Genomic DNA, 55753 nt, shown 5'->3' with positions numbered 1-55753 from the left:
CAGTCAAATAGGCGACCAGACCGATGTCGATACTACTGACTAGATCGGTGAGAGTAAGCAGGATATGAATCCAGTTGAAATCGATAGGTAAAAGGGTCAGGAAATAGCCAAGCAGATAAAGTCCCCAGCTAATGAGAATGGGCAGGACCGTAAACCGAATAAGCGGCTGGTTGCTACGTGTAGCCTCCGCAAATCCGGTCCTTATACGATTTAAGGTAAACAGAATAAATACATAGTCCATCAGGGCGATTAGTCCCCAGGTCAGTTTAGGACCAACTTGGATTTCGTTATCGAACGAAAGCTGCTGATGCCCAATGTAACTGGCCAGCACCATAAACACCGTCGATAGCAGCAGTGAAGCCAGCGGGCGTTTGATAACGTCGAGTCGTAGATTGGCCACCAGAAGCATATGCAATAACAGCAACGGAGTCGTAATAGCCCAGCCCATATAGCGGTACTGACCGATGGCATTATAGGATTCGCGCATCAGGGTCTGGCGGTCGTTCGGATCGGTTACGGTGGGTAGCTCCGCCAGCATCTCGTGGTAGTGGGTTTGTATCAGGTAATAGACAAACCCAAGTGCTACTGCACAGATAGCCAGTATATTCGGCATCTGTTTATAGGGAGGAATCTCAGGAGTGGATGAAAGCCTGGTGTAAGAAAACAGCGTGAAGACAAAATTGCCAGCAAACGCAATCATGGCTACAATCAGGAAAAAATAGGTAATCATGGGCAGGAGGCCAGCCGTGCCTGCCGTTGGAATAAATGAATGGGCTACTTCCATAAACACAAAAATGGGAGGCATGAATATACCTCCCATTTCTATATACCCCGTGGAACAGGGATCTTATTTTTGCATTCCCTTGATTTGTTCGATTTCTTTCTTCGATTTGTCGATCAATTGCTGGGCGTAATTCCGCATGGTTTCGTTTTTACCATATTGCAGGTATGTGGTGGCCATATCGATGGCATCCTGACGCTGATCGGCCAGTAACGTAGCGAAGTTCTTATCCAGATTGTTCGTTAGTTTATCGCTGGAACCGGTTTGCTGCAACTTCAGGCTCATGGCTTCGATATTGCGGCTTTGTTGCTGCGTAAACGCCTGGTTCGGACGTGTAGGCTTTAACTGACGCATGGTACCATCGACCAGATTGATGTCGGCTTCCGTAGCGGGCAGCAGCGTTTTGGCCATTTGCAGCAGTGAGGTATCCTTACCGTTCAGGATTTCCTGTTTCAGCAAGTCCTGAGCGCCCTGCGCGTGGAGTTTAGCCTGAAAGGCATAATCAAAATCAGGATCGCCCGTGGCAACCAGTTTCTTTATTTTCGTAACCGTCTGTTGTAACGGGGTCAGTAAGGCCGTTTTGGCTGGATTGCTGGCTGTCTGATTCGAGGTGGCAGCGCCCGTCGTTGCCTGAGCGCAGGCAGCAAGCGAAACCCCCGATAACGAGATGGCTAACCCCCAGACCACGAAATTGGATTGTAGCGTTTTCATGCTTTGTAAATGGTTTTACAGACAATTTTCAACCGTCTAAGTAAACGGATTATATACTAAAGACAAAAATGAAGCCAGAAGGTTTAGCCGGATGGACGAGGTTTATTCAAACAAATGAACTTGATAAATAAAAAAAGGGCCTGACAATGACCCTTTTATGTTTGAAAAAAAACTGCTATTACAACCGGATGATTTCGGCACCGATCGCATTCAGTCGAGTATCGATATTTTGATAACCCCGGTCAATTTGCTCAATACTATCGATGATGCTGGTTCCTTTGGCCGACATAGCCGCAATGAGCAGAGCTACCCCCGCCCGAATATCGGGCGACGACATGCGGATGCCTTTTAGGGGCATCTGCCGATTAAGACCTACAACCGTAGCCCGGTGCGGATCACAAAGAATGATTTGAGCGCCCATGTCGATGAGCTTATCCACAAAGAAGAGCCGACTTTCGAACATCTTCTGGTGAATAAGCAGTGTTCCCTGTGCCTGAACGGCCGTTACCAGGACGATGCTTAGCAAATCGGGTGTGAATCCTGGCCAGGGTGCGTCGGCAACGGTCATCATGCCACCATCCAGAAACGACTCGATCTGGTAATGTTCCTGTGCCGGAATGTAAATGTCATCACCCCGGAATTCCATCTGGATACCCAGCCGCTTAAACTGGTCGGGAATGATACCCAGTTCCGGAATCCGGCAGTTTTTGATCGTAATTTCTGACTGCGTCATGGCCGCCAGCCCGATAAACGAACCGATTTCGATCATGTCGGGCAGCATTGTATGCTCGGTTCCTTTCAGTTCCGATACTCCTTCGATTGTAAGCAGGTTAGAGCCAACCCCCGAAATTTTAGCGCCCATCGAATTCAGCATTCGGCTGAGCTGCTGCAGATAGGGTTCGCAGGCCGCATTGTAGATCGTAGTGACTCCCTCGGCCATCACAGCCGCCATCAGCACATTGGCGGTACCGGTTACCGAGGCTTCGTCCAGCAGCATATAGGTGCCGCGCAGGTTGCTGGCATCGACCTGATAGTAACCACCATCGTTGGCGTCGTAGTTGAACTGGGCGCCTAGCTTCTCAAACCCCAAAAAGTGGGTATCTAAGCGACGACGGCCTATTTTATCGCCACCCGGTCGTGGAATCCGACCTTTTTTGAAACGAGCGAGCATTGGCCCTAGCAACATGACCGAGCCACGCAACGCGGCTGCTTTCCGCTTATATGTATCCGTTTCCAGATAATCCAGATTGACGTCACTGGCCTGAAACCGGTACGAACTTTCGCCGATTTTGGTGACCCAAACACCTAAATCGCCCAGCAGGTCGATCAACTGGTTGACATCGCGAATGTTTGGGATATTATGAATAACGACAGACTCCTTTGTGAGCAGTACGGCACAAAGAATCTGTAAGGCTTCGTTTTTTGCTCCTTGCGGAATCAGATCGCCTTTAAGTCGGCGACCACCGGTAATTTGAAAAGATGCCATTTAGGAAATGATGAATAATGGTTAATGCATAATGAATAATGGTTAATGTATAATGTTGTCGATAGCTCTATCAACATTGTTCATTATGCATTAACCATTATTCATTAATCTAGTTTACCGTCTCCGGCGGTCGTTGTTTCGGTTTTGGCCACCTGGACCACCATTTCGGTTGCCGAAATTTCGGTTGCCGCCATCGCGGTTTTGGCGCCCCTGATTGGAGCCTGGACCGTTATTCCGATTACCAAAGTTACGGTTGCCACCTTCGCGGTTCTGGCGCCCCTGGTTAGAGCCACCATCGCGGTTGCGGTCGTTGCGGTAGTTGTTGCCACCAAGCCGCTGGGGTTGATCGCCCGTACGCTCGCGAGGGGTCGATTCAACCAGCCCTTCTTCCCGAATGAGCTTAATGTCGTCGTAGAGTTGTCCGTTCGAAAGCTCAATCAGGCTTTGGTAAATCGTTTCATCTTCGACCGACTCTTTGTTCCAGGCCTGATAGAACGTACGCATCAACCGTGTCAGGTACGATACAAACGCTCTACGCTCTTCGGGCTCTTCGAGGGCTACGGCCTTCGCTACCAGTAAATCCACATTTCGGCCAAAATGTTTGAATTTCAGATGGTGCGTATTGTAGGGAACACGTTGCGGCTTTTTACCCAGTGCTTCTTCCGACGGGGGAGGGTAGGGGCTGTCGACATCGAGGGTAAAATTCGACATGATATACAGGTCGTCCCACAGTTTGTTGTAGTAGTCCTGCCCATCTTTCATGTTGGGGTGAATCTGCCGCATTAACTCGATCAGGATATGGGCGTAGCGGGTACGCTTCTCCCGATCTTCAATGTTGACCATGTTGTCAACCAGCTTTTGGATACTGCTGCCGTATTCTTTCAAAGGCGTAGCCTGGTTTATTTAAATAAGAGAACAAAAGTACGAAGAAAGGGCCAAGCGGCAAGGGTGTAGGCAAAGCAGTGCACTAATTGTATTATTCCGTCAATCGTTGACTCAAAGCTACCAAGTATTCATTCGGGCTGGCTGGCTGTTTGGAGTGCCACTAGTTTTGCAGCGTTAACCAAATACAACAAATCATAATGAACAAATCAATGAAAATGATTGCTTTTGCGGCAGTTGGCTTAGCTCTTTCTGCCAGTCTATCTTCCTGTAATAAAAATAATGTGATTGATCCAATGCCACAGGAAAATAGGCCATCGGGTGTAACGCCCGGTAATGTAACCACGTTGGATGCGTCGCCAGTAGTGAGTGTTTTTAAGAAGTATACGTTGACAAAAGATGGAGATGCAACCCTATCGTACGACAATGATGGCCGCTTAACGAAAGTGTCGTATAGCCCATCTAAATATATCGACTACGGCTATGGCTTTAATGGAAATGTGGTAATAAAAACTTCCTATGAAGGTGGCAAACTGGTTAAGCAGGAGTCCTATAGCCTCAACAGCAATGGGAAATGTACACACTCGCACCATAAAGCATTTTCCTATTACAACCAGGGGACTATTACCACCGAGGATTCGTATGAGTATGAATACCATACCAGTGGGGTTGTGGCAGGAGCGTTGAAGCAATGCACCAATACCAAAACGCTGGAACGCTGGGATTTCGTTTATAACTCTAATCACGGTATTGCCTCGATTTATTACATCAATGACAATGGGGTGAACGATTGGTCAGTTTGGTTCAATTATCAAAGTCTGACAGATGGTATCGACAATAAGTATAAACTCAACCCGTCGGTTAAGATTCTGGACCCTTATCTGAAATTATTTGGCGACTTTCATCAGATTCACCTGACACCGACAGAACATCACTATAAGCAGGGAAGTAACACACCCTATGCTAGTTATGGCTATAAGTACACCCTGAACGCTGACGGCTATCCAACTAAACGCGAGACGGAATTAAATGGACAGATCATAGCCACCCGGTTGTACGACTATATGGTCACGGGTATAAACACGACAAATCGGCCTAACTAATCAGAACGATAATGTCTACCCCTGGTTTTAACGTACTGGACCAGGAGCAAGCTAGATGAAATATGTCAACTCCCCGGCTTTGCCGGGGAGTTCTTTTATGGGGCTAGTATGAGGATTACATCAGGTTAAGGAACCATTGGAGTGCATAGAATATTCTAATTTTGTGCAGCACACCATTTTCTGGCGCTGCTGGATATTTTTCTATTATGCCTGTTGCCATTCGATCTCTGCTTACCTACCGCGCCGAACTTACCGATACCATTCGCTTAAGTGTGCCGATTATTATTGCGCAATTGGGCGTTGTGCTGATGGGCGTTACCGATAACCTGTTCGTCGGGCGGTTGCTGGGGGCGGTTCCGCTGGGGGCTGCTGGTCTGGCCAATTCGCTGTCGTTCCTGATGTCGAGTATTGGGGTGGGTGGTTTAACGGTTGTTGCGGCTTTGGTGTCAAAATCGTATAACCAGCATGATCCGGCGGCCGTAAATCGATTGTTTCGGGCGGGGTTACGGGTTGGGGTCTTGCTAAGTTTCGTTTTAGGATGCCTTTCGGCCTTGTTAGCTTTCAACTTCGACTTGTTCGGTCAAACGCCTGAAGTGACGCGCCTGGCCCGAAATTTCATGCTGATTTTGAGTGCGTCATTAATACCATTGATGGTCTTTGTGGGCGCTCGCCAATTGTGCGATGGGTTGCGCTACCCGCGAGTGGCTATGGCGATTACTTTGTCGGCACTTCTGGTTAATGCACTCTTTAACTATCTACTTATCCAAGGGGTAGGCCCGTTTCCTGCGTTGGGCCTGTTGGGTTCGGCAATAGCTACATTACTTTCCCGTACCTTTATGGCAGGCGCTATGTTGGTCTACATTTATCGGTCGGCACGTTTTAAACCGTTTTTACTGCCGGAGTTTCAGGTATTGCCGACAACTACAGAAGCCTTGGAAATTCTGCGACTTTGTATTCCGGGTGGCTTAACGTTTTTCTTTGAAGTTGCTACGTTTTCGCTGGCAGTGGTCATTGTCGGCTGGCTTGGCGAAGATCGATTGGCTGCTCACCAGATTGCAATCAACTTGGCTTCAGTCACCTATATGATGGCTACGGGTATTTCGTCGGCGGCTGCCATACGGGTGAGTGCGTCGGTCGGTCGGGGGAGTCGTGACGGAATCTGGCGGGCAGGAATTGCGGCTTTTATACTGTCGATTGGTTTTATGACCCTGATGGCCGGGGTGTTCCTGACCGCGAACGAATGGCTGGTAACCTTGTATATCCGCGATAATCCGGCTGTTATGCAAATTGCGGCTTCACTGGTGATCATTGCCGGGGTGTTTCAACTTTCCGACGGGATTCAGGTAGTGGCTTTGGGAAGTTTACGGGGGCTATCCGATGTAAATGTCCCGACGCTCATTACCTTGTTTTCGTACTGGATTGTAGCGCTACCGTTAAGTTATGTACTAGGTTTTTGGGCGGATATGGATGCGATTGGGGTATGGATTGGCCTCCTGGCTGGGCTTACTATCGCTGCTATTCTGCTCACCTGGCGGTTTTTTCGTAGGGTAAAGCGGATCGATCTAGCGGCCGTCAGCACGTCGCTGACTAGTTAGCGTAGCGATCAGTATGTACTTTCCATTAGTTCCGTACGAGTCGGGCGATTGGCCGTAAGTTCATAGGAGATACCCTGTCGGTCAAGATCATCTACAAACGAAGTGTACTTATCCTTTTCAACGGTGAAAATGTACCAGTTTTCGTAGGGTTCATTGAATAGTTCAACCTCGGTCAGTGATGCTTGTCGTTGCAGATGCTGATACTGTATCGTTGCGAGATCGGCCTGTTTGATGAGGAAATACCACACGTTTTGTAGGGCGAGTTTCCACCCGCGATTTTTATTCACTAATTTATAACTTCGGGCGGCTGCCCATCCGCGTTAGAAAACTAAAAACCCCACGTCAAGGTTCGAGACGCGGGGTTTTTAGTTTTCTAACGCGGATGGTTTATTTGTTCACCGCCAGGTTTGATGCCAAAATATAGTCGGCCAATACCAAGCCCGCTTCGTTTAGATACAGGTCTTTTTTCTTTTTGGCTACCGATGCCGTTGATGGCGTGCCCGTTTCATCAGTTGGTGCTGAGATTTGCGAAACCTTATTGGCAGCAGCCCGTTTTCGTTCGGCTTCTTCACGCTCTTTCCGGCGTTTCGACTCCTGCAGCGAGACCACTGTATTTTCTTTCGCTTTCTTGAAATCGGCCAGATCCTGCGCCAGCTTTTTTAGCTCTGGGTCTGACTTAAGCCGTTGGTCGAAACGGTCGCGAAGACGGCCGAGTACTTTGTCGTCCAGATCATTTGCCGATTCGTAGCGCGTTGAGTTGATATGATCCCAGGGAAGCGCACTTGGCTGCGAGCTTTCACCGTACTCTTCGGCCGAGAAAGCAGAGGGCAGTTCAATATCGGGCGTTACGCCTTTGTGTTGCGTGCTGCTACCATTGATCCGGTAAAACTTCTGAATGGTCATTTTTACCTGACCTACTTTCTCTGGTTCTTTCGGAAGCCACTGGTTCAGATCGATCAGTGTTTGCACAGTGCCCTTACCGAAGGTTTGACCACCCACGATAATACCCCGCTTGTAGTCCTGAATGGCAGCCGCAAAAATTTCGGAAGCCGATGCGCTGAAGCGGTTCACCAATACAGCCATTGGGCCATTGTACACAACTGTGCCACCGTCTTTATCGGCATATACTTCGGTTTCGCCCGTCGATTCCTTAACCTGCACAACCGGACCTTTCGGTATAAAAATGCCGGTCAGATCAATCGCTTCGGTCAGTGAACCACCGCCATTATCACGCAGGTCAATGACGATACCATCTACTTTTTCACCTTTGAGTTCTTCAACAAACTTCTTCACATCGCTTGTGGTGCTGCTGAAGCCTTCTTCACGCTTGCGGGCCCCTTCAAAGTCTCGGTAGAACATTGGAATGTTAATAACCCCAATCTTAAACGGCTTACCGTTGTCGGTTACCTCAATGACTTCTTTCTTGGCCCGTTGCTCTTCCAGTTTGATCTTTTCACGCACCAGCCGAAGTTCTTTTGGAGGAGCACCGGCTATAGCATCAGGCGAAACAATCTGGAGACGCACAACGGTACCTTTCGGCCCTTTGATGAGTTTGACGACTTCATCAACCTGCCAGTTCATAGTGTTGACCATGGGGCCATTATCCCCCTGCGCTACACCCGCAATCTTGTCATTTACCTTGATCAGGTTGCTTTTGAAAGCGGGGCCTCCTGGTAGCACCTGCGTAATCTTGATATACTCCCCATCTTCCTGAAGCATAGCGCCTATACCCTCCAGCGACTGGCTCATTTCCTGATTGAACCGGTCGGCATTGGTGGGCGAAAAATAGTTCGTATGCGGGTCAAGCGCTTCAGCAAACGAGTTCATGTAAATCTGGAACACATCCGCACTCTTGATCCGGTTATAGGCTTTGTCCAGATTCGTATAGCGCTGGTTCATGGTAGCCACAACGGCGCTGTCTTTCCGGTTGCCCAGTCGCAATTCCAATTCCTGATTCTTCAGGATTTTACGCCATAGATCGTTCTGCTCTTCAACGGTTTTAGGCCAGGCCGCTTTCTCGCGATCGGTGTTGAAGGTTTCGTCTTCAGTAAACGTAAATGGCTTTTTGATCTGCTCTTTTACGAAGTCGCTGCGTTCTTTGAACCGTTTCCGGAACACATTATACAGGTCGTAAGCCGCTGTTAGATCACCGTTTATCAGCGCGTCGTCGATCTGATAGCGGTATTTCTCGAAAGACGCTACGTCTGAGGCTAACAGGTAGGTTTTATTACCGTCGAGTTCTTTCAGGTAATTGTCCCAAACCACTGAGGAAAGCGAATCATTGAGCCGTACTTTCCGATAATGGTAAGTTGTCAACAATTTGGCTACCAGTTGTTCGACCCGTTCCTGGGAAACAGTCGGCTTTAAATCATCGACTGTGGGCGATTGGGGCGAAGTCTGTAGGGACGAAGCGTTACCTACAGCACCATTCGAAGGTAGATCCGGCTGAAAACTCAGAATCAGCACGGGCATTAGAGTCACCAGATACTTCTTCATTTATTATTACCCAGGTTAATGGCGAAAGAGCGAAAGAGTTAAAGAGCGAAACTGAACCACTGGTGCAAAACTAGTTGGTTCCAATTCACTCTTTCGCTCTTTCATTCTTTGGCTCTTTGGTTATTGTTTTACAATATCAAGTAACTCAACATCGAACACTAATGTTGAGCCGGGTTTTATGTCGGAGCCCATACTCCGGTCGCCGTAGGCTAAATCAGACGGGATATAAAGCTTCCATTTGGAGCCGACAGGCATTAATTGGAGCGCTTCGGTCCAGCCTTTAATCACTTCTGTTACACCAAATTCGGCCGGTTGGCCGCGCTTTATCGAACTATCAAACTCTGTTCCGTCCAGCAATCGGCCAGCATAATGTACCTTCACACGATCGGAAGCAGTTGGTTTAGGCCCGGTACCTTCTTTTTCGACTGAATATTGTAAACCGCTGGCGGTGGTTACTACACCGGCTTTGGTTTTATTCTCAGCCAGAAACGCATTGCCAATTTTTTTGTTTTCGGCCGACGCTTTTACGGCTTCTGCATTTTTGGCGACCATCTGTTTCTGGTAGTAATTCTGGATGACCTGTTGTACCTGATCCATCGACAACCGCATCGTTCCACCATTCAGCGCTTCATCAAGGCCCTGGGCAATCAGAGCTGCATTCACATCTTTCGGACCTTGCTGTTTAATATTTTGAGCGATACTGACGCCAATGCTATAACTTAGAGAATCTCGTTCGGAGGCTAAGCCACCTTTTGCAGGTTTGGTGGCAGAGGCTGTTTTGGGTGCCGTAGCCGGTTTTTTGACAGCAGGCTTTTTGACTTGGGCAGTGGCGGAACCAGCAACAACTAATGCCGATAGTGTACCGGCCAACATCCATTGATTAAACTTCATGCGAAAATGAAACGGGGTGTATTGAACTAAGACTTAATACTACTGAAACGTGAATGAATAGGATAAAAGTTTAACGATACTTGAGTTCAGCCAAAAAATATTGGTGAAACGTCGGTCAATTCCATCCTAATTCTGTATTTGATCAGGCAACTAAAAGTAGTCGAAAATTTGGCAGAAATCAATTTTAACCGACTAAAGGCTTCGTTAATTTGGATAAACGGTTGTTCTGGGCTGGCCAATGGTAGCTGATTTTAGTCGGGAATATCGGAAAAGTCTAAGATTCAGTCGTTATTTCTTCATTTCATCGTATTTTTATTAAATTTTAATCGTACCTTTGCGGCCGAAAAAATAAACTAAATTTCCCTCTAACATATATGGAATCCGTAAGACCCGACGAGATATCAGCGATCCTCCGCCGTCAATTGGCCGGAACACAATCTGAAGCTGAACTCGAAGAAGTCGGTACGGTGCTGCAAATCGGCGACGGCGTAGCGCGTATCTACGGCCTCTCGAAGGTGCAGGCCGGTGAATTGCTGTCGTTCGAGAATGGGCTGCAAGCCATGGCTCTGAACCTTGAAGAAGATAACGTCGGAGCTGTGTTGCTCGGTGATTATTCGGAAATCAAAGAAGGTGATACCGTTAAGCGTACCAACCAAATTGCTTACGTAAACGTAGGGGATGGTATTCTTGGCCGCGTTGTCAACACACTTGGTCTGCCGATTGATGGTATGGGCCCCATTCAGGGTGAACTGTTTCCCATGCCGATGGAGCGAAAAGCACCAGGCGTAATTTTCCGTCAGCCGGTAAACGAGCCCCTACAAACCGGTATCAAGGCTATCGATGCCATGATCCCCATCGGCCGGGGCCAGCGGGAGCTGATCATCGGTGACCGTCAGACGGGTAAAACCGCTGTGGCGATCGACACCATCATCAACCAGAAAGAATTTTACGACAAAGGTCAGCCTGTTTACTGTATCTACGTTGCCTGCGGTCAGAAAGCATCGACCGTGAAGCAGGTAGAAGCTACCCTGCGGAAAGCAGGTGCTATGGACTATACGGTTATCGTGGCGGCCAATGCATCTGACCCTTCGCCAATGCAGTTCTTTGCGCCGTTTACGGGTGCAGCCATTGGTGAGTTCTTCCGTGATACAGGCCGTCCGGCACTCGTTGTCTATGACGATCTGTCGAAGCAGGCTGTCGCTTACCGCGAGGTATCGCTGCTGCTGCGTCGCCCACCAGGACGGGAAGCGTATCCGGGTGACGTATTCTACCTGCACAGCCGGTTGCTGGAGCGGGCTGCGAAAATCAACGGGAACGACGAGATCGCGAAAAACATGAACGACCTGCCACCGTCTCTGAAAGATAAGGTGAAAGGTGGTGGTTCGCTGACGGCGTTGCCAATCATTGAAACGCAGGCTGGTGACGTTTCGGCTTATATTCCAACAAACGTAATCTCGATCACCGACGGCCAGATCTTCCTGGAGTCGAACCTGTTTAACTCAGGTATTCGTCCGGCCATCAACGTAGGTATCTCGGTATCGCGGGTAGGTGGTAACGCCCAGATCAAGTCGATGAAAAAAGTGGCTGGTACACTGAAACTCGATCAGGCTCAGTTCCGCGAGCTGGAAGCGTTTGCCAAGTTTGGTTCGGACCTTGATGCGTCTACGAAACTGACGATCGAACGGGGCCGCCGGAACCAGGAAATGCTGAAACAGGCGCAGTACTCGCCCGTTCCGGTTGAACAGCAGGTGGCTATCATCTACGCATCGACCAACGGCTTACTCGACAAAGTTCCTGTCAACAAGGTAAAAGCGTTCGAAAGTGAGTTTGGTATGGTGCTTAGCGCCCAATATCCAAAAGTTCTGGATGAACTGCGTGCTGGTAAACTGACCGACGAAGGAACCGCAACGTTGAAGAAAGTAGCCGCTGATCTGTCAGCGAATTATTAATTTTTTAAGGAGTTAGTAGTTAGGAGCGAGGAGTGAGAAGGGCTGACCCATTCAGCTACTTTTCTCCTCACTTCTCGCTCCTAACTATCAACTCCTTGTTATTAATAGCTTAAGGAGTTAGGAACGAGACTAGGGAACAGTATATGTGCGTCAGCAACTCCTCACTCCTCGCTCCTAACTACTAACTCCTTAAAGGAATGGCCTCACTAAAAGAAGTACGCGCCCGGATTGCTTCGATTAACTCGACTCAACAGATCACCAAAGCCATGAAAATGGTGTCGGCTGCTAAACTGCGTCGGGCGCAGGATAATATAACACAGTTGCGGCCCTACGCCCAGAAACTGAGCCAGATGCTTGGAACAGTATCGGCAGGGGCGGAAACGGCTTCGGAAAGTCCTTACAAGCAAACACGAGCCATTGAGCGAGTACTGATCATTCTGGTTACCTCTGATCGTGGATTGGCCGGAGCGTTCAACACCAATGCGATAAAGGGAGCGTTGACACTGATCGACGAAAAATATTCAACACAGGCTCGCTCGGGCAATGTGGAAATTATGGCCATCGGTAAGAAAGGTGGAGAAGCTTTTCAGCGTCGTGGCTTTAAAGTGAACACCAACCACGTCGATGCGTTCGGTTCGCTCAACTTTAACACCGTTCGGGCGGCTGCTGAAGAAGCGATGGAAGGCTTTGCCAATGGTCGTTACGACGTTGTTGAGGTTGTTTACAACGAATTCCGGAATGCAGCCCTACAAATCGTTCGGACAGAGCAGATGCTACCGATCGTAGCAGCCGAATCACCCGCAGGGAGCGCTAATTCGATCAACTATCTGTTTGAGCCATCGGAAGAACAGATCGTGACGGAACTGATCCCTAAAACGATTAAGATTCAACTATACAAAGCGGTACTGGACTCGAATGCGGCTGAGCATGGAGCCCGGATGACGGCTATGGATAAAGCGACTGAGAATGCTGGCGAACTGCTGAAAGAGCTTCGTCTGGTTTATAACCGGACTCGTCAGGCCGCTATTACTACCGAGATCCTCGAAATTGTAGGCGGTGCTGAAGCCCTGGCCAACGGGTAATAGTCAATCTACCATTAGAAAAATAAAGCCGCTCTCTCATTGGGGGTGGCTTTATTTTTTCGTAACTTTTGCTGGCTCATTGCAACGCTTTTCAACTCGATTGCGTCTTAGTGAGTAAGAACAAAGGCACGGGATCAAGGCAAAAACCTACCTTCGGAAGAGTTAGCGTTAAAGCGCTGTTAAAAATACTTAACTGTAGATGAGGTTCGTTGATTATCAGCCTTTTAAAGGCCTATGTTATTGCCAATATTTAACAAGGAATCGAAACGTATGAAGCACTTTTGTTGTTATTAAATTGTCATATACGAATGACTATTTCTCCAACGTTAATTAAGCGGTTTAAGGACCATTTAACGACTCAAAATACATGAAACTCAAAGGCATAATAACTAGTTTGTTCGTCGTCGGTACGCTGGCGTCCTGTGCTCCTGCTATTACTGTAAAGTACGACTACGACCCTAAAGTGAATGTTCGTCAGTTTTCGACCTACCGGATCGAAGCTGACCGGCAGCGGAATGCGGACCCGATTGTAGGTAGTAACCTGAATCAGCGCCGGATTGCTGATGCGCTCGACCAATCGCTGAAATCGCGTGGCTACAAGCCCGTAACGCAAGGTGAAGCGGATCTGGTAGTTCGGTTCTTTATGGATTCGAAAGATCGTCAGCAAATTCAATCCAACAACATGTACTCGCCTTATTCGTGGTGGTACGGTGGCATGGGCAACAATGTGTATTCACGGCAGTATGAAGAAAATCGCGTGGTGATCAACGTACTGGATGCCCGTACTAACGACATCGTTTGGCAGGGCTGGGCGACTGGTCAGCTCAACAACCGGAATAAAGAGCGTGATCGTGACCAGGCTTTCCGCGAAACGGTATCCAGCATTATGAAAAACTTCCCTGAAAGTGCCGGCCAGGATTATGGCGCGGCCCGGTAAGGAAGTTTAGAAGTTGAATAAAAACCTGCTCTTGATGCTAAGAGCAGGTTTTTTTATGGACTAGCTTTTCGTTACTTTGTGGCTTTCGTTTTGGGTATGTCCACCGTAAGCCGAGGAGTTGTTTATTCACTCGTAGCAGTCGTCATCGTGCTTCTGTTAGGCATTATGGCTCTGCTTGGCGTAGCTTATAATCGGCATCAGCGACTCGAAGATGCAACAATCGATCTTCAACGAAACCTGACACAACAGGAAAATAAAATCACGGAACTACAGGAGCGGCTTCAGGACTGTGATACAACTAAAGCGACTGCACCGATTGATACGTCGTGGAATAAGCCGCCCGCTGATGTGTCTGCAAAAGATGTTTCGCAATCCCCTCCGCCCAAGTGGTAAGTCGAAAAAAAGTTTCATAAAAAAAGGCATCCATAACAGATGCCTTTTTTACGTTCTCATAGGTTGGTTATTCTTCGAATACATTGCCATCGTAGGTCACGCTGGCGAGTTTTTTATCGAGGTAGTAAACCTGGTCGGCTGGAATCTGATCGATCAGTTCGAGACAACGACGGGCAATGTACTCCTCTTCCATTTGCTCTTTCACATACCACTTCAGCAGTTCTTCGGTGGCGTAATCTCCTTCGCGACGGCAGATGCCAATGATGCGGTTGATCGAGTCTGTTACCGAAATTTCCTGCTCCAAAGCACCTTCAAATACAGATTTCAGTGAATCAAACTCCTGCGCAACCGCCGGAACTTCGGGCGAGTAGGCCGTAGCTCCCTGATCGCAGAGGTAATGAAACAGCTTCATCGCATGGTGACGCTCCTCTTCCGATTGCTTATAAAAGAAACCTGCACAATGATCTAGTCCGTTACGGTCGCACCAGCCCGCCATCGCCAGGTATTTCGATGATGAAACCATCTCCATTTGTATTTGCTGGTTCAGGGCCAGCTCAACGCTCTCTTTGATTGCGGTGCGAAGTCTTGCTAAGTCTTTCATAGTAGATGGCTGTTGCCGGTGAGATATTTTCCCAAAAGAACAAAAAAAACCGGCTCATGTTATAAAGCCGGTTTGTTATCAAGAAATTTAGACGGAATCTATTTATGCTTCCTGCGATAGCGTACAGCCGCATTCACGCAGCATGGAGTTCAGTTCCAGCATAAGTTTGGCACCATGGAGTAGCTCACGCAAATGAACAATCTCGCAAAGGGTCAACACATAACAACGTTCGGAACGGGGAAGGGCCAGAATTTCGACATCGTCTGATGCGGCTGTGCTAAGAGCCATTTGCCGAATGTCGACAGTTTCGACCAGACGGCGAAACTGAGCAAAATCACGGGCTGAAAACTGCGTGCGGGTATTCCAGAATTCCAGAATCAGACGATAGCTCGCATCACATTGATAAACAACACCTTTGTCGGTTCGAAATACTTCCTGATAGGTTGCCGGTACGTTACTGGTCATGGGTACACAAATGAACACACAAAGATAAGCCGAAAGTATTAATTTAGATAGTTTCTAAACAATATTTTCTACCTTTTAACGAACGGCCTTAGTAATAGATTGTGTAGAGCCAATAGCCAGCGGTAACCAACCTGTTGTTCCGTTATCAATTCGAACAAGTTGGAAAACAGTGGTTTGAGCCAGCACATCGACTATAGCGCCAGCAGGAAGTGGCTTGATTATACCAGCCCGGCTATCAGCAGCGTCTAGTAAATTGCCAGAAGATGATAACGTTAAACGGCGGAGTGGGCGTTGGGGTGTTTCCGTCGTACTGTTGAGAATATACCCGGTCAGGCCATCAGCCGTTTGGATGCGTAACCAGGTTTCGGTTCCACCCAGGATGGTCAAAGCCGATGATTTAGGTAGTTCACGTAGAATAGGCGAGTCGCTGCTCGGGGCCATCCGAACCGTCGACTTGGCGGCTGATACTCGTACTGAATCGCCAAAACGTGAAGCAGATAGCAGCACTTGTTTCGCCGGACCGCGACCGAGTCGAACGAATGGTAAGGGGTCAGTAGCTCCGCCCATCATCCCATAGATGCCAAAATGCAGATGGGGTCCAGTTGTTCGGGCATTGCCGGTATTACCCACAAAGCCAATCGTATCGCCTACAGATACCCGCTGACCATTCGTTACATGCCAGCGATCCAGATGCGCGTAGTAAAGTCGGATGTCTCGTTCGGTATCGGTTAATAATGCAACATTGCCTCCGAGGGTGTTGGTACCAACGCCCGTAACAATTCCATTGACCGACGCCAGGGCCGGTGTGCCTTTTGGAGCAAAAATGTCGATACCCTCGTGCCGCCGGCGTCCACCGTCACGGGCAGCACCGAAATAGCTGCTAATCTGACGACTGTCACGACCTTTTACAGGAAAGGACAGTGCGGGTTCGCGCGTAATCGAGATGGTGTAGCTTGCGTTTCGGAGCAATTCTGGCTGGATACGGATTAAATACGTCTGGTTTTTCCGGGGTTCCCAGGCAAGCACATTGGTATCAGCTTTGGATGCCGCAGCCAACGACATTCGGTTACGATCGTCAAGCGCAAATACATCGATAAATAGCTGCGTGGTTTTTTGCCCCTGGGTTTCTACCTGCACCAGAAAACGATCACCCCGCTGCGCATCGAGTCGATACCCTACTGCAAATGCTTTGTTGGCCGAAAAGTACCCACTTTCGCGGTATGGGACGGTGATTTTCAGCGAATCGTGGAGGGCTTGGTCGGCGGCAGCCAGCCAATCGGTGCCCAAGGCCGTTTGGTCTAGTTTCGCTTCTTTGAGCGACTGACCATACTGGTCATGGGGCGAAGTGGAACGAAATAAATTGGTGGCAGGTCCAACCCCTGTGCAGGCATTAAGCCCGCCAGCCATAAATCCAGCGAAAAGAATGTAGGAAAAATATCTGATTACCATAGTTGTACTATAGTATTAAACGACCTTGTTACGATGATATTTCAATTGCGATAAGTAGACGACCATTGCCAAACCGACCAGAATACTCAGAAACGGCAACAGGAATGACACAACAGCGGCAAACGCATAGGTGATCATACTGATCAGATGGCTGGTTCGGATGCTAAGTATACGTACGTCGCCTACAGGCCGTTTGAGAAGTCGATAGTCGTTGGTAGCGTAGTTCCACATGATGAATAAGACCCCGGAAATGCCGGAGAAAAGGAACATATACAATGCCGACGAAAGCGAATGGGCTGGCGTATTGATGTAATCGGCCAGCAGCGAGGTGGTGAAGGGGATAATACTGACCAGTAGCAACAGCAGCCCATTGTAAAACATGAATCGGACGTCGCTACGTTGGATTACGTTATACATCCGATGGTGATTGAGCCAGATGATGAATATAGTTGTGAAGCTGACAAAATAGGCGATATAATCCGGCCATTGATGAAATAAGGCCAGCGCCAGTGCCTGATTGGACGTAGCCACTCGCAGACTGGGCGCTTTCAACTGGAAAGTAAGAAGGGTAATGTCAATCGCGAAAACCCCATCGCTGAATGTTTCCATGCGCAGGGTTTCGTTTTCCTGAAAATCGGCCATTTGTTGTCAAATCATCAACTGACAGACAAACGGTTAGAAGAACCAATAAGTTATAAAGTCGTTTTGTATGCCAAGTAATAGCACACGGATTCTTATGATGGTTATGATTCACACAGATACTGACAAATCATAATCATCATCATAAGAATCCGTGTTCTATATTATCTCAAATTCATCCTCGCTTTGTCAGGAAATAGACGGGAATACCTAAACCGGCAATCAGGAGACCCATGCCCGTATTGAACGTTTTGGTATACAGCAGAATGATACAAATTGCCAGCGCGGCAATGATATATAATGCGGGAACAATCGGATAGCCAAATGCCCGGTAAGGCCGCTCGGTATTCGGTTCGGTACGGCGGAGTCGGAAAAGCCCCGCAATCGTCACCATATAGAAAACCAGCGAAGCAAACGTACAGTAATCCAGCAGGTCGCCGTATTTGCCCGATAAGCACAAAACCGATGCCCAGATACACTGAACCCACAGCGCACGGCCGGGTACAGCATGTTGGTTCAGCTGCGATGCCTGTTTCAGAAACAATCCGTCTTTAGCCATGGCGTAATAGAGTCGTGCCCCGGCCAGAATCAGGCCGTTGTTGCAGCCAAAGGTTGAAATCATAATCAGTACCGCCATAATGGCGACCGCCACGTTGCCGAAAATAGTTTCGACGGCGGCCGTAGCCACTCGGTCTGCATCGGCAAACTGAATACCCCGGCTGATGATGTCGGTGCCGGTTGGGGAACCTTTCAGAGGCAGGAGGGAGAGGTACGACACATTGGCCAGGAAGTAAATCGTCGTTACGATCAGGGTTCCGAAGAATAAAGCCAGCGGAATATTCCGACGCGGATTTTTTATTTCGCCCGCAATGAACGTTACGTTGTTCCAGGCGTCGGCCGAAAACAGTGACCCAATCATGGATGTACCAAACGCCAGAATAAGCGCCATACCCGCCAGCGGAATTACGTCGCCCGTGGCCGATGTGCTGCTGGCCTCCCAGGCATTGGTCAGGTTCGTCGACAGTAAACCACTGCTCAATCCAATCGTAATGCCCACGACAATTAGGCCCAGAAGGGCAATCAGTTTGGCAGATGTAAACACGTTCTGAATAAACTTGCCACTCTGTACCCCCCGGCTATTGAGCCAGGTCAGAAACACCAGACTTGAGATGGCGAACAACGATCCAAGTGTCACTTTTATAGGGCCGAGCGCCAGCAACACATTATCAGGCCCTAAAGCCGGAATAAATACGGCGGTGTACTTGGTAAACGCTACCGCTACAGCCGCAATGGTTCCGGTCTGGATAACCATGAACACGGTCCAGCCATACACAAAACCTGTCAACGGACCGAAAGCACGCTGAATATAAATATACTGTCCTCCTGCCTTGGGCATCATACCGGCCAACTCGCCGTAGCTGAGAGCAGCGGCTACCGTCAGCACGCCCGTCAGTACCCACAGCATGAGCAACCAGCCCGACGAACCGAGGTTACGGGCCATATCGGCCGAAACAATGAAAACGCCGGACCCGATCATGGAGCCGGATACAATGAGCGTCGAGTCGAGCAGACTCAGTGAGCGGTTAAATTCGGTGGGCTCGGCGGAGGTATCGACCGACGAAACGGAATTAGAGACGTTTTCTGCCATGAAGAAGAAGATAGAGATACAAGAACCACCCAATTCGCCAAAAAAACAAGCTGGGTGCCTAAATTCTATGGCTGTCTGCCAGCTAAACCGAAGATAATTACAGGCTAACTCGTTGACAGACTTATTTTATTTGCAACTTGTGTGCGTTTTATGCCCCAGTCCGTTAAACGCGCTTCCTCGCTACCATGAAAAAAACACCGCCCATTCCTGAAGACGAACTGGTTGCGGCTCTGAAACTCCGTAGCCAAAAGGCGTACTCTGCGTTGTATGATAAGTATGCGCCCACGTTGCTGGGAATCATTTGTAGAGTAGTTAAAAATACCGACGATGCCGAAAATTTACTTCAGGATACGTTCGTAAAAGTCTGGAAGAATATCGATAGTTACGACGCGGGTAAAGGGCGATTGTTTACGTGGTTGCTCAACATTGCCCGCAATACGGCGATCAATTTTTTACGATCTCAACGAAGTTTTGAGCAAACCGACATCCAAACCATAGCTGATGGTGTATATACAGAGCGGAATACTTTATCCGATGTGCTCAATATCAGTCATATTGGCCTGGGTGATACCGTATCCCGACTCGACCCAAAGCTGAGGCAGATGATTGACTTGATTTATTTTGAGGGGTATACCCAGCAGGAAGTGGCCGACAAACTGAATATGCCACTCGGAACGGTGAAAACCCGGACCCGAATGGCTTTACAACAACTGAAAGACGTATTTAGCGATGAGACCTGATGAACATAATGAGCTATCCACCCAGCTTGAACTATACACATTAGGACTACTCAATTCGGACGAAGCGGCCGCCGTAGAACGATTGGCCAGCGAATCGCCAACTATCCACGCCGAACTGGATCGGCTGGCCGAGGTATTAGCCGACTACGCCAATGACGAGCCTGTTAGGCCTAACCCTGCACTGAAAAGCCGGGTGATGATGACACTGAGTCAACTGGGCGAAGCACCGACATTTGACCTGAACAACCTGCCGCTCATCAACGCATTTTCGGATGCCGATCAGTGGCAGCGTTCGCTCGCTGCTATACAACCACCCGCCGATTATCGAAATCTATACGGGCATGTGCTTCGGCAGGACGATAACGTTGAACTGTTTCTGGTTTGGGTGAAAGTGGCTATCGACCCCGAAGATCATCACAACGAACACGAAAGCTTCCTGATTCTGGAAGGTCGTTGCGAATGCTCGATTGGTGGTGAATTGATTCAGCTTGGCGCCGGTGATTTTATGGACGTTCCGCTCGATCTGGAACATACGGTTCGGGTAATTTCCGATGTACCCGTAAAAAGTATTATACAACGACTGAAAGTGGCTGCTTAAAGCAGCACTAGTGCTCCTCCGCGATACAATCGCGGAGGAGCACACGAACATATTTCTTTTCGAAACGCCAGATGGGTAAGTCAAACCCTATCTGGCGTTTTTTGTTGTTAGGATGTATGACTACGTTTGTCATGCATTCGATCTAACCCATCCAACTATGAACCTTCGTCTACTTTGGCCCATTTGGGCAGGGATTATTGTGTGCCTGTGCTACAGACTACAAGCTCAAACAGTACTAGAAACCAAGCCGCTAAGTATTTCCTCTTCCTGTCCGGGTTCAGTCATTAATGTTCCCTTCACCTTACCCTACCTAACCTTTACGGCGAATACAACTGTTACGGTACAGCTAGCTAATGGAGACGAATTTTTTGATATTCCAACTGGTCCTCTGAAGTACATTAATGCAATTAATGCTACCGTACCTATGAGTCTGACGCCTGACGTAGCCTACTCTGTTCGAGTGACAACAAAGAATCCCGACTATGTTTGCACTCCCAGCCCGACTAAGTTGATCGTAAAAGGTAACGAGGCAAAACCTCCTTTACCATCTGTCGACTCGCTAACTGTGGATTGTATGTCCACCAATCAATCTTCTATGGCGGGACTATACTCTGACTTGTTTTTCAGACTAACGCCTGGTGCTACTCCCCGGTTATATTATACGAAGCAGCGGGACGATTATCAGGACTATGCAGAATTTCCCTTTGCAATACCCCAACTGGATGGACACTATGTGCGCGATACGCTGCATGGCTACTTTCAACTTAATAAGACTAGCTATACTTCACCAACCTATGTATATCCTGTTTATGAACGCACATATTACATATCTCAACGCATAGATGGCTGTGAAAGTGAACTGGCCGCGACCAAATTACGCATTATCTGGAAAGCCGGTGGTGGCCCTGGGGTAATCACCCCAATACCCAATAATTATCCATATGGTCAGGTCGTTTACTGTCAAAGAGAGCAGGCTTATCCGCTCAATGTCAACGGTCACAAACCTCCCCCTGAGAACTTTCAGGTTGCTTACTGGCTGGGCGACCCTCTGAATTATCCCACACCGACCCGTACATTCAGTCCTCCTGTTCCGGATACCGGTAAACCAGGGTACACAGTATATGCTATGAACCTATATCCGATTGATGCCAGTAAAGGCTGTGCGAATGACAACCTGCTAACCTACACACGTGTAAAAGCAATAATAAACCCCACCCCTGTGCAACCCGCCACGACAACCAATGTGGTTACCTATTATCAGGGACAAGCACCTGTTTCGCTGAGTGCAACAACGACTGATAGTACGGCCACGCTGGTTTGGTACGGTATTAATGCAACGGGCGGTGTGGGGACAAGTACAGCGCCTAAACCACCTACCGATCAGATCGGGGCGGTTACCTATTATGTAGCTCAGAAAATTGGGAGTTGCGAGAGCGAACGGGTAGCTATATCGGTATTGGTTAATCCTGCCTTAGGTATCGAAGATCCCACCCTGGCCGAAGCAATTGACGTGTTTCCTAATCCAACGGTATCATCGCTAACCATTCGTATTCCAGGGTTGACTGGTCGCCAATCTGCTCGTTTCGAACTAGTCGACTTAACTGGCCAGTCGCTGCTACAAAAAGAAACGCAGCAGGAAACGGCTGTACTGCCGATGACCGACTATCCCAACGGTAGCTATTTATTGCTAATCAACGTTGGCGATCGGAAAACTACCCGGCGGATTATGAAAATGTAACCCTGCTTACTTCTTCAATCGAACACAAAAATAGAAGCCTGCCCGGAGCCAAAGTCTATCTGGATGAGATGCCTTTATGAGTGGAGTATACCGGTCTGCAACACGCCATTGGTACTCAGGGCCTGCGTATAAATCGATTGTAAACCGATGACCTTTATAGGGTTGCAAGCCAATGAGAACACCGGCTAGCTTTTCCTGTATCGTTGAGCCCGGACCAAAGGGATCTTCGTATTCCTGCGAATGGAGATGCCCGTATCCAACAAATGGGCTTACATACAAACCACTATTATTCTGATTTTTTGGGTTAGGATAATATCGGTAGGCCAGGTAAGCTTTCGAACCTTTAGTAAATGTATCACCGAGATTCCCATCAATTAGAAATAGCCCATTTACTTGTAAGGACGATTTAGGCGAAAGCCCAACTTCCAGCCCCCCGCCAAGTGAAAGAGGGATATATTTGGCAATATGAATTGGATTAAGCTGAAGTTGAGCCGTAATGGTTTGTGCTGAGAGCTTGAAAGGTAGTGTTATTGCCAATAATAGGATAAGACGAAGGATAGGCATAGTGGGTCTATGGTCTAACGATTTAGGATTATCGTAGAACAATGCATCAGACCCTTAAGGCGCACGAACGGTTTATATTAACCTTCTGCTTCCACTACTTTTTTCAAGCCCTTCAGAATATTGTCCCAGCCTTTCAGTGAGCGTTCGTAGCGTTCTTCGGCTCCTTTTGCCGGGCCTACATCGTCGGTGATAGATAGAATTGTCTTGCCGTCTTTGTAGGTCAGTTCGTCGGTTACAGTCGAGAAGTTGCCGGATTCTTCGTCCTCGCCATCGTTCATTAATGTGTATTTCAGAAGTTTGTTTGGCTCAAATTTCAGGATCTGGCCTTTCAACTCAATTTTTCGAATCAGGAACATACGGCCTGTAAACAGGATGGTGCTCCCTACCTCCCAGTCCGAAAATACTTCGCAGTTGAAAAAATACTTTTTTGTTTTTTCAGGATTGGTCAGGGCGCTCCAGACTTGTTCGGGGGTGGCTTTCAGGCTGATCTTTTTTCGAACAACAAAGTTTTTCATGGTACATTGGCAATTGGTAGTCTATAGCTTTAGGGCGTTTACTCAAAGCCGTGCCACAGTTTTCCATGATACTCTTACAAACCGTGGCACGGCTTCGAGTAAACGCCCTAAGTGTATAAGACCAATAAGCCCTAAAATGTTTGCTCAGATGACTGCCTGAGCCGCTGCCCGGCCAGCGGTACGTCCTGAAAAGAGGCAGCCGCCCAGAAAGGTGCCTTCCAGCGCCCGATACCCATGCATCCCACCCCCGCCAAAGCCTGCTACTTCACCTGCAGCGTACAGCCCAGAGATAGGTTCTCCATTGGCTCCCAGTACCTGACTAGATAAGTCAGTTTGCAGGCCCCCCAATGTTTTGCGAGTAAGAATATGAAGCCGAACAGCAATCAACGGCCCTGCCGATGGATCAAGAATAGGGTGGGGCTTCGCCGTTCGGATCAATCGATCACCCAGGTAATGACGCGCCCCTCGAATGGCCGTGATCTGGGCATCTTTGTTGAATGGATTGAGCAATTGCCGGTCACGGGCGACGATTTCGCGTTCGATAGTGGCCAGATTGAGCAAGTTTTCACCCGTCAACTTATTCATGGCGGCAACCAGATCGGCCAGCTTGTTTTTGACAATAAAGTCGGCTCCGTTCTGTTTGAACGCTTCGACCGGAGCAGGAGCCATTTTCCCTACGGCCCGGCCTAATACCTGTCGCCAGCTTTTGCCGGTCAAATCGGGATTCTGTTCCGAACCCGACAAGGCAAATTCCTTCCGAATAATAGCCTGATTCAGGATAAACCAGGTATAGTCGTAGCCCGTTTGCTGGATATGGCTGAGCGTTCCCAACGTATCGAAGCCGGGAAAGAGCGGCACCGGCAACCGATTACCTCGTGCATCGAACCACAGAGACGACGGACCGGGTAAAATCCGAATACCATGCTGACTCCAGATGGGGGCCCAGTTCTGAATACCTTCCGTATAATGCCACATTCGGTCGCGGTTGATCAGATTCGCTCCGGCAGCTTCCGAAATGGCTAACATGCGTCCGTCTACATGATCGGGTACGCCCGAGAGCATCCGCTTGGGTGGTTCGCCCAGCCGCTGTGGCCAGTTTTGCCGGACCAGATCATGATTGGCCCCAATACCCCCCGATGTGACGATAACAGCCTGCGCACGAAAGGTAAAGTCTCCAATCGCAATGCGGGAGCTTTTCTCTCCCCGCTTTACGGTGCTAGGTTCTAAAATTTCGCCCTGAATACCCTCGACCACGCCATTCGTTATCAGCAACTCATTGACCCGATGACGGAATTTAAGGGTAATCAATCCACGCTTGACGGACTCCCGAACTCGGTGTTCGAACGGGGCCAAAACGCCGGGACCAGTGCCCCAGGTTACATGAAAGCGTGGAACAGAATTACCATGTCCGATAGCTCCATAACCACCCCGTTCGGCCCAGCCCACAATCGGGAAAAAACGAAGTCCCTGTTGCCTGAGCCAGGAACGCTTTTCGCCAGCAGCAAAGGTCACATAGGCTTCGGCCCATTTTCGGGGCCAGTAATCTTCCGGTCGATCGAAAGCGGCCGTACCCATCCAGTCATCGAGGGCCAGTTCGTACGAATCCCGGATTTTCAGACGTCGTTGTTCGGGCGAATCGACCAGAAACAGCCCACCAAACGACCAGAATGCCTGCCCGCCCACGCTTTGTTCGGGCTCCTGATCGACTAGTAAAACGCGCTTACCAGCATCGGCCAGCTCGGCAGCGGCTACTAATCCGGCTAGACCTGCTCCAACGATAATGACATCGGCGTCTGTTTGCATGCTATATGTTATGCTTTTATAGGGAATAGAACGCAGATTATTATGATGTATATGATTAGTTATGATCTGTGTAAATCATAAAGATCATAACAATCTGTGTTCTATTTCAATTGCAAAAGCCTAATGCGTATACAGGCTACTACTTCACTTCCGTTACCTCCAGCACGACACTAGTTCGGCGGGTATCTACCTGGGGATTGAAACCAATCGTCATCAGATAGTTGCCTGAATAGGTGGGGTTAGCTGAATTGATCGCTGAACGTGTGCCGGGATACACATTGAGTTCCTGTATTTTGTATTGCTTATCAGGTTGCAATCCTTTTAGCTTAATCGGAGACTGACTGCCTGCTTTGTAACGATTCTTAACCAGATAGGTGAACCAAACGGCCCGGTCCTGCTGCTCACTGACATACAGGCTTGACGCTACGTCGTTTGTATAAGGAGATGCCAGTCGGAATAGGTCGCCCTGCCAGATGGTCGTTTTAATGCGGTCGTAGGTTTTCAAAGCCTGCTGACTGAATTGTAGCTCATCGTCGGTCAGTTTGCTCACTACAATGTCGTAGCCAAGTTTGCCCATCATGGCCACGTCGGTCCGGAATTTGATGGGTTGTTTGCCCCAGTCAGTGACATGGTTGCAACTGGCGATGGATGGGAAGAAGTACGAGTAGTTCCATTGAATGAAAATCCGTTCCATCGGGTCGGTATTGTCGCTCGGCCAGTATTCCGTAAAGTATTTCAAGGCTCCATAATCGACGCGGCCACCGCCCCCCGAACAAAGCATCATAGGCAGCGTAGGATACTTGGCCCGAAGCCGATCCAGTACTTTGTACAGCCCTAGCACGTAATCGACGTAGAGGTTCGACTGGTTCGGATTAGTGGCTGAATAAGCGTTGTAAATGACCGCGTTACAATCCCATTTGATGAAACCGAGCGTCGGATTTTTGGTAAGTAGATCATTGACCAGATTATAGACAAAGTCCTGGACTTTCGGATTCGACAGATCGAGGACCAACTGATTTCGGAAATAATATTCGGAACGATTGGGCAGTTTAATCACCCAGTCGGGGTGCTTTTCGTAAAGTTCACTTTTCGGACTGACCATTTCGGGCTCTAGCCATATGCCGAACTTGATACCGGCACTTTCGGCTTCTTTGACCAGATAACCTAGTCCATGCGGTAGTTTTTTGACATTCTCCTGCCAATCGCCCAGGGCCGCATGGTCGTCGTTGCGGGGGTATTTGTTGCCAAACCAGCCATCATCGAGCAGAAACAGATCGACGCCCAGTTTTTTACCGTCTTTAAACAGTGCGCTTAACTTCTCCTCGTTGAAGTCGAAATAAGTGGCTTCCCAATTGTTCAGCAACGTCAGGCGATTGCCTTCGCCCTGTGGAATTCGGTATTTACGCGCCCACCGATGCAGGCTCCGACTGGCTCCGCCCTTGCCATGTCGGGAATAGGTGAACAGAAAAGCGGGCGTGGTAAACTCGGTTCCCGGTGCCAGGTTATAAGCTGATGCATACGGATTGATACCGGGTAGAATGCGAAGGTTATGCAGTGGATCGACCTCAAACGCCAACTGATAATTGCCCGACCAGGCCAGTGTACCCGCAATCACTTCACCCTGATCTTCGTCGGCAGGTTGGTTGAGCGACACCAGAAAGAAGGGCGGCTGGAACAGATCGGCCCGTGTCCCGAGCTTGGAATCCAGGACTTTGATACCTTCGGTGAGTAGTACTTCTGATGGGTTAAGCTCGTTGGCCCAATCACCATGAAAATGAGTCAGGTAGTAGTTTTGAGCCGGAATGTAGAGATTGGCCGATGCATATTTTTGCAGCACAACGGGCTTTTTCTCCGTATGCCGAATGGTCGACCATTGCTCAATCACATCGTCTTTCTGATACGCCTTGTAGTATAACGTTACCTCGAATGGATACTGCGGATCTTTCAGAAACACTTTAGTCAGCACAACGCCATCGGCTACGGATTGTGTTTCGTGTCGGACGTATTTCAGATCGAGAGAAGGGTTGCCATCGGCATGGGTTACCTGAATGGCTGGTTCCAGCAGATTGCGGCTTCCGGCGGGCGTGTACACCGAATTGTAAATGCCCGTATAATCTTCTCCGCGCTTCCCGTTAGCTGGAATGGATGCATATTCGGCTGTATTGCGAAGTTTGGCACCCAGATGCACAAGGGTTGGTATCTGCTCTTTGTCGACACGAATGACAAGAGCGGTTTGAGCTGTCTCAATGACGATGTGCGTATCGCCGGGCGCAGCCTGGACGGATAACACCATGGTAAGCAGGGAGGCCAAGAGTAAGGGAGCCAATTTCATAGTCGAAGGATTTCAGGCTGCAAAATAGGTATTTGCTGTTTACTGAAAGCGGTAAACTATAAATCCGAAGCGTACGCATTGTTGTATATATGCCTGTTAAGCAAGCTATCGTGTGTGATGAAAACAGTCTTTATTACGGGTGGTACGGGCTACATGGGCCGTCGATTGATTCGTCAGCTTCTGGAAAGAGGCCATCGGGTTATTGCGCTGGTGCGTTCAGGGTCAGAATCGAAAGTGCCAACAGGTGCTGAAGTCATTACCGGTAATCCGTTCGACTCGACAAGTTTTGCGGATGCTATTCCGTTTGGAAGCGTGTTTGTTCAACTTCTGGGGGTAGCGCATCCATCACCAGCCAAAGCGCAGGATTTTCAACGTATTGATCTGACTTCGGTTCAGGAATCTGTAAAAGCGGCTCAGGCTGCGGGCGTCGCGCATTTTGTGTATGTCAGTGTGGCACAGGAGCCTGTCCGCATCATGCAGGCCTATCAACAGGTGCGTCAGGCTGGCGAAAACATGGCCCAACAAAGCGGCCTGAACGGCACATTCATTCGCCCATGGTATGTACTGGGACCTGGTCACTGGTGGCCTGCTCTATTGTATCCGTTGTATGGTTTGGCTGAGCTGATTCCATCAATTCGGTTCAAAGCAAGGGCATTGGGATTGGTGACGCTCGGACAAATGCTTCGTACGTTGGTCTACGCTGTTGAAGCGTCGCCCAAACCGTTAACAATATCCGAGATTACACACATTCGTAAGGGAAAGACAGCGTTAGAGGCTATTCTTACGAATACGGAGCCTTAATGACGTAGATCAGGCTATGCTAAATGCATGAAAACTGAACCGACACAAGTTTGAGGGGTACAAGCAAGCTAATCGAATTTTCCCTGCCGTCTTCCCTGACATAAAATTGTACGCCCCCGTTGGGGTTGAATATTTATAGGGAACCTGTTTAAACTTTCCCTTTTTTAGAAAATGTCCGGCTCTTTTTTGTCATGCTGACGCAGGAAGCATCTTCGGCAGCAGCATTCTTTTAGCTATCGAAGATGCTTCCTGCGACTACGCGTCCCGGTCAGCATGACAAAAACACGCATTTTTGAATTTCCTTTAAAAGTTTAAACAGCTTCGATAGCATTGATTCTATAAACATTCGACCCCAACGAGGTCGTACTTTGTAGTTTGTCTTACGTCAATCAACTAATTTGATAAATCTGGATATTATTACCGCAGGTATCGGCGAAAACGGCCAGGGTAGTAGTGCCCATAGGCGTAGGTTTCATGCTGAACGAAACCCCCAGTTCTACTAATCGGCGGTATTCGACTTCAATATCATCGACCTGAAAGGCCGTTAAGGGAATACCGGCATCGAAAAGCGCTTTCTGATATGTTTGGGCTGGGGCAAAACCCATCGGTTCCAGTACAATTTCGGTACCATCCTGCTCTTCTTTGGAAACGACGGTTAACCACCGATACTCACCCATCGGTATTTCGGTCTTTTTGACGAAGCCTAACACATTCGTGTAAAATTGGAGCGCTTTTTCCTGATCATCGACCAGCACACTCAATAGCTTGATTCGCATAAAATGGGTAGTTGTTAAACAGGGCAAAGATCAATCGGGAAGCTCAGTTCATACTCTCGAAAATTGCTTTTTTCGCTGGTAAGCCAAAGGTGTGTGGCCGGTGTATTTTTTGAACAGTCCGATAAACGACGTAGTACTGTCGAAATTAAGGACATGGCAAACCTCTGTTGTCGAGAGTCCGGTTTGCAGGAGTTGTTTAGCCCGGATTAATCGCTGTTCGGTGCGGTACTGATGCGGTGTGCGGCCATAACAGCGCTTGAAAAGCCGCAGAAAATGAAACTTCGACAGCGATGCCGCCTGGGCTACCGTCTCCAGATTTATTGTTTCGGTCAGGTTGTTGTCTATGAATTGTTTTGCCCGGACAATCTGCCTGACCTGGTACGCGGCAGGAAAAATTTGATCCCGAATGGCAAAAACCTGCGTAGCGTAGTAGGTCATTGATAATTGAGCGAATTAGCAATTGAGTGGGTAACCCCTTCATTTCAGGTAATAGGTTTGGAGCAGGCGCATGGCTTCTTTTTCGTCTTCGGCGCAGACGGTGCAGAATGTGCCAATACCATTGACCGGGCCTTCGTAATACCAATTGAATGTTTTCCGGTATTTCTTCTGTCCGTCCACTACCTGCAACTTATTGCCCATTGGGATGATATGCAGGGTATATTGATTGGGAAATTGAACCGTAAAACCAGATTTTCTATCAAGCTGGGACTTTGTTACAAACTGTAAGGACGTTTCTTTACGGTCTTTACCATAGGTGTAATCGATTTTTGTTCGCTTGCCATTGTTTATCCAGAAGCTAAACTCTTCATAGGCATCAGTTCCTGGTTCACCGTATGAGTAATTAGCGACTTTCATTTGTGCCTGCACGAGTGAGCTAATACAAACGCTTAGAAGTAGCAGAAGAATTGCCGATTTTCCCATTGTCAGAGTAATAGATTGTGTGTGAAACAGCTTTGTCACACAGCCGGTTGCCATTGATTTCGACGATAAATAAATAGTTTTATTGCGCAATTGCTCCCGGCTGGTTCTTTGTAAAACCAACCACGTTCTGTCGTAACTGTTTCAAAAACCACCTAAGCCAATAGGCATTAACTACTCTTTATATGCTAAAAATTATACCGCTCACCACGGCTTTACTAAGTTTCTGTCTTTCATTTTCCTCCAACGATTGTTCAACTGTACAGGCATTGACGGATAAACCACTTCAGGTGTCCGACATCGTATATGTACATACCGCCAACAGCCTGACGCTTCGCAAGACTGCTTCGAAAGATGGTGTCAAAGTGACTTCGGTTCCGGCCAATGGATCGCCACTGACTGTATTGGCATTACCGGAGCCAGGCAATCAATATACAGCCGAAACCATCGGTGCATTTGCTGTAAAAGGAGGGTGGGTGGCCGTTAAAACACGAGACGGACAGGAAGGGTATTTGTTTGACGGGTATCTGTCGCGGTATAAGCCGTTGCAACGTGAGAAAATGGATGGAAGTGTGTCGTTGATCGATGCATTCTACCGTACTATCTCGCCCGTCAAAGGCAAAAAGACCATCCTGCCTGCTACCAACGGCACTATTGAACGGTATCAGTATATGTACGCCGATGGGGCTCGGTTCGAAGAGCAATACTATGAAGGTGGAGCCACCCAACTTCTGGAAGTGCCGAAAGAAAAATTTACAATGCAGGAAGTACTAATCCTCTTTCGGACGGCCTGGTTCGATAAAGAAAAAACAACGGGTACTTATGAGGCTGCTAAACAAAAACTGACCGTCAACGGCGAAGGCGGCTATTCGCAATTGATCATTCAGCCCAAAGGAAATCGCTGGAGCCTTCAATTTTCGACGGCTGATTAATATTGGTTATAAAGTTGTAGGGTTGTCTGTTTGAATGTATATTCTTCCGCCATTTTTGTCATGCTGACGAAGGAAGCATCTTAATAAATCCTTACTCATACAGAAACATACGTTAAGATGCTTCCTTCGTCAGCATGACAAAAATATTCATGTTTATCGCTTTCACGAAAACTGGATAATCCTACAACTTTATAACTTTTCACCTGACTTCAATTTCATCTACAGCCAGTTGTGCGGGTTTGCCAGGATTTCGCAATCCGGCAGGTACGTAATTGATGTTGTGAGCCACAATACGAACGTAACGGGCCTGGGTGGGAGCAAAATCGAACGGGAGCCGGACAAAGCCGCGTTCTCCGCCTTCGGCTGCGTTGGTTTTCGCTGTCAATACCGGAGTGAATGTTTTCCCATCTTCCGATACCGATATATCGACCTGTTTGGGGAGGCATAGGTTTCGGGCTGTGTATTTCAGAAAACCGACCCGCACGCTTTCCAACGCTTCTGATTTCCCGAGGTCGATCACTAGGTTGAGATCATTCCGAAAGGCTACTACACCCGCCACTTCATAGCCGCCCATGCTACCGGTGTTGCCATCAGTAAGACTATAATTCTTATCGGGTCGCCCAGGGGTAGGGGCATTGAGTAACGTGTACGGCTTGCCTGTCGCTTTCGAGACAATAAAATCTTTCTCCACCTTGGCCGGTTGACTAATCGGTTTGCCCATGTCGAGCGTAGCTGTCCGAATGGTGGCCGTATGCGATAAGATGAATGGTTTGTCGTATCGGGGTGATTCACCAGACGGGATTGCACCTGTATCGGTGTAATGAATTTCCCGAAGCAAATTACTCATGGCCTGATCCGCAGGTACTAAACTTACTTCCAGATGGCCGTCGGCAATGGGTTTGGCCGTTGGAAGCACATCGAAGATTGTACGGGAGTAGGCGACATTCAGGTTATCCAGGCGGATAAAATGAGCGGATAACCGGCGCAGGAAATCGGGATAATTCTTCTGAGCCAGTGGTGTCCAGACTACTTCGGCCAAGGCAGCCGCACGGGGCCAAAGCATGTATTCTACCTGCTGTTGGGTCGAAATGTACTCGGTCCACAGATTCCCCTGCGAACCCAGAATATGCGACGCTTCCTCGGGCGATAATCCGGCAGGTGTAGGATCGTAGCTATATACCTTCGCTAAAGGCAACAAGCCGCCAAAGCCTGTGGGCTCCTGTTGAGGATCGCCCTGCAAATGGTCGAAGTAACAAAACTGACCCGGCGTCATGATCACATCATGATGCTGCCGGGCTGCCTGGATACCCTGACGAATCCCTCTCCAGGACATAACTGTAGCCTGAGGTGACAGTTGGAGTTTGGGACTGGCTCCTTCCAATATTTCATCCCAGCCAATGATTCGGCGACCTTTTGATGTAACGAACCGGTCGATTCGTTTGATAAAATAGCGTTGTAGTTCGTTTACATTTTTCAACTTTTCCCGCCGTATCAGTTGCTGGCAGAATGCACTCTGACGCCAGACGGTCTTTGGGCATTCGTCGCCCCCAATATGAATGTACGGCCCCGGAAACAGAGCCATGACCTCCGTGAGTACATCTTCCAGAAACGTGAATGTTTTTTCGGTCGGGCAAAACACATCCTCGAAAACCCCCCATTTGGTGGCTACCTGATAGCCTTTCTGCGGTGAACACCCCAGTTCGGGGTAGGAAGCTAGAGCCGCCAGTGCGTGACCCGGCAGTTCGATTTCAGGAACGATCGTAATATATCGCGACGCAGCATACTGTACTACATTCCTGATGTCGTCCTGCGTATAATACCCACTGTAGAGTTTACCATCAAACACCTGTGGGTCGTAGTCGTCGTAATGCCCGATAATGGTTTCGCTTCGGTGGGCGCCAACCTGGGTCAGTTTTGGATACTTTTTGATTTCGATACGCCAGCCCTGATCGTCGGTCAGGTGCCAGTGGAAGGTGTTGAACTTATGCAACGCCATCAAATCGAGGTATTTTTTGAGGAAATCCACCGAAAAAAAGTGTCGCCCTACATCCAGGTGCATACCTCGATACGGATAGCGCGGTTTGTCCTGAATTCGACAGGCGGGGATAGGAAGAGCAAGGAGCAGCGGGTTAGGAGTAGAGGAATGGTTACGTTCCATTAAACTCCCGATGCCCTTGGTCCCAGGCTCTGTGCTTAACACAATCGGCGGAAGTAGCTGATACAGTGTCTGTACAGCATAATAGAATCCTTTCGGGGTGATGGCCTGAATCGTGATCAGCTTGGGTGTAATGTCGAGGTGATACCCTTCGGCTCCCATTGTTGAGTCGCGGAGGGGCAGAAACTGGATGAGGTTTGTACCGCTAACCGACCCTGGCATTGTTACCTGTGTGATGGGTTTCACTGAAACAGCTATTCCCGTACTTCGATTGATCTGGTGAGCAAATGCATCGGCTATATACTTCAGTTCGGCATCGGCGGCAGGGACTAGAATCGTGGTAGAATGGTCGAGTGTAAATTCACCGGCACGGGCCTCCAACTGAGCAGGCTGGGGGATAATGGAGTATCGATCGGTCGTTTGACAAAGGGTGGGAAACAAGGGAAAACAAAGCGTAAACAGCACAACAAAGCGATTAATCATGACTGAGTTTTACAAATTGGGTATAAAATGTTGTTTTTCTTAGCCAACATTTGTACTTTTACAAACACAACGGCCAACGCCACCCATTGGCCAGGTAGCCCGGCGATTTTCATCGCCTTCTATTTAGACAGCAACTGGGGTTCCCAGTCTCCTACTAAAGACTCAACTAACTCAACGATTTGTTCTTTATAACGATCGTTTCCTGAAAATACGTTAGCACTAGTCAGCCAAGAATTTTTCATGCGGCTGCTGAACTAGTGGGTTTGCCCGGAAGTATACAGCCGCGTAAGTATCGAGTGCCGTTCGGGTTGAGCGGCTGAGTAGGTATCCATCGTAACCCATAGTGTTAATGACGAAACTATCTCTGATAGTGGCGGCTGGACTTGTCTGCGTCACGCTTACCGTTTCATCGGCAATTGCTCAAACCAACTCCCTACTGGCACTAAATGTTGCTGCGCCTGTAAAAGCACTGGCTACTCACCTGAAAGGGGTTACCAACGACGAAAGCCCCGTTCACTTCTGTGGTGAAGCTGTTCCTACCAATCATCCTGCCATTGTACAGCGCTGGATTCGGACGTTGAATCAACAAGCTTCGTATGCGGCTGATCTTACCGTGCTAAAACGTCGGGCATCGGTCGTTTTTCCGCTTATCGAGCCTATTCTGAAGCAGTACCGTATCCCTTCTGATTTTAAATTTCTTCCTTTACTCGAAAGTGCCGTTACGAATCATGCTGTATCCCGAAAGGGAGCGGCCGGTTTCTGGCAGTTGATGCCCCAGACGGCCCAGTCGCTTGGGTTAAGTGTATCGCGTCGTCACGATGAACGGTTCAATCTGGTGAAAGCTACCCATGCGGCCTGTCGATACATCAACGAATTGTATGAGCAGTTAGGCTCCTGGATGCTGGTTGCTACGGCCTATAATGCGGGTCCAAACTACATTCAGCAACTTACTCGTCAGCATCCCGACGTACATCCAATGGCGTTGCCTTACCGCGCTGCCGAAACGAAAGCGTACCTATACCAGACGGTGGCGATCAAAGAACTGCTCACACGGCCACAGAACTATCGTGATCAATTAAGTAGTCGGCATCTGGCGGCTCTTAGCGATGGTGGCGAACAGGTAGCATCAGCCGAACGGGCGCATATTCTGTCGGCATTCGATATTGATGAAAAAACGTTTGAAAAGCTGGCTGCCAACCGCCTGGCGACGAATGGCGAAGAGGAAGGTGCTGTCTTTGTAACAGATTCTACCACAAACGTCGTATTGCTGACTGACGAAGAATCGGAGCTGGAACGTATAGCCGAACCATCGACAAAACTAACTGAATCTGCAATACCTGTCGAAAAAGCGGTACCCACATCTGAATCTGCGGTCCGGCTGACAACTCGAAGCCTGAGTGAAGGTCCCCTGACAGAAGGTCAACTTTGCGTTTTCCAGGTAGTACAACCTGTTACGATCAATGGCCGTACCTTCGCTGTTGGCGATCTGATTCAGGCGCATATCGAAATTATTGATCCCGGTTCGGGCCGGGTTTTTCTCCGCACCGACCGGCTGACCACCGCCCAGACCCAGGAAACATCTCCTCTCAAACTGGTAGCAACCGAACACCCCAAACAGCCCGGTGTATCACGCCCCACCCGACTCGACGGCTGGCAGTTGGCGTGGGAGGAATTGTAATGATTGAATGATTGAATTTTGAATGATTGAATAAGGTATGCATAAGCTATTCAATCATTCAAAATTCAATCATTGATAACTTTCGGCCCTTGCTTATTTATTTCCGATACGTAGGCTTCGCTGGTGATACCTACTGATAGAAAGGCCTGTTGCATGGCCGCACCGATTTGCTCGGCGGTTTGGGCATCGCGGCTCAGGGCAAACATCGAAGGGCCAGAGCCTGAAATACTGCAGCCTAACGCCCCATTGTCTAAAGCCGCCTGCTTGGCTTCGTTAAATTCGGGAATGAGGATGGAGCGAACCGGCTCAATAATCACATCGACCAGCGAACGGCTAATCAGGTCATAGTCGGGCGTCATCAGACCAGCAATAAGACCGGCCACATTACCCATTTGGGTAATGGTATTTTTCAGCGACACTTCATTTTTGAGAATGAAGCGGGCATCTTTCGTATTGACTTCAATGTCGGGGTGAACGAGCGTGCAGTATAAGCTGGCTGGTGTATCGATTCGGATGACATCCAGTGGTTGATAGCTCCGAACCACGACGAAACCGCCCAGCAATGAGGGTCCTACATTGTCGGCATGGGCCGATCCACAGGCAATTCGTTCGCCTTCCATGGCAAACGGTAGCAATTTCAGGACGGGTAATGGACGCCCTAATAGCTCGTTTACTGCAAAAACACCCGCTACGGCACTGGCCGCACTAGATCCCAGACCACTACCGAGTGGCATCTGTTTATGCAGCAAAATATCGAGACCCAGATCCGTTCGATTAATATGTTTCAGATAGGTCTGAATAGCAATACCAGCCGTATTTCGGTTCGTTTCACGCGGTAAACGGCCTTCATCACCCAAAATGTCGGTAATTCTGACGCCAGGCTCATCGCTGACAGTGAGGGTAATTTGATCGCCGGGATTATCGACGGCAAATCCAAAAATATCGAACCCGCAGGCTACATTGGCAACCGTAGCAGGGGCAAACACACGAATAGAATCCACGATAGAAGAAACAACGAAGCGCAAAGGTAAGCATTTGCCTCATAAATCAAGGTTCCTGGCCTTTCCAGCTGCCCTCCAATTCGTTAATAGATACGGTATTGCCTTTTCGCTGATAGACTAGCGAATCCGTAAGAAGCCTAGATGACAACCTTCGTAGCAGGACTGATACAAACGGAGTGTATCGCCGTTTAGCGTAATGCGTTCGGAGTAATTGGCCGTGCTGGGCAGAAAGCGAATGACAACGCCACTACTGGTGGTATCGAGCTTAAACTGGGTGAACGACTGATAATTGATCAGACCGTTGCCCTGAACCTGTAAGTAGCCATCAGCCGTAAAGGTTAGTGTCTGCTGCGGGTTGGCCGGAATTGGCTCAATAGAATAACCCGCTCCTAATGAGTATCCCCGTTCGAACCATTGCCAGGTGCCGGGTAACCCTTGGCCCGATACAGGGGTAATAGAAGCGTCGGGAATTACTTCTTCAGACAGCCGACAATGTGTTAGGGTGAGAAGCAACAAAAGGATGATCAAACGATTCATAACGCTTCGAATTTATAGCAAGACTCGATGGACTGATAAATAGTTGTAAGCACTTAGCGTGCGTATAGGCATTAGTACTTAACTAATACTCTAATATAACATTGATTATCAATAAGTTGTATATTGTAGATTTTTAGATTAATTTTTCATTAAAGCTGCCACACTTTCGGATAGGTCTGCGTACTGCTTTTTTAAGAGACCTAAAATGAATTACTGATTTATTCCCTAAACAATACTACGATGAAGAAATTGATTGTAACTGGTTGCGTAGTAAGTGCTTTACTGGCCGGGTATGCCTGCACGAAGAGCTCGGACCTATCGCCTGATTCAACAAGTGCAGCCCGTACAAGTGCTACTACCAGTGGATCGGCTACAGGACCTCATTCGGGTACAGCCGGGCCTCACGCACACCCACCGCATAGCGGCACAGCTACACCACCATTCGATGGCACCGCAACTCCTCCTCACAGTGGCACAGATGGCTCGCCACATAGTGGTACCGCAACCCCACCCCACAGCGGTACAGATACCCCACCGCATAGTGGGACCGGAGGCCCAGGCCATCCGCCAAAACCTCATCATTAATATAGAAGTTACCAGAATAGCCGGGAAACCGGCTATTCTGGTATAATATAGTTTGGAAGAACTATTTACTGGTAGTAAATCGCTTGATTTCGATGGGTCGGGTTGAGGCATCGACAGTCCAGTCGAATGTAGGGTATTGACCGTCTTCGGTTAGGGTAAAGGTTATTTTTTTTACCACTGCCTGTGGTTGTCGGCCCTGATCGGTTAAGGTCATTGTGTAAGAACCGGGTGGAATATGGACTGCAAAAGAACCATCGGGCATGGGCATAAATGAGGTAATGAGTTTATTGTCGCGTTCAATAGCCAACGCGAATCGGTTAAACTGACAAGGTTTATTGTCGTACGTATGGGTCTGACAGTGCAGTACGCCTTTTACCCGGAACGTTCGACTAATCGGTATAACTTTTGTTACTGATCCGGCCACGGTTAGCTGCTCATTGTATAACACAGGGTCGCCAATCCGCCCTGTGCTAATTGCCATAACCTTATAAGTGCCAGGTGGAAGATTCTGGTATTGAATAGTACCTTTTCCATTGGTCATCAATGTGCTTTGATTGATGGTGACCAGCAAACTATCCATCCATGGCTCACCAGCATCTTTATTGGCGTTGCCATTCGTATCTTCAAAAAAACTTAGCTGTAGCCGACTGCGCTTCTGAACGTTAAAGTTGTTGAATCGTTTGGTCAGTTCAAGTCGATACTGGCTGTACGTCTGATCGCTGTACTGACTATACGGCATGGCGTTTCCATCAAACCGCATCGTAAGGGTTGGCGTAATATCGTACTGAATCCGCCCAACAGCTATGAAGCGGGATCCGGTAATCAACGCATCGTACAGATAATTGATACCTGCCGACCCCGTTAGTCGGCGACTCAGTACAGCGAAATCGATCATGGGCGTTAAGGAGGCTGTCATCATGTTGGCGGGCTGGTCGCTCCGAAGATCACCCAGAAAATAGGGCCCTTTTTGCCAGTACCCCCACAGGCTGAACGAGCCCAGCACAACAGACGACATGATACGCTGGCTGAATATAGATCCTAGGGGCGATAGCGCATTTCGGTTATGAAACAACCCCATATCATAGCTCAACTCAAGGCGTTGGCGTGACTGATTTCGGTACGAGATCGACGACGCCAACCGAAAGGCATCGGCTTTGTGGCTAAAGGGATTCGAAAGGTCCGTCTGAGCATGCCAATAAGGACGAGTACCCAATGTCATCTTTTTGATCTGTCGGCTCAGACTAATTTCTGCGATTGTATTGCTAAATACACTCCGTACCTGATCGGTAGGCGAGATGAACCGTAGTTGATTATATGCCACATGATTAAGTCGGGAGAGAATCGTAGTAGCCGGTGAGGGTTGCCATACAACCTGGGCGTTGATCAGTGTGGCCCCTTTCTGCAAACCGGAATAGACTGGACTGCTTAGGTAAGCGCGTAGCTCCCAATTAAACGGTCGTCCCCAATATGTATAATGCAACAGCCCTGCCCAACCCATCGTTTGAGCTCTGTTGATACTATTTTGCGAATATTCAATGCTGTTTCCGGCCAATACATCCAGCGAATGGTGCCCCGACTTATAATGTCGGAAGGAGGCAAAATTGAGGTAACCTGCGCGCATCGTAGTCGACTGGTTGAAGTAACTACTGCTCAACGACCACATGCTGCTGGGCGAATTAGGTAAGGTGTGGTCATAACGTGCCGAGAGGATGTTACCCGACCAGGCGTTGGCATGCTGATCGAGCCAGTTTGGATTGGTGTTGACTCCCCAGACTGTCCAGCGGTGAGCAGGCCGGTCTATGTTCAGCCGGATACCGCGGCCTAATAACGCTAGCTCATGATAGTCGTACAGGCTCCCAAGGTGCACACTTGCTTTTTCGGTTCGAATCGAGAGAAAGGAGTTTTGCAACTGCCGATATTGATCCGACACATACTCCAGATAATGCATCTGAAAGTCTACCCGCGCTTTACCGACCGAGTCGCTACCCCATATACGCCCTTCCCGAGCCCAATGATCGCTGCTTAGCTTCGTTAAGGCTGTACTCACGCCATAGCCCGAACTGGTTGGCCGGTGCTCGTCGATGAATCGCTTAGTAGCGCTGACAACTGTCAACTTATACATAACATTCCCTAGTACGGAACCCATCGTATCACGGACCGTTATGACCAATTCGGTAGTGGTGGTTGGCCAATACCGTGTGGGATTGACCGGGATGGTTAGCAAGGTATCCTGTTGAGGAGCTAAGCTGACTGTAAGCGGAAAAGCACTTCGATCAACACCTTCTGGTAACGACGTAACACTCAACCAGACCTTTTCCCATATGGCCCGATTATGGACGATCCGTACGGATAATCGGGCAGATTCGTCCCGGCCGAATAGCAGTAATTTCTCATCCTGTGCAAAGAGTGTTACGGGCACCTGACTCTTAGGCGATATAAATAGTCTGAAGGCCGTGGCTTTAAGCAGATTGCCTTTGGGGTCGGTTAGTCGAATGCGAATCATTTGAAGCAGAGAGTCGGCCTGGTTATTAATCAAGCCTTTTAGTGGAATCATCCTAATCTCTCTGGGTGCTAATACGATCTGATGTGGTACAGCCGCCAGCAGTTGAATCGCTTCTTTATGCTGTATTGAAATGGTAATGACCTGCTCTTGCTGGGTATCATTGGCAATGGTGAACCGGTTGGTAAATGTTCGCCCACTTGCCGTTTCAATAGAATCCCGCCAAAGCGTGAGCCGAATCGACTGAGCGGTTATGGATTGTGTGAATAGAGTAATAGTACTCAATATGGCTATTGTTCTTTTGATATATGCCATGAGTTCACGCACAAATTGTATGTAACTTATGATAAGTTGTAATTTGTTTTCATTTATTAATATTAATAAACTAACATATTATTTTGGTAGGCAAATTTAAAATTATGACTATCTTTTATCTGTTAAAAAGAATACATTAAAATTTACTATGAGGTATATTTTTATACCGATTAGTAAATTTGAATTCATATTTTGTTTAATATTTGAAAATAATTGAAACTTACGGCCGTCTTATCTTGCTAGCGGATATGATATAATTACTCAAATAATAAATTCACTTACCGTCATGAAAAAGATTAGTACTTCAGTAAAATCGTTGCTGAGCATGGCCGCCGTGGCTCTGCTCGGTTCAAGCTTTGGGGCCTTATCAGCAAAAGCGCAGTTAACCAGTGGGAATGCAATCGTAACCGTTACGCTTGTGGATGTGATGGCTTTGGCCGTGACCGAACCTGCCGTTCCGTTGACGTATTCCTCGATTACCGATTATCAGGTTGGGCGAAATATTTCCATTCCGCTGCATCTAACCGTTAGTAGCAACCGGCCCTACGATATTAAGGTGAAAGCTGCGGATGATCTGAAGAATACACTCAACGCCAGCCAGACAATTCCCATCAGCAACATTTCAGTTCAGGTTGATGGAACGACAGGAGTGGGTACAACATCGACACTGAATCTGTCGACCACCGACCAAACCCTGGCCTCGAATGCACCCGGAGCGATGGCTAAAATTGTTGGTGTAAAGTACTCGACACCAGCCAACAGCAACGATTTCATTAATACCGGTATCTACACAGCTACGCTGACCTATTCTATTTCAGCCCATTAATCTATGGTTAGGCAAATCTGTTTTCGATTTGGCCGAGCCAGTAGTCTGTGTATTTGTCTGTGTCTGACGGCTATAGTCTGTCAGGCACAGACAGGTTTTCAGGTATCTCCTGCCAAAATTTATTTCAGTGCGAAAGAATCGGGAGACCAGACGGCACGTATTCATCTGAACAATACAATGAACGTGCGACTGGTCTTACAGGCTACCTGCGCCGACTGGCTTCGGGATTCGACCGGATCGAAGGTGTATTACAGGCCGGGTAGTCTACCGACATCCTGTTGCTCGTTTTTCACGGTTACGCCCAGTACCATTGAGCTGGCTCCTGGCGAGGAGCGGGATGTACTGGTTACGATGCAGGCTAATCCGCAACTTACCTCGGGTAAAATTCGAAATGGTATGTTGTTGCTGACACAGGCGAATGAGCGGGAAGTGGCTCAGGCTAAAGCGTCACAATTCATCATCAAAGTTGAAATCGGTGTACACGTATACCTCCTGCCAGGCGAAACATCGCCCCCCGATATTGCCATTACGGGGATGAATGTGATCAAGGCTGAGAACCAGTTTCTGGTAAAGGTCCAGGTCGAAAATAAAGGCGGAACCCTGCTGGAAAGTCAACTACGGATGGAATACCTGAATACCGAAACAATGGAAGAAATAAAAGCCGATCCGATCCCGGTCAATACTATGCCTAAGGATGCGTTCAACGTAGTAACGGCTATTCCACCCAAACTGACAGAGGGGAAATACCTGATTGTTGCTATACTGGATAGCGGCCCGAATCAGGCCTTGAAAGTAGCTGAATTAGAAGCTATACTGAAATGAATGCGGTAAAAAGAACCGTTCTGCTAGTCTGCATTTTGTGCAATAGATGGTCCCTGCTGGCTCAGCCACTGTTGCCCGAGGAACACTTTGACACATCGCCAAGCGTGCTGGGCATTACTGTTTTAGGCAATCCTGGACTGACATTCAGTTCAGTGGATAATTATACCAATGGCGTATCGGCCAATCATAATACGCTTCGTTTGTCGGTTTCGTTAGGGCTAAGCTGGACATTACAGATTCGAGTTACGGATGATCTGCGCTACCAGAATTACTCGATCCCGGCCTCGGCTATTGGCGTGCAAATGGTCAGTCTGACGCAACGACCTGAATTATTTTTGAATACCGCGAACCAGACGCTTACGTCAGGTATTGCTACGTCACTGCTCGACTTATTAGCCACTATTCGTTACCGGGCTACTGGAGGCAGTGCTTTCCTTAAGCCAGGTGGTACGTATACAACTACGTTAGTTTTTACCTACTCGGCGAATTAATTTCTGTTTCAAGTCTAATGTTTCAGGTTGGCTGACGCGTCAGCAATCTATTGCGTCAGCCAACCTGAAACTTGAAACAACTTTTACTCTCCAAACAACTGATTCCAAACGCCTTTGGCTTTTTCTTTGGCGGCTTCGATCTGGAGGGCAGCTTCGGCTTTTAGCTCATCTAATTTAACCTGAGCGGCTTCGAGTTGTACGGCAGCATCTGCTTTTAATTCCTCAAACTTATCTTCGGCGGCATCCGACAGTTCATCCGCTTTAGCCGAAGCTGTGGCAAAAACGGTTTCGGCCTGGGTCTGTAAATTAGCCAGGTTTTCGGCTGTCGATGCTTTGGCGGCTTCGAAGTGCTCGGTCGCTTTGGCTTTTAGTCCTTCAATATCAATGTCCTTACCGAATTCCTGGGCCTGGGCTACCAGTTTATCTTTCAGTTCGTCGAGCTGGGATGCAGCGGAATTCAGGTGTTGATTGGCTTCGGCTTTGAACGATTCCAGTTTTTCGGCGGCTGTAGCTTTGGCCGCCTGTGCCTGTTCGGTTGCCTTGGCTTTGTCGTTATTCTCCATACGATTTTGTGGGATGTTGGTAATAGTCGAAAGTTGACGAGAAACAAGAGGAAAAACAAGAAAGGGGGAAAGGGAAGAGCGGGAGGCAGGGGAAAATCTTTCCATTCTTCCCGCTCTTCCCTTTCCTCCCTCTTATCCCAACCTCCTTACAATTAAATTGTTGACCAGCTCAAACAAACCAGCAGGTTTAAGGGTGCGCCAGTTGGCAATGTCGAGGGTGCCACCGAAGTTGACGTAGTAATCGAGGTGATACTTCTTCCATTCACGTTCGATAAACTCCGGCGAATGGATAGCGGCAATCCAGCCATCCTCCACATCTTCGAACCACTCCTCGTAATAGCTATCGTCGGAGCCGTGGAAATTGAGGATATTTTCCGTGACCAGAATGAAGTACTTTACTCCCTCACCGACAAGCGGATCGACAACCTGTCGTTTCAAATACATAATATCGTTGTGGAGCGTATCATTCCATTCCCCAAAAAGCTCGATGACCACAAACTGGCGATCGTAATTAGCGAACAGAATCTTGCAATACAGCGTTTCGGAGCCAATTTCATCCCATAACGGGTGTATGTAGTAACCGTAAATCGTATTCTCGTATTGCTGCATATTGTACTCGCGTTCGTAAAACGGCGACCGTTCGTCTTCCGAAGCATTATAGTACTTTTCCCAGCCGTAAAAAGGCTCAATGTCCTGCATCTTTTAAAGATTGAAAGAGTGAAAGAGCGAATGGCTGGTAGAACGCGCTTTCACCGCTCCGGCGGCCCGGTCATTCGCTCTTTCGCTCTTTAAATTCGTAACTCAATTTACGACAAATTGGTTGACAGAATCGCGTACTTTGCGAGCTATGGAAACGTTGTTCCTGCAACTCGACACATTGGTTAAACTCACACCGGAAGCTCAGTTGGCTTTGGGTCAGTTATTCGTTCCGCAGACCATCGCCAAACATGAGTTCTTTGTACGGGCTGGCGACCGGACGAACACGGTTGCCTTCGTCGTGAACGGAATTTTTCGGTGTTTTGCTACCTCGCCCGATGGAGTTGAATACAACAAAACTTTCTTTATCGAAAATGATCTGATGGGTATTTATTACGCCCTGTTGCTAAATCGCCCAAGTCCTTTATCGGTTCAGGCTCTAACACCTTGCTCGGTACTCATGGCCGATTTTCGCCAGGTTGAAGCCTTATACGATGAACATCCAACCCTTGAGCGGCTGGCTCGTAAACAGGCCGAACATCTGTTTCTGGTTAAAGAGCAACGCGAAATCGATTTGGTGATGCTGGATGCCAAAGCCCGTTACGAAAAGTTTCAGCGTGATTACCCCTCAATCGAACAGGCCATACCTCAATACCACATTGCCTCGCACCTGGGCATTACACCCACGCAACTCAGCCGAATTCGGGCCGAGCGCTAAGTGATTTCTTTACCTATGTAAATGCCTGACTGGTTATCGAGCGCTTGTTTTGTCGTAAACAATAAAATCCTGTTTATGACAACGTATACCATTTTCATTATGTACCGGGCGTTACCTGCCTGGTTGCAACTGTCACGTACAGGGCGTAATGCCATTTTTGCAGCCGAAGTGGCCCCCGTTCTGGCAATATACCAATCGCAGGTAACCACCCGATTATTTGATGCCGAAGCCTTTCATGCCCGCGTGTCGGATGTGTTGCTGATAACGTGTAACGACTTACGTCAGTACTATTTTCTGATGGAATCCCTGCGCGATACATCTCTGTTTGGGAAACCGTACATAGACTTGGTCGACGTAATTGTGTCGATTGAAGATGGTTTTCGGGCGTTTGAAGCTAACCAGAGCAGCGATGAAACTAAGCAATAAGACCATTCTGATTACGGGCGGAACATCGGGGGTAGGGCTGTCGCTTCTACATACGTTGTATGGCCGTGGGAACCGACTGATAGTGGTGGGGCGAAATGAAAAGCGAATGGCTGAACTGTGTGACGGTTACCCTGATGTAATTTTCCTGAAGTATAACCTGGCAATGGCCTCGGAGGTGACGGACCTGATTCAAACGGTTCAACAGCGTTTCCCTGATTGTTCGGTTTTAATAAACAATGCAGGAGTGCAGTTTAACTATCGCTTGGGCGACGACGCGTCAGGACAGTCGCGGATTAGCAGTGAAATCCAGATCAACCTGACGGCTGCTATTCAACTCTGCGATGCGCTGATTCCTCAGTTACGGCAGCAACCCGAAGCCGCTATTGTAAACATTACATCAGGATTGGGCCTTTCGCCCAAACGGTCGGCTCCGGTGTATTCGGCTACGAAAGCCGGTTTGCAGGTGTTTACGAAAGCCTTACGGTATCAGCTAGAGAATACTAGCATTCGGGTGGTGGATGTGGTGCTTCCCCTTGTCGATACACCTATGACCGCCGGGCGCGGGCGTGGCAAAATCTCACCCGAACAGGTGGCTGCTGAACTGATTCGGGGTCTTGAACGCGGGCAGATGGTCGTGAATGTGGGAAAAATGAAGTTGTTTCAGATCATTCATCGATTGCTGCCAGTTCTGGCTGATAAAATGCTGAAAAATGGCTGAGGAATGATCCGTATAAGACCCATGGTACGGTGTTCCGTGTAGCTTTACGTCATGAAAGTTCTTAGTAAGACTATTCTCATTACAGGTGTGTCGACCGGTATTGGCTATGGTGCTGCCAAACACTTCATTGAGCACGGCTATACGGTATTCGGGAGTGTCCGTAGCCAGCAGGACGGCGACCGGTTGAAAGCGGAGTTAGGCGCTCAGTTTGAACCACTCTTGTTCGACGTGACCGATTTAGAAGCGGTATCGAAAGCCGCCGAATACCTAACCCAGCGGCTGGAGGGGAGTGGCTTGGGTGGATTGATCAATAATGCGGGCGTTGCTTTTGGAGGGCCAGTGCAGTATCAGCCGATCGATATTTTCAGGCAACACTTCGAGGTGAACGTAGTCGGTCTGGCGCAGGTTACACAGGCGTTTTTGCCGCTGTTGGGCGCTCGCCCTGATCACCCTGTTGAACCGGGTCGTATTCTGAATATCAGCTCGGTAAATGGGGAGGTGGCCATTCCGTTTATGAGTGCGTATGTAGGGTCGAAATTTGCCGTTGAAGGATTTTCGCACTGCTTGCGCCGGGAGTTGGCTTTGTTTGGGATCAAAGTCGTTATTGTCGGGCCGGGCGCCGTCAAAACGCCGATCTGGAGTAAAGGAACCGACATGAGCGCTTATCAGTCTACACCCTATTATCCGGCTATGCAATGGTTTTTAAAGCAGGTCGAAACCTCCGAAGCGACCGGATTTTCGATTGACTATGTGGGGAAACGTATCGTGGCTATTTATGAAACGGCTCGGCCCAACATTCGCTATGCCATCGTACCGAACAAACTGATGGGTTGGATCGTACCCCGGCTCCCCGCCCGACTGGTAGACTGGATTGTAGAACGGATGAGTGGGCTGAAAAAACAATAAATCTCTAATGCTAGCTGTATGCTGAAACTTGCTTTTCAAAAAGACGACGCGCTATTGGCCGACATCAAAGCCGCTCATGATCAACCCGATGCCTTACATATCTGGTGGCTTGGACAAAGTGGCTTTCTCATCCAATATGCCGGTAAGCAGTTGCTTTTTGATCCGTATCTGTCAGATTCGTTGAGTCGTAAATATGCAAACACTGATAAGCCGCATGTACGTATTTCGGAGTTGGTAATCGAGCCAAAAACGTTGACCGGAATCGATGTGGTAACGTCGAGCCACAACCATACCGACCATCTGGACGCGGAAACGTTGCGGCCATTAATTGAGACAAATCCAGCTATTCAATTGATCATCCCAGAAGCGAATCGATCCTTTATTGCCGACCGGCTTCAATATGATGCAGCCTGGCCTATTGGTCTGGTCGATGGGCAATCGGTTTCGGTCGATGGGTTCGTATTTCATGGCATTCCGGCAGCGCATAACGAGCTCGAACGGGATTCTGAAGGGCGACCGAAATTTATGGGGTTTGTAGTAGATATTGGGCCGGGCCACGAAAGGCCGTTTCGGGTATATCATTCCGGCGACACACTATGGTATGAAGGCATGGTTGAGCTACTACGGCCTTTTCAGGTCGATGTGGCGTTTCTGCCGATCAACGGCAACAAACCTGAACGCCGGGTGGCTGGTAACCTCAACGCCGATGAATCAGCCCGATTGGGTAAAGAAATTGGGGCCAAGCTCGTAATACCGCACCACTACGACCTGTTTGAGTTCAATACCGCCGATCCGGCTGATTTTGTGCGTGCCTGTCAGCAATGCCATACGCCGTATCGGGTTATGCAATTGGGCGAGCGCATAAGTTTGAGTCGGTAGAAGCCGAATTGGACCGACTTTGGTCTGTAAGACAACATCCATCATGAAAAACGCCTTCTTTCTACTACTAGGTCTGGTCGTTGCTTCGCCCTTATCGGCCCAAACAAGTACAGCGCAGTCAGGAATGCCCAAGTTTAAAGTACAGGTGGTTGATAACCAGATTAGTATTGGCTATGGTCTGGCGATTGGCGATGTTGACGGCGATGGTCAGGCTGATATTTTGCTGGCCGATCAGAAGGAGTTTGTCTGGTATAAAAATCCGGGCGCACGTATGGCGGGTGATACCTCCGTACGCTGGAAACGCTACGTGATGGCGGCTAACCTGACCCCACAGGATAACGTATGCATAGCCGCTCGTGACCTTGATGGCGACGGACGGGTGGAAGTAGCCGTGGGCGCTGGCTGGAACCCCGCCGAAACCGATGATAGTACGAAGTCGGGCGCGGTTTTTTATCTGGTTCGGCCGCAGGACCCTACCCAACGCTGGGAGCCGATTCGACTGCCGCATGAAGTAACTACGCACCGAATGCGCTGGGCAAAAGTGGGTAAAATTTATCAGTTGATTGTGGTACCCCTGCATGGACTTCATAACAAGAATGGAAGCGGACAGGGCGTTCGGATTTGGGGGTATGAATTGCCGAAAAACCCACGTGATAGCTGGAAACGGTATCTGGTTGACTCAACCATGCACCTGACGCATAATTTTGAGATTTGGGAAGATGGGGATGTGACGGGGCTTATCGTTGCTGGAAAAGAAGGTGGTCAGATTTTCGAATGGCGGAAGAAAAAATGGCAATCCGTCGACGACGAAGCCGCCAGTAACGCCCTGCCACTATTGAACAAAGGCGTTGACGGTATCGGCGAAATCCGACGGTTAGATAAGGGCAAAAGTATCGCAACGATTCAGCCCATGCATGGTAATCTGCTCCAGGTAGAAACAGGGACGTATTCCTTCCAAAAGGGTAGAAAAGCGAAAACAGATAAGCAGATTACCGTACTCACCGATATATTCAATCAGGGCCACGCGCTGGTTTGTGGTGATTTCCTGGGCTTGGGCAGCGATCAGATTGTAGCCGGCTGGCGTAATCCGAATGCTGAAAAGAAAGTGGGAGTTCGGCTGTATAAACCACAGGAACAGGATAATGTCGGCGGTTATCCAATTGACGATAGCATACGCATGGCCTGCGAAGACATACAAGCCGCCGATCTGGATGGCGACGGTGATCTGGACCTCATCGCATCTGGCAGGGCAACGCTCAATGTGCTGATTTACTGGAATCAGTTAAAACATTGATTGCTTCAAGTTTCAAGTTTAATGTAAACGAATCCGAACTGCGTTTTGTGGTGTATATAAGGCTGTTAACATTAACTTCCTTTACCCATGAAACCGATTCAACTAGCTGCTGATCTGGCCGAGTACCCCAATCTGGTCGTTATTTATCTGGGTATGACCCATAGTTCGTTTAAAGGGCTTCGGGCCATGATGAAACTAGGACCGCAAATTCAAAAAGCTGTTGAGGCTAAACCCGACGGGCTGTTACAACACGAACAGTTTTTTTTCAGTCTGCTTCCCCTGCACTTAGGCATGCGCCAATATTGGCGCGACTTCGAATCGATGGAACGCTGGACTCGTTCGCTCCCCCATCAGACCTGGTGGAAAGATTTTTTGAAAGATCCGCAGGGCACTCGCTTCTGGCACGAAGCTTATTGCATGAAAGGCGGCATGGAAGGCGTATATCTCAATATCGACAGCATCGGCTTTTTGCAATTTGCCCCGAATGTGGCGAAGAAGGGTGGGATGTTCTCGTCGCGGGATCGGCTCAATCTGAAATCTGAAACGCCGATGCCTGCACCGGTTTATACCGAAAACGATTTAGAGGGTATGTCTTAAGCCGAAACGTTATGAAACGAATGGCCCTGATCATGTTCCTGATTTTGGCAGGCTGGATCTTTATTGACTTAGTTAGACCCCTACAGGTTGATCTTCGCCAGTTTGACCCCGCCGATGTGGCGCGACTCGATAGTGATATGTGGCGCTCTTATTATGAACGAAAACCCCTAACGCTCTTCTGGCAGTCGGCCGAATTGGTGCGTGGGCAGGTACATGCTCCCTTCTGGCGGTCGTTTGTGATTGCTTACCATGCGGCCAAGGCTGCCTTTATTTTTAAAGATGGCAAAGGCCGAACCGATTACAACAAGGCATTGCCGGATCTGGAAGCTTTCTATGGCGCTATCGGTCAACTAAGCGCGCAGCCACTAGATGTAGGCCAAACGGCCCGTAATGAATTGGAGTGGTGGATTATCCGTCGGGAGCGGAAGCGGCACCCGCCCATCGAATGGACAAGGCTACAGGCACAGACTGTGGCCGATATGTACCAGATTCCGGTCGAGCGTTGTGCTGAATATAGTCGACTGCGTACCGAAGCGATGTTGTTCCGCGATCAGCGGGGAGACGCCATTACCGAGACCGACTGGCAAAAAATTCAGATGATTCTCAACCAATCCTGGCATGCTTTGTCGAAGGCAGTTGCCAAAGGATAGTTTTCTGGTTCTGCTAACTTCCCGAAAGTTTTAAACTTTCGGGAAGTTTTTACTGCTATTAAGCATGGCTCATCTGACCAGCCAGCAGCTTTAGACCGGACGAAAGAGCCTCCAGCCGGGTTGCCATGTCGCCTTCCGAGCCCATCATGGTGCTGAATTCGGAGGTTTGGGTTGCCAATGTATTGAGCAACTGACAAAGTTCATCACTATTTACTGACTCCATCAACAGGTGCGCTTTCACCTCCTCAAGCGTTTGGGCAATAGGGCCAGCGTTTTCGGCCTGATGGAGTTGGGTCAGCCATTGGTCAATAACGTTGGTGCCATCCTGGGTTGAGGCAGAACCTGGTTCTCCTTCCAGAATAGCCATAGTCGAATCGAGCAATTCGGAGGCATCTTCGTGCGTAAACATATCAGATCTGGTTAGTAAAGTTGCGGAGAACAGTCGCTAACTGTTTAAGCTGAGGTACGGTGGCACTATCAACCAAAGGTTCATGCGAAAGGGCCAAAGTATGACTAGCCATGCTCAGAAGCCAGTGACGGATTTTTTCGCCGTCAATATGGCCCGATTTCAAGTGATCGCGAAGGGCTGTAATTTCGGCCAGTATACGTTCGGCTCCCACATCGCCGGGCAGTGCATTGAGCCAGCCTTCGAGCAGTAAAATTCCTTGTTCAGCCGTGATTTTAGCGTGTGTTCCATCGCCGAATGCGCCCAGTGTATCGGTCAGCATCCGGTGTTCGAGTGTTGTTCCTGTTGCTTCCATAGTGTAGTGTTAATTGTGGGTTGATGGGTTTTGCGCGTGTTGGTAGCTGTCTGTTTTGTATTGATTTGGTATAGTTCGTCGGGCTAAGCGCCATACTGACGAAGAATTTTGGCCAGACTTTCCAGCCCGCCGGTCCAGGTGCCTTCCGAATCCGCATCTTCGGCTATAGCCTGTGCTTTATCGGCCAGACTTGCCATAAGCTGCCGGATGTAAGAAGCATCGAGTGACGATGCCTGCAAAGCCGTACGTAACTCGGTAAGTTGACCCGTAAGCTGGCCCATATTGAAATCGCCCTGTAGGGCCTTTAACCAGCCGTCAATGAGCGTGATACCCTGCTCGGGCGTGATTGCCTGACTGTCGTTACGAAACATAGCGAGCGTATTATCAAGCATACTCGCTTCCCACTGATTCGATCCTGGCATAAAGAAAATGATTAATCAGTCTATCTCGTTTCAACCACTTGAACACCAGCTAATTTACGAAGTGTAGTGGCTAAATCTTCCAGTTGCTTAGTCGTTTGTTCCTGCATATGAGAGCCCTGAGCAATCTGAGATGTAGAGTCGGCAAGGCTCAGCAGCAATTCCCGGACTCGGTCGGGGTCAGGATGATTAAGCTGAAGTTGTTCGCGTAGTTCGTTTAGTTTACCTTCAATAAGCTCCGTCCGCTCGCTACCCTGAATGACTTTTAACCAGCCATCGAGTAATTCGACCCGTTCGGGAGTTGAGGTTCTTGTTGAATTATGTTCGTCAGTAAGGCTACCTGTTAGCTCAAATAACCGCTGATCCAATGCATGAGAAACCATATTGTTTTGAGCATTAACAACAGGCCGGGCGACGATTTGTGCCGACAATTCCCAGTCTGTCGGTGGTTGGTTGATCTTTAAATAACTTGCTAAATGGATGTTTGTTTAGCCTTTTTGTAAGCAATTGCTGTTGAGCGGGTTGCGTATTGTGTACTATGCTGGAAGCACAAAATTTCTGCCAGTTAATACTGTGATCGCCCGCCCGACTGCGTTGTATAGGTATCGGCATTACCCCCCGAAACACCCATACCGCCTATACGCCCGGTATCACTTCGGGACAATTTCGTTGCCGACGAACGGTTCTCTTCCGAATAACTCGTATCGCCAGTTTCAGCGGTCGAACGTGATTTTGAGCCTTTCGTTGAGGAAGCAGCCGCTGTAGCAGATTCACTATCCACTGTTCCGCCGGTTCGATCCGACAGATCATTGTCATTGTCGTTTAATGAAGAAGCCCCTGCGCTATTCGTAGCGGATTCGCCCCCAACGGTGCTGGTCATGGGAGCCTGGCTATCCGTATGATCGCGTCCAGTTTTTCCACCCATTAGTTGCTGGAAACCGGTTAAGGCTTCGCTGAGGTTGGCCAATTTAGGCCTGTCGTCGGTGTCGATGGAGTTGGTCAGTTGGTTTACCTGCTGTGTTAAATCGCTCAGAAGCTGCTGAATATGAGCGCCATCTTGCTGGTTGTTCTGCAGCTCAGTCCGCAATTGGGTTAAACTATCCTCCAGCAAATGGTCATGCTGGTTATCAGTCCGTAAGAAATCAAGCCAACTGTCGATGAGCGACATACCATCGGTTGGTGATACACTGGCCGAATCGCCGTTAAAGGCCTTGATGGTTATAGTAATCAAGTTTGACGCATGCTGATTTAGTGCCATATTGGTATGGGTTTATGTTATTCAATCTGACTTACTGCCTGACGATGCAGATTTTCGAGAACCGCAATCAATTGCGAAAGTTCTGTTTGTTCGGCGCTCGCTTCGACTGTAGAGGCAATGTTTCGGGTCTGTTCAATCAGGTCTTGCAATAGATTGGCAATCTCGTGGTTGTCGACTCGATTGTGTCGTTGGGCTGTATCCAGCGCTGGCCGAAGTCGTTCGAGGGTTTCGGCAATGTCGTCGGTGGCTTCGTCGCTCACATCTTCCAGCCGATTCAGCCATTTATCGATAAGTGACAGGCCATCCACTGCGGTTGTCGTATCGATGTTTCCATCGAGAGTATTGACGGTTTCATCGATGAGCGAAATCTGGGTTTTGTCTTTTGAAATCATTATCTGGGTTTGTTGATGATAAACCTGGTGCCTATGTGATTTGGCTAATTTCGTCGCAAAGTCAGTCAACACCGTCGATAGATTCTGTAAAATCCTCTAGTTTTGAAAATGAACTGACGCATCAGGGGATTGTTCGCCGGAAGGATGTGTTTTTTAGAATTTGTTAGCTAATCTCTCCTGGTATGGATGCTACCCGTTTACAACCCGAAATACACTATCAGTTTGCCCGTAGTGGGGGAGCCGGTGGCCAGAATGTGAACAAAGTGGCGACCAAAGCCGAGTTACGATTTGACGTGCGTAACTCGACGCTGCTCACCGACGAGGAACGGGCAGTATTGGAAGAGAAATTGGCCCCGAAATTGACGACCGAGGGAGAACTGATCCTGACTCATCAGACCGAACGCACCCAACTGGCCAACAAGGAGAAAGTCACCAAGAAGTTTTATCGATTGATCCAAAAAGCATTCGAAAAGCCGAAACCCCGCAAGGCCACTAAACCCTCAAAAGCCTCTGTTGAGGAGCGCATCAGCCAGAAAAAGCGCAAAAGTGATGTGAAAGAAGGCCGCAAGCGAGTGGATTACTAGAAGTCTTCATCTAATTGGACAGGATCGAAGCCCAGGAGTCTGAAATAGGCTATCACCGCTAACTTATGAGGAGCCGCTTTGTCGCCTACTCCTGCGCCATAACGACCTGACCGATAATTTAGATAAACTTGATCATCATCACCAAACCATAATTCTCCACCTTGTAAAGCCGGAGCACCTCCTGTTATATTGGTATGACAAACTATCCGACGGCCAGCATATGGATTGGGAGTTGATTCAGGGATAATTTTTAAGCCCTTTTCGTCAATAATCCATAAATATTTACCCTGTAATGGGCGATCAGCTACTATTTCATCTACAGGGACAGTTATTGGATCAAAGCTACCTTTAGCCGTAATAAGGTGGATAACATCCGTAAAAATAATGTCCTCACCTTGTTCTATTTTTCGTTTAAACTGTGTACGCTCAAAAGGTAGAACAGGAGGCCCCAATTGCTGTATCCACTCTTCATTCAGCAAGGCCATTACAAACGAATATATTGTTTTTCTTTAGCTTCTTCCATTCGTTTTAAGCCATAGCGAAGAAGTGATTCAAGGGCAGTTAGCGGCTTTAGTGGGCCACCTTTTGATTCAGACAATTCCGCATAATTAGAAAATAAATACTTTTCTGCCTGATCTATATAGAATTCGTATGGGGCTTGGCTAAAAAGATTTTCTATGAATGTAGCATTTAGAACGTGATGCTTACTTAGGCTATCCCTTACTATTTCTGCACCCAGAATTGATTCTAACCGCCATATTTCCTCATAGCTTGACATATATCTGTTAGGTATAAAAGCAATGAGTATATTTTTCCAAACTATTTTCTGGGTACCCGAATCGTAAGCATCAGAAGCATTTGTTGTAATTACCTTAGACCCTAAAAGCTCTTCAAGCCACTGTAGAAAACCTTTTGTATCATTCGTTTCAGCTACAGGTAGGTCACTTTCCCGTTCTCTAATTCGAAGATATACTCGTTGCTGATCTTCAGTAGAGAGTTCATCGAACTCTTGGAGAACTTGATCGGCGGTTGGTTTCATGTCCTGAAATTTTTTATTGTCTTACTAATCTAAAGTTAATAATTCAATTGAGGAATGAATAGTTCGATGTGATATTTGACCTTCCTAGGGGCCTTCTACCGATCTAAAACTAAAGATTATGCGGTGAAGATTTGAGGTGTTTTTGACTTTTTTTTAGAAATATTTCTAATTGACTAAGGGGTTTTTCTGTAGAAGTTGTCTTGTATAGTATATGATTGACTTTTTGACGACACGTTCAGTTAGTCACAGGCTATGCAAATCCGTTCCCTGATCACACCGTCCGATCAACCGACTCCGGTACCGATTACCGTTCAGGGCTCCGCTCATGAACCGGCTGAACTATCCGAAGCAACTGGTGCCGATACCGAACTGTTTATCCGACGGGCATTTGCCGAAAGTCCGCAGAAAGGCTGTGAGTTGCTATTTCGGCGGTATCATCAGGCCTTATGTAGCCATGCCGTTCGGTTCGTGTATTCGAAAGAAACCGCCGAAGATCTGGTGAGCGATGTATTCTGCAAGTTCTGGAAAACAAAAGCCTACGAGAGCGTCACCTCATCGTACCGGTTTTACCTGTTTCGAAGCGTTCGTAACGAAGCCTATAACTACCTCCGGCTGGAATTTCAGGAACTGGACGACATCGAGAACGCCGAAACGCGGGAAACAGCCAGCAGCCAGCGCCCCGATCAGGTTCTCCAGTTTGAAGAGGTGTTTCGGCGGGTCGAAGATCTGGTCGAAGCGCTGCCTCCGCAATGCCGTAAAGTGTTTCTGTTGAGTCGGTTCGAGGGAAAAAAATATGCCGATATCGCGGCTGAACTGTGTATTTCCATCAAAACGGTCGAAGTACATATGGTTAAGGCACTGGGCATTGTCCGGAAAGGGCTGAAAGATCATTGGCTCGTCGCTCTGGCGGCCGTCTGTCGATTGCTTCTTCCATATTAATCAATTGAGTTAGCCACTTACTGTCTCACAACCATCAACCAACTCTAGGATATGGAAGCCGATGTAAATAAGGAGCTTATATTTAGTCATTTTGCCCGAAAATCCTCACCGCTACAACGTGAACTGATCGCTCAGTGGCTCCAGCAAAAATCCAATGAAGAGCAGTATTACGAATGGCTGGAAGAATGGGAAATGAAGCACCCTCAGTATCTGACTCAAACCGACAGGGCGCTCCACCAATACACTACTTTTTTAACCGAAAATCCACATTCAGTCGAGCATCCTGAGTCCGACGATATCCTCGTTCGACCATTGAATAATAGCCCGAATTGGCGGCAATGGCTGGTAGCGGCTTCTATTTTACTCGTGCTTGGACTGGGTAGCTTTTTGTTTCGCAATCAGCTCCTTTATCAAACATATCAAACAACATTTGGTGAAACGCACTCGCTCCAACTCGCTGATGGTAGTAGCGTTGTGCTGAACGCCAATTCCAGCTTACGGGTACCACGCTGGGATTTCGGCCGTAAAACCCGCGAAGTATGGCTGACGGGCGAAGCGGCTTTCTCGGTAACGCATACGGCTGATGGTCAGAAGTTTGTGGTAAAAACGGCCAATAAGTTCGATGTAGTGGTGCTAGGAACGGAGTTTTCGGTTTTTGCCAGGAAACGAGGGGCCAGGGTGGTATTGAACAAAGGG

Annotated in this window: 60 protein-coding genes (2 of these 60 only partly in view); 27 read left to right on the top strand and 33 right to left on the bottom strand. The window is 48.4% G+C overall.

Annotation, left to right across the window (positions count from 1 at the left end; translation table 11 throughout):
• From ACYVFD_RS19275 to ACYVFD_RS19260, 4 genes are all read right to left on the bottom strand, one after another.
• On the bottom strand, positions 1–805 hold the 5' portion of the coding sequence (locus tag ACYVFD_RS19275; RefSeq protein ID WP_461092063.1) for a bacteriorhodopsin. 17 nt of this gene lie to the left of the window's left edge; only the first 805 of its 822 coding nucleotides appear in the window; its start codon is at positions 803–805; its stop codon lies beyond the left edge, outside the window.
• 42 nt (positions 806–847) lie between these two features.
• The gene (locus ACYVFD_RS19270) at positions 848–1492 is read right to left on the bottom strand and encodes a DUF305 domain-containing protein (RefSeq protein WP_461092061.1); all 645 of its coding nucleotides are present in this window, start codon (positions 1490–1492) and stop codon (positions 848–850) included.
• A gap of 178 nt (positions 1493–1670) precedes the next feature.
• A complete protein-coding gene (gene murA, locus ACYVFD_RS19265; RefSeq protein WP_461092059.1) occupies positions 1671–2978 on the bottom strand; it encodes a UDP-N-acetylglucosamine 1-carboxyvinyltransferase in 1308 nt (435 codons plus the stop codon).
• A 114-nt stretch (positions 2979–3092) separates the two neighbouring features.
• The gene (locus tag ACYVFD_RS19260) at positions 3093–3863 is read right to left on the bottom strand and encodes a DUF4290 domain-containing protein (protein ID WP_461092057.1); all 771 of its coding nucleotides are present in this window, start codon (positions 3861–3863) and stop codon (positions 3093–3095) included.
• 209 nt (positions 3864–4072) lie between these two features.
• Here ACYVFD_RS19260 and ACYVFD_RS19255 point away from each other — a divergent pair, with 209 nt between their 5' ends.
• Together ACYVFD_RS19255 and ACYVFD_RS19250 are read left to right on the top strand one after the other, a co-directional pair.
• Entirely contained in the window at positions 4073–4963 is an 891-nt protein-coding gene (locus ACYVFD_RS19255) for a hypothetical protein (protein ID WP_461092055.1), read from the top strand.
• Between the two features lie 206 nt (positions 4964–5169).
• Complete coding sequence (locus tag ACYVFD_RS19250; RefSeq protein ID WP_461092053.1) at positions 5170–6558, top strand: MATE family efflux transporter; 1389 nt, start codon at positions 5170–5172, stop codon at positions 6556–6558.
• An 8-nt stretch (positions 6559–6566) separates the two neighbouring features.
• Here ACYVFD_RS19250 and ACYVFD_RS19245 read toward each other — a convergent pair whose 3' ends face one another.
• The 3 genes from ACYVFD_RS19245 to ACYVFD_RS19235 form a co-directional block, all read right to left on the bottom strand.
• Positions 6567–6806 (bottom strand): hypothetical protein, encoded by a 240-nt coding sequence (locus ACYVFD_RS19245; RefSeq protein ID WP_461092052.1) that lies wholly within the window; start codon positions 6804–6806, stop codon positions 6567–6569.
• A 139-nt stretch (positions 6807–6945) separates the two neighbouring features.
• Entirely contained in the window at positions 6946–9054 is a 2109-nt protein-coding gene (locus tag ACYVFD_RS19240) for a carboxy terminal-processing peptidase (protein ID WP_461092051.1), read from the bottom strand.
• Positions 9055–9174: 120 nt separating this feature from the next.
• The gene (locus ACYVFD_RS19235) at positions 9175–9945 is read right to left on the bottom strand and encodes an FKBP-type peptidyl-prolyl cis-trans isomerase (RefSeq protein ID WP_461092050.1); all 771 of its coding nucleotides are present in this window, start codon (positions 9943–9945) and stop codon (positions 9175–9177) included.
• 374 nt (positions 9946–10319) lie between these two features.
• Between ACYVFD_RS19235 and atpA the strand changes: the two genes are divergently transcribed.
• From atpA to ACYVFD_RS19215, 4 genes are all read left to right on the top strand, one after another.
• Positions 10320–11894: a F0F1 ATP synthase subunit alpha gene (atpA, locus tag ACYVFD_RS19230; RefSeq protein WP_461092049.1), complete on the top strand. Its 1575-nt coding sequence runs from the start codon at positions 10320–10322 to the stop codon at positions 11892–11894.
• 197 nt (positions 11895–12091) lie between these two features.
• A complete protein-coding gene (gene atpG, locus ACYVFD_RS19225; RefSeq protein ID WP_461092048.1) occupies positions 12092–12976 on the top strand; it encodes an ATP synthase F1 subunit gamma in 885 nt (294 codons plus the stop codon).
• Between the two features lie 367 nt (positions 12977–13343).
• On the top strand, positions 13344–13913 hold the full coding sequence (locus ACYVFD_RS19220; protein WP_461092047.1) for a DUF4136 domain-containing protein: 570 nt from the start codon (positions 13344–13346) through the stop codon (positions 13911–13913).
• A 96-nt stretch (positions 13914–14009) separates the two neighbouring features.
• Positions 14010–14306 carry a hypothetical protein gene (locus ACYVFD_RS19215; RefSeq protein WP_461092046.1) on the top strand — a complete coding sequence of 99 codons (297 nt, stop codon included), beginning with the start codon at positions 14010–14012 and terminating at the stop codon, positions 14304–14306.
• 67 nt (positions 14307–14373) lie between these two features.
• On the opposite strand, the gene ACYVFD_RS19210 is transcribed toward ACYVFD_RS19215, so the two are convergent.
• The 5 genes from ACYVFD_RS19210 to ACYVFD_RS19190 form a co-directional block, all read right to left on the bottom strand.
• Positions 14374–14907 (bottom strand): ferritin, encoded by a 534-nt coding sequence (locus ACYVFD_RS19210; RefSeq protein WP_461092045.1) that lies wholly within the window; start codon positions 14905–14907, stop codon positions 14374–14376.
• 102 nt (positions 14908–15009) lie between these two features.
• A complete protein-coding gene (locus ACYVFD_RS19205; protein WP_461092044.1) occupies positions 15010–15372 on the bottom strand; it encodes a hypothetical protein in 363 nt (120 codons plus the stop codon).
• A gap of 75 nt (positions 15373–15447) precedes the next feature.
• Positions 15448–16821, bottom strand: coding sequence for a peptidoglycan DD-metalloendopeptidase family protein (locus ACYVFD_RS19200; protein ID WP_461092042.1), 1374 nt, complete (start codon positions 16819–16821; stop codon positions 15448–15450).
• 15 nt (positions 16822–16836) lie between these two features.
• A complete protein-coding gene (locus ACYVFD_RS19195) occupies positions 16837–17463 on the bottom strand; it encodes a TMEM175 family protein (RefSeq protein WP_461092040.1) in 627 nt (208 codons plus the stop codon).
• 172 nt (positions 17464–17635) lie between these two features.
• Positions 17636–19108 carry an APC family permease gene (locus ACYVFD_RS19190; RefSeq protein WP_461092039.1) on the bottom strand — a complete coding sequence of 491 codons (1473 nt, stop codon included), beginning with the start codon at positions 19106–19108 and terminating at the stop codon, positions 17636–17638.
• Between the two features lie 185 nt (positions 19109–19293).
• On the opposite strand from ACYVFD_RS19190, the gene ACYVFD_RS19185 reads away from it, so the two are divergent.
• The 3 genes from ACYVFD_RS19185 (at position 19294) to ACYVFD_RS19175 (ending at position 22184) form a co-directional block, all read left to right on the top strand.
• Positions 19294–19848 (top strand): RNA polymerase sigma factor, encoded by a 555-nt coding sequence (locus ACYVFD_RS19185; protein ID WP_461092038.1) that lies wholly within the window; start codon positions 19294–19296, stop codon positions 19846–19848.
• Positions 19838–20446 (top strand): cupin domain-containing protein, encoded by a 609-nt coding sequence (locus ACYVFD_RS19180; RefSeq protein WP_461092037.1) that lies wholly within the window; start codon positions 19838–19840, stop codon positions 20444–20446. The genes ACYVFD_RS19185 and ACYVFD_RS19180 overlap by 11 nt, the downstream gene beginning before the upstream one ends.
• Before the next feature lie 157 nt (positions 20447–20603).
• Positions 20604–22184, top strand: a complete 1581-nt coding sequence (locus ACYVFD_RS19175; protein WP_461092036.1) for a T9SS type A sorting domain-containing protein — start codon at positions 20604–20606, stop codon at positions 22182–22184.
• 6 nt (positions 22185–22190) lie between these two features.
• Here ACYVFD_RS19175 and ACYVFD_RS19170 read toward each other — a convergent pair whose 3' ends face one another.
• The 4 genes from ACYVFD_RS19170 to ACYVFD_RS19155 form a co-directional block, all read right to left on the bottom strand.
• The gene (locus tag ACYVFD_RS19170; RefSeq protein ID WP_461092035.1) at positions 22191–22748 is read right to left on the bottom strand and encodes a hypothetical protein; all 558 of its coding nucleotides are present in this window, start codon (positions 22746–22748) and stop codon (positions 22191–22193) included.
• 77 nt (positions 22749–22825) lie between these two features.
• Positions 22826–23263: an SRPBCC domain-containing protein gene (locus ACYVFD_RS19165; protein WP_461092034.1), complete on the bottom strand. Its 438-nt coding sequence runs from the start codon at positions 23261–23263 to the stop codon at positions 22826–22828.
• 144 nt (positions 23264–23407) lie between these two features.
• Positions 23408–25066 carry an FAD-binding dehydrogenase gene (locus tag ACYVFD_RS19160; RefSeq protein WP_461092033.1) on the bottom strand — a complete coding sequence of 553 codons (1659 nt, stop codon included), beginning with the start codon at positions 25064–25066 and terminating at the stop codon, positions 23408–23410.
• 139 nt (positions 25067–25205) lie between these two features.
• Positions 25206–27398 (bottom strand): alpha-galactosidase, encoded by a 2193-nt coding sequence (locus ACYVFD_RS19155; protein ID WP_461092032.1) that lies wholly within the window; start codon positions 27396–27398, stop codon positions 25206–25208.
• 117 nt (positions 27399–27515) lie between these two features.
• On the opposite strand from ACYVFD_RS19155, the gene ACYVFD_RS19150 reads away from it, so the two are divergent.
• Positions 27516–28199: an SDR family oxidoreductase gene (locus ACYVFD_RS19150; protein WP_461092031.1), complete on the top strand. Its 684-nt coding sequence runs from the start codon at positions 27516–27518 to the stop codon at positions 28197–28199.
• A 389-nt stretch (positions 28200–28588) separates the two neighbouring features.
• On the opposite strand, the gene ACYVFD_RS19145 is transcribed toward ACYVFD_RS19150, so the two are convergent.
• From ACYVFD_RS19145 to ACYVFD_RS19135, 3 genes are read right to left on the bottom strand one after another with little or no spacing between them, the layout of a single operon-like run.
• A complete protein-coding gene (locus ACYVFD_RS19145; RefSeq protein ID WP_461092030.1) occupies positions 28589–28975 on the bottom strand; it encodes a VOC family protein in 387 nt (128 codons plus the stop codon).
• A gap of 48 nt (positions 28976–29023) precedes the next feature.
• Positions 29024–29413 (bottom strand): helix-turn-helix domain-containing protein, encoded by a 390-nt coding sequence (locus ACYVFD_RS19140; RefSeq protein ID WP_461092029.1) that lies wholly within the window; start codon positions 29411–29413, stop codon positions 29024–29026.
• 39 nt (positions 29414–29452) lie between these two features.
• Positions 29453–29896 carry a hypothetical protein gene (locus tag ACYVFD_RS19135; protein ID WP_461092028.1) on the bottom strand — a complete coding sequence of 148 codons (444 nt, stop codon included), beginning with the start codon at positions 29894–29896 and terminating at the stop codon, positions 29453–29455.
• Between the two features lie 182 nt (positions 29897–30078).
• On the opposite strand from ACYVFD_RS19135, the gene ACYVFD_RS19130 reads away from it, so the two are divergent.
• On the top strand, positions 30079–30825 hold the full coding sequence (locus ACYVFD_RS19130) for an SH3 domain-containing protein (RefSeq protein WP_461092027.1): 747 nt from the start codon (positions 30079–30081) through the stop codon (positions 30823–30825).
• A gap of 199 nt (positions 30826–31024) precedes the next feature.
• On the opposite strand, the gene ACYVFD_RS19125 is transcribed toward ACYVFD_RS19130, so the two are convergent.
• Positions 31025–33463, bottom strand: a complete 2439-nt coding sequence (locus tag ACYVFD_RS19125) for a glycoside hydrolase family 20 protein (protein WP_461092026.1) — start codon at positions 33461–33463, stop codon at positions 31025–31027.
• A 349-nt stretch (positions 33464–33812) separates the two neighbouring features.
• Between ACYVFD_RS19125 and ACYVFD_RS19120 the strand changes: the two genes are divergently transcribed.
• On the top strand, positions 33813–35141 hold the full coding sequence (locus ACYVFD_RS19120; protein WP_461092025.1) for a lytic transglycosylase domain-containing protein: 1329 nt from the start codon (positions 33813–33815) through the stop codon (positions 35139–35141).
• 65 nt (positions 35142–35206) lie between these two features.
• Here ACYVFD_RS19120 and ACYVFD_RS19115 read toward each other — a convergent pair whose 3' ends face one another.
• Both ACYVFD_RS19115 and ACYVFD_RS19110 read right to left on the bottom strand, forming a co-directional pair.
• Positions 35207–36142 (bottom strand): homoserine kinase, encoded by a 936-nt coding sequence (locus tag ACYVFD_RS19115; protein ID WP_461092024.1) that lies wholly within the window; start codon positions 36140–36142, stop codon positions 35207–35209.
• A 117-nt stretch (positions 36143–36259) separates the two neighbouring features.
• Positions 36260–36679, bottom strand: a complete 420-nt coding sequence (locus tag ACYVFD_RS19110; RefSeq protein ID WP_461092022.1) for a lipocalin-like domain-containing protein — start codon at positions 36677–36679, stop codon at positions 36260–36262.
• Positions 36680–36971: 292 nt separating this feature from the next.
• On the opposite strand from ACYVFD_RS19110, the gene ACYVFD_RS19105 reads away from it, so the two are divergent.
• A complete protein-coding gene (locus tag ACYVFD_RS19105; protein WP_461092021.1) occupies positions 36972–37310 on the top strand; it encodes a hypothetical protein in 339 nt (112 codons plus the stop codon).
• Between the two features lie 15 nt (positions 37311–37325).
• Here the strand turns inward: ACYVFD_RS19105 and ACYVFD_RS19100 are convergent, their stop codons facing one another.
• The gene (locus ACYVFD_RS19100; RefSeq protein WP_461092020.1) at positions 37326–40049 is read right to left on the bottom strand and encodes a hypothetical protein; all 2724 of its coding nucleotides are present in this window, start codon (positions 40047–40049) and stop codon (positions 37326–37328) included.
• A 316-nt stretch (positions 40050–40365) separates the two neighbouring features.
• Between ACYVFD_RS19100 and ACYVFD_RS19095 the strand changes: the two genes are divergently transcribed.
• Genes ACYVFD_RS19095 through ACYVFD_RS19085 form a run of 3 tightly spaced genes read left to right on the top strand, consistent with a single transcriptional unit; the run spans position 40366 to position 42218 of the window.
• Positions 40366–40905 (top strand): hypothetical protein, encoded by a 540-nt coding sequence (locus tag ACYVFD_RS19095; RefSeq protein ID WP_461092019.1) that lies wholly within the window; start codon positions 40366–40368, stop codon positions 40903–40905.
• 3 nt (positions 40906–40908) lie between these two features.
• Positions 40909–41727, top strand: coding sequence for a fimbrial biogenesis chaperone (locus tag ACYVFD_RS19090; RefSeq protein WP_461092018.1), 819 nt, complete (start codon positions 40909–40911; stop codon positions 41725–41727).
• The gene (locus ACYVFD_RS19085; RefSeq protein ID WP_461092017.1) at positions 41724–42218 is read left to right on the top strand and encodes a hypothetical protein; all 495 of its coding nucleotides are present in this window, start codon (positions 41724–41726) and stop codon (positions 42216–42218) included. Before ACYVFD_RS19090 ends, ACYVFD_RS19085 begins: the two co-directional genes overlap by 4 nt.
• 83 nt (positions 42219–42301) lie before the next feature.
• Here ACYVFD_RS19085 and ACYVFD_RS19080 read toward each other — a convergent pair whose 3' ends face one another.
• A complete protein-coding gene (locus ACYVFD_RS19080) occupies positions 42302–42781 on the bottom strand; it encodes a hypothetical protein (RefSeq protein ID WP_461092016.1) in 480 nt (159 codons plus the stop codon).
• A 132-nt stretch (positions 42782–42913) separates the two neighbouring features.
• Positions 42914–43480: a hypothetical protein gene (locus tag ACYVFD_RS19075; protein ID WP_461092015.1), complete on the bottom strand. Its 567-nt coding sequence runs from the start codon at positions 43478–43480 to the stop codon at positions 42914–42916.
• Positions 43481–43628: 148 nt separating this feature from the next.
• Here ACYVFD_RS19075 and ACYVFD_RS19070 point away from each other — a divergent pair, with 148 nt between their 5' ends.
• From ACYVFD_RS19070 to ACYVFD_RS19035, 8 genes are all read left to right on the top strand, one after another.
• Positions 43629–44195 carry a Crp/Fnr family transcriptional regulator gene (locus ACYVFD_RS19070; protein ID WP_461092014.1) on the top strand — a complete coding sequence of 189 codons (567 nt, stop codon included), beginning with the start codon at positions 43629–43631 and terminating at the stop codon, positions 44193–44195.
• 75 nt (positions 44196–44270) lie between these two features.
• Positions 44271–44621 carry a darcynin family protein gene (locus ACYVFD_RS19065; protein WP_461092013.1) on the top strand — a complete coding sequence of 117 codons (351 nt, stop codon included), beginning with the start codon at positions 44271–44273 and terminating at the stop codon, positions 44619–44621.
• Positions 44605–45339, top strand: coding sequence for an SDR family oxidoreductase (locus ACYVFD_RS19060; protein WP_461092012.1), 735 nt, complete (start codon positions 44605–44607; stop codon positions 45337–45339). Before ACYVFD_RS19065 ends, ACYVFD_RS19060 begins: the two co-directional genes overlap by 17 nt.
• A gap of 51 nt (positions 45340–45390) precedes the next feature.
• Complete coding sequence (locus ACYVFD_RS19055; protein ID WP_461092011.1) at positions 45391–46245, top strand: SDR family NAD(P)-dependent oxidoreductase; 855 nt, start codon at positions 45391–45393, stop codon at positions 46243–46245.
• Between the two features lie 18 nt (positions 46246–46263).
• Positions 46264–47124: an MBL fold metallo-hydrolase gene (locus tag ACYVFD_RS19050; protein WP_461092010.1), complete on the top strand. Its 861-nt coding sequence runs from the start codon at positions 46264–46266 to the stop codon at positions 47122–47124.
• A 43-nt stretch (positions 47125–47167) separates the two neighbouring features.
• A complete protein-coding gene (locus tag ACYVFD_RS19045; RefSeq protein ID WP_461092009.1) occupies positions 47168–48418 on the top strand; it encodes an FG-GAP repeat domain-containing protein in 1251 nt (416 codons plus the stop codon).
• A gap of 87 nt (positions 48419–48505) precedes the next feature.
• Entirely contained in the window at positions 48506–49015 is a 510-nt protein-coding gene (locus ACYVFD_RS19040; protein ID WP_461092008.1) for a monooxygenase family protein, read from the top strand.
• 11 nt (positions 49016–49026) lie between these two features.
• Positions 49027–49665 carry a hypothetical protein gene (locus ACYVFD_RS19035; RefSeq protein ID WP_461092007.1) on the top strand — a complete coding sequence of 213 codons (639 nt, stop codon included), beginning with the start codon at positions 49027–49029 and terminating at the stop codon, positions 49663–49665.
• A gap of 58 nt (positions 49666–49723) precedes the next feature.
• On the opposite strand, the gene ACYVFD_RS19030 is transcribed toward ACYVFD_RS19035, so the two are convergent.
• The 6 genes from ACYVFD_RS19030 to ACYVFD_RS19005 form a co-directional block, all read right to left on the bottom strand.
• Complete coding sequence (locus ACYVFD_RS19030; RefSeq protein ID WP_461092006.1) at positions 49724–50074, bottom strand: hypothetical protein; 351 nt, start codon at positions 50072–50074, stop codon at positions 49724–49726.
• A 1-nt stretch (position 50075) separates the two neighbouring features.
• A complete protein-coding gene (locus ACYVFD_RS19025) occupies positions 50076–50426 on the bottom strand; it encodes a hypothetical protein (RefSeq protein WP_461092004.1) in 351 nt (116 codons plus the stop codon).
• 83 nt (positions 50427–50509) lie between these two features.
• On the bottom strand, positions 50510–50848 hold the full coding sequence (locus ACYVFD_RS19020) for a hypothetical protein (protein WP_461092003.1): 339 nt from the start codon (positions 50846–50848) through the stop codon (positions 50510–50512).
• 20 nt (positions 50849–50868) lie between these two features.
• Positions 50869–51228, bottom strand: a complete 360-nt coding sequence (locus tag ACYVFD_RS19015) for a hypothetical protein (protein WP_461092002.1) — start codon at positions 51226–51228, stop codon at positions 50869–50871.
• A 182-nt stretch (positions 51229–51410) separates the two neighbouring features.
• The gene (locus ACYVFD_RS19010) at positions 51411–52103 is read right to left on the bottom strand and encodes a hypothetical protein (protein WP_461092001.1); all 693 of its coding nucleotides are present in this window, start codon (positions 52101–52103) and stop codon (positions 51411–51413) included.
• 17 nt (positions 52104–52120) lie between these two features.
• Positions 52121–52495 carry a hypothetical protein gene (locus ACYVFD_RS19005; RefSeq protein WP_461092000.1) on the bottom strand — a complete coding sequence of 125 codons (375 nt, stop codon included), beginning with the start codon at positions 52493–52495 and terminating at the stop codon, positions 52121–52123.
• Positions 52496–52677: 182 nt separating this feature from the next.
• Here ACYVFD_RS19005 and arfB point away from each other — a divergent pair, with 182 nt between their 5' ends.
• Entirely contained in the window at positions 52678–53079 is a 402-nt protein-coding gene (gene arfB, locus ACYVFD_RS19000; RefSeq protein ID WP_461091999.1) for an alternative ribosome rescue aminoacyl-tRNA hydrolase ArfB, read from the top strand.
• Here the strand turns inward: arfB and ACYVFD_RS18995 are convergent.
• Positions 53076–53564 (bottom strand): hypothetical protein, encoded by a 489-nt coding sequence (locus tag ACYVFD_RS18995; RefSeq protein ID WP_461091998.1) that lies wholly within the window; start codon positions 53562–53564, stop codon positions 53076–53078. The two genes, arfB and ACYVFD_RS18995, sit on opposite strands and share 4 nt — an antisense overlap.
• Positions 53564–54118 (bottom strand): hypothetical protein, encoded by a 555-nt coding sequence (locus ACYVFD_RS18990; RefSeq protein WP_461091997.1) that lies wholly within the window; start codon positions 54116–54118, stop codon positions 53564–53566. Before ACYVFD_RS18990 ends, ACYVFD_RS18995 begins: the two co-directional genes overlap by 1 nt.
• A gap of 252 nt (positions 54119–54370) precedes the next feature.
• Here ACYVFD_RS18990 and ACYVFD_RS18985 point away from each other — a divergent pair, with 252 nt between their 5' ends.
• Together ACYVFD_RS18985 and ACYVFD_RS18980 are read left to right on the top strand one after the other, a co-directional pair.
• Positions 54371–55057: an RNA polymerase sigma-70 factor gene (locus ACYVFD_RS18985; RefSeq protein WP_461091996.1), complete on the top strand. Its 687-nt coding sequence runs from the start codon at positions 54371–54373 to the stop codon at positions 55055–55057.
• Between the two features lie 51 nt (positions 55058–55108).
• On the top strand, positions 55109–55753 hold the 5' portion of the coding sequence (locus ACYVFD_RS18980) for a FecR family protein (RefSeq protein ID WP_461091995.1). 363 nt of this gene lie beyond the right edge of the window; the window shows 645 of its 1008 coding nt (coding positions 1–645); it begins with the start codon at positions 55109–55111; its stop codon lies off the right edge, out of view.

The sequence above is a fragment of the Spirosoma gilvum genome, from assembly GCF_054776815.1.
The sequence above is the reverse complement of the archived record's forward strand: the minus strand, read 5'-3'. Positions and strand labels throughout refer to the sequence as shown.

What these genes read in the sequence shown, in the direction of transcription:
- ACYVFD_RS19130 (WP_461092027.1), top strand. Translation starts at nt 30,079, where the DNA reads ATGCTAAAAATTATACCGCTCACCACGGCTTTACTAAGTTTCTGTCTT.
- ACYVFD_RS19085 (WP_461092017.1), top strand. Translation starts at nt 41,724, where the DNA reads ATGAATGCGGTAAAAAGAACCGTTCTGCTAGTCTGCATTTTGTGCAAT.
- ACYVFD_RS19240 (WP_461092051.1), bottom strand. Translation starts at nt 9,054, where the DNA reads ATGAAGAAGTATCTGGTGACTCTAATGCCCGTGCTGATTCTGAGTTTT.
- ACYVFD_RS19040 (WP_461092008.1), top strand. Translation starts at nt 48,506, where the DNA reads ATGAAACCGATTCAACTAGCTGCTGATCTGGCCGAGTACCCCAATCTG.
- ACYVFD_RS19060 (WP_461092012.1), top strand. Translation starts at nt 44,605, where the DNA reads ATGAAACTAAGCAATAAGACCATTCTGATTACGGGCGGAACATCGGGG.
- ACYVFD_RS19105 (WP_461092021.1), top strand. Translation starts at nt 36,972, where the DNA reads ATGCCTGCACGAAGAGCTCGGACCTATCGCCTGATTCAACAAGTGCAG.
- ACYVFD_RS19170 (WP_461092035.1), bottom strand. Translation starts at nt 22,748, where the DNA reads ATGCCTATCCTTCGTCTTATCCTATTATTGGCAATAACACTACCTTTC.
- ACYVFD_RS19005 (WP_461092000.1), bottom strand. Translation starts at nt 52,495, where the DNA reads ATGATTTCAAAAGACAAAACCCAGATTTCGCTCATCGATGAAACCGTC.
- ACYVFD_RS19145 (WP_461092030.1), bottom strand. Translation starts at nt 28,975, where the DNA reads ATGCGAATCAAGCTATTGAGTGTGCTGGTCGATGATCAGGAAAAAGCG.
- ACYVFD_RS19090 (WP_461092018.1), top strand. Translation starts at nt 40,909, where the DNA reads ATGGTTAGGCAAATCTGTTTTCGATTTGGCCGAGCCAGTAGTCTGTGT.
- ACYVFD_RS19195 (WP_461092040.1), bottom strand. Translation starts at nt 17,463, where the DNA reads ATGGCCGATTTTCAGGAAAACGAAACCCTGCGCATGGAAACATTCAGC.
- ACYVFD_RS18985 (WP_461091996.1), top strand. Translation starts at nt 54,371, where the DNA reads ATGCAAATCCGTTCCCTGATCACACCGTCCGATCAACCGACTCCGGTA.
- ACYVFD_RS19210 (WP_461092045.1), bottom strand. Translation starts at nt 14,907, where the DNA reads ATGAAAGACTTAGCAAGACTTCGCACCGCAATCAAAGAGAGCGTTGAG.
- ACYVFD_RS19135 (WP_461092028.1), bottom strand. Translation starts at nt 29,896, where the DNA reads ATGGGAAAATCGGCAATTCTTCTGCTACTTCTAAGCGTTTGTATTAGC.
- ACYVFD_RS19010 (WP_461092001.1), bottom strand. Translation starts at nt 52,103, where the DNA reads ATGGCACTAAATCAGCATGCGTCAAACTTGATTACTATAACCATCAAG.
- ACYVFD_RS19220 (WP_461092047.1), top strand. Translation starts at nt 13,344, where the DNA reads ATGAAACTCAAAGGCATAATAACTAGTTTGTTCGTCGTCGGTACGCTG.
- ACYVFD_RS19150 (WP_461092031.1), top strand. Translation starts at nt 27,516, where the DNA reads ATGAAAACAGTCTTTATTACGGGTGGTACGGGCTACATGGGCCGTCGA.
- ACYVFD_RS19215 (WP_461092046.1), top strand. Translation starts at nt 14,010, where the DNA reads ATGTCCACCGTAAGCCGAGGAGTTGTTTATTCACTCGTAGCAGTCGTC.
- ACYVFD_RS19160 (WP_461092033.1), bottom strand. Translation starts at nt 25,066, where the DNA reads ATGCAAACAGACGCCGATGTCATTATCGTTGGAGCAGGTCTAGCCGGA.
- ACYVFD_RS19035 (WP_461092007.1), top strand. Translation starts at nt 49,027, where the DNA reads ATGAAACGAATGGCCCTGATCATGTTCCTGATTTTGGCAGGCTGGATC.
- ACYVFD_RS19065 (WP_461092013.1), top strand. Translation starts at nt 44,271, where the DNA reads ATGACAACGTATACCATTTTCATTATGTACCGGGCGTTACCTGCCTGG.
- ACYVFD_RS19125 (WP_461092026.1), bottom strand. Translation starts at nt 33,463, where the DNA reads ATGATTAATCGCTTTGTTGTGCTGTTTACGCTTTGTTTTCCCTTGTTT.
- ACYVFD_RS19140 (WP_461092029.1), bottom strand. Translation starts at nt 29,413, where the DNA reads ATGACCTACTACGCTACGCAGGTTTTTGCCATTCGGGATCAAATTTTT.
- ACYVFD_RS19045 (WP_461092009.1), top strand. Translation starts at nt 47,168, where the DNA reads ATGAAAAACGCCTTCTTTCTACTACTAGGTCTGGTCGTTGCTTCGCCC.
- ACYVFD_RS19050 (WP_461092010.1), top strand. Translation starts at nt 46,264, where the DNA reads ATGCTGAAACTTGCTTTTCAAAAAGACGACGCGCTATTGGCCGACATC.
- arfB (WP_461091999.1), top strand. Translation starts at nt 52,678, where the DNA reads ATGGATGCTACCCGTTTACAACCCGAAATACACTATCAGTTTGCCCGT.
- ACYVFD_RS19020 (WP_461092003.1), bottom strand. Translation starts at nt 50,848, where the DNA reads ATGCCAGGATCGAATCAGTGGGAAGCGAGTATGCTTGATAATACGCTC.
- atpG (WP_461092048.1), top strand. Translation starts at nt 12,092, where the DNA reads ATGGCCTCACTAAAAGAAGTACGCGCCCGGATTGCTTCGATTAACTCG.
- ACYVFD_RS19175 (WP_461092036.1), top strand. Translation starts at nt 20,604, where the DNA reads ATGAACCTTCGTCTACTTTGGCCCATTTGGGCAGGGATTATTGTGTGC.
- ACYVFD_RS19075 (WP_461092015.1), bottom strand. Translation starts at nt 43,480, where the DNA reads ATGCAGGACATTGAGCCTTTTTACGGCTGGGAAAAGTACTATAATGCT.
- ACYVFD_RS18995 (WP_461091998.1), bottom strand. Translation starts at nt 53,564, where the DNA reads ATGGCCTTGCTGAATGAAGAGTGGATACAGCAATTGGGGCCTCCTGTT.
- ACYVFD_RS19120 (WP_461092025.1), top strand. Translation starts at nt 33,813, where the DNA reads ATGACGAAACTATCTCTGATAGTGGCGGCTGGACTTGTCTGCGTCACG.
- atpA (WP_461092049.1), top strand. Translation starts at nt 10,320, where the DNA reads ATGGAATCCGTAAGACCCGACGAGATATCAGCGATCCTCCGCCGTCAA.
- ACYVFD_RS19165 (WP_461092034.1), bottom strand. Translation starts at nt 23,263, where the DNA reads ATGAAAAACTTTGTTGTTCGAAAAAAGATCAGCCTGAAAGCCACCCCC.
- ACYVFD_RS19015 (WP_461092002.1), bottom strand. Translation starts at nt 51,228, where the DNA reads ATGGTTTCTCATGCATTGGATCAGCGGTTATTTGAGCTAACAGGTAGC.
- ACYVFD_RS19270 (WP_461092061.1), bottom strand. Translation starts at nt 1,492, where the DNA reads ATGAAAACGCTACAATCCAATTTCGTGGTCTGGGGGTTAGCCATCTCG.
- ACYVFD_RS19190 (WP_461092039.1), bottom strand. Translation starts at nt 19,108, where the DNA reads ATGGCAGAAAACGTCTCTAATTCCGTTTCGTCGGTCGATACCTCCGCC.
- ACYVFD_RS19055 (WP_461092011.1), top strand. Translation starts at nt 45,391, where the DNA reads ATGAAAGTTCTTAGTAAGACTATTCTCATTACAGGTGTGTCGACCGGT.
- ACYVFD_RS19070 (WP_461092014.1), top strand. Translation starts at nt 43,629, where the DNA reads ATGGAAACGTTGTTCCTGCAACTCGACACATTGGTTAAACTCACACCG.
- ACYVFD_RS19235 (WP_461092050.1), bottom strand. Translation starts at nt 9,945, where the DNA reads ATGAAGTTTAATCAATGGATGTTGGCCGGTACACTATCGGCATTAGTT.
- ACYVFD_RS18990 (WP_461091997.1), bottom strand. Translation starts at nt 54,118, where the DNA reads ATGAAACCAACCGCCGATCAAGTTCTCCAAGAGTTCGATGAACTCTCT.
- ACYVFD_RS19205 (WP_461092044.1), bottom strand. Translation starts at nt 15,372, where the DNA reads ATGACCAGTAACGTACCGGCAACCTATCAGGAAGTATTTCGAACCGAC.
- ACYVFD_RS19185 (WP_461092038.1), top strand. Translation starts at nt 19,294, where the DNA reads ATGAAAAAAACACCGCCCATTCCTGAAGACGAACTGGTTGCGGCTCTG.
- ACYVFD_RS19180 (WP_461092037.1), top strand. Translation starts at nt 19,838, where the DNA reads ATGAGACCTGATGAACATAATGAGCTATCCACCCAGCTTGAACTATAC.
- ACYVFD_RS19250 (WP_461092053.1), top strand. Translation starts at nt 5,170, where the DNA reads ATGCCTGTTGCCATTCGATCTCTGCTTACCTACCGCGCCGAACTTACC.
- ACYVFD_RS19200 (WP_461092042.1), bottom strand. Translation starts at nt 16,821, where the DNA reads ATGGTAATCAGATATTTTTCCTACATTCTTTTCGCTGGATTTATGGCT.
- ACYVFD_RS19030 (WP_461092006.1), bottom strand. Translation starts at nt 50,074, where the DNA reads ATGTTTACGCACGAAGATGCCTCCGAATTGCTCGATTCGACTATGGCT.
- ACYVFD_RS19110 (WP_461092022.1), bottom strand. Translation starts at nt 36,679, where the DNA reads ATGAATCGTTTGATCATCCTTTTGTTGCTTCTCACCCTAACACATTGT.
- ACYVFD_RS19155 (WP_461092032.1), bottom strand. Translation starts at nt 27,398, where the DNA reads ATGAAATTGGCTCCCTTACTCTTGGCCTCCCTGCTTACCATGGTGTTA.
- murA (WP_461092059.1), bottom strand. Translation starts at nt 2,978, where the DNA reads ATGGCATCTTTTCAAATTACCGGTGGTCGCCGACTTAAAGGCGATCTG.
- ACYVFD_RS19255 (WP_461092055.1), top strand. Translation starts at nt 4,073, where the DNA reads ATGAAAATGATTGCTTTTGCGGCAGTTGGCTTAGCTCTTTCTGCCAGT.
- ACYVFD_RS19095 (WP_461092019.1), top strand. Translation starts at nt 40,366, where the DNA reads ATGAAAAAGATTAGTACTTCAGTAAAATCGTTGCTGAGCATGGCCGCC.
- ACYVFD_RS19025 (WP_461092004.1), bottom strand. Translation starts at nt 50,426, where the DNA reads ATGGAAGCAACAGGAACAACACTCGAACACCGGATGCTGACCGATACA.
- ACYVFD_RS19080 (WP_461092016.1), bottom strand. Translation starts at nt 42,781, where the DNA reads ATGGAGAATAACGACAAAGCCAAGGCAACCGAACAGGCACAGGCGGCC.